Source organism: Lysobacter sp. H21R4, from assembly GCF_015277535.1.
In the GTDB taxonomy this organism is placed as follows: Bacteria; Pseudomonadota; Gammaproteobacteria; order Xanthomonadales; family Xanthomonadaceae; genus Novilysobacter; species Novilysobacter ciconiae.
This window is the reverse complement of sequence record NZ_CP063772.1, coordinates 711,050-767,942: the sequence shown is the minus strand read 5'-3', so window position 1 is coordinate 767,942 and position 56,893 is coordinate 711,050. Positions and strand designations below refer to the sequence as shown.

Annotated in this window: 49 protein-coding genes, 1 pseudogene and 1 riboswitch (2 of these 51 cut by a window edge); of the genes and pseudogenes, 30 read left to right on the top strand and 20 right to left on the bottom strand. The window is 68.1% G+C overall.

All coding sequences use genetic code 11. The annotated features are described in order from the left end of the window. From flhF to INQ40_RS03370, 14 genes are all read left to right on the top strand, one after another. A protein-coding gene (gene flhF, locus INQ40_RS03435; protein WP_194341834.1) for a flagellar biosynthesis protein FlhF crosses the window boundary here: on the top strand, positions 1–1,374 show its 3' portion. It extends 399 nt beyond the left edge of the window; only the last 1,374 of its 1,773 coding nucleotides appear in the window; its start codon lies beyond the left edge, outside the window; its stop codon occupies positions 1,372–1,374. Beyond that, on the top strand, positions 1,361–2,242 hold the full coding sequence (locus INQ40_RS03430; RefSeq protein WP_194341813.1) for a MinD/ParA family protein: 882 nt from the start codon (positions 1,361–1,363) through the stop codon (positions 2,240–2,242). Before flhF ends, INQ40_RS03430 begins: the two co-directional genes overlap by 14 nt. Then, positions 2,239–2,988: an RNA polymerase sigma factor FliA gene (locus tag INQ40_RS03425; protein ID WP_193986235.1), complete on the top strand. Its 750-nt coding sequence runs from the start codon at positions 2,239–2,241 to the stop codon at positions 2,986–2,988. Before INQ40_RS03430 ends, INQ40_RS03425 begins: the two co-directional genes overlap by 4 nt. Positions 2,989–3,051: 63 nt before the next feature. Beyond that, on the top strand, positions 3,052–3,444 hold the full coding sequence (locus tag INQ40_RS03420) for a chemotaxis response regulator CheY (protein WP_194341811.1): 393 nt from the start codon (positions 3,052–3,054) through the stop codon (positions 3,442–3,444). Then, the gene (locus INQ40_RS03415; protein ID WP_194341809.1) at positions 3,441–4,043 is read left to right on the top strand and encodes a protein phosphatase CheZ; all 603 of its coding nucleotides are present in this window, start codon (positions 3,441–3,443) and stop codon (positions 4,041–4,043) included. Before INQ40_RS03420 ends, INQ40_RS03415 begins: the two co-directional genes overlap by 4 nt. Positions 4,044–4,083: 40 nt before the next feature. Next, on the top strand, positions 4,084–5,874 hold the full coding sequence (locus INQ40_RS03410; RefSeq protein ID WP_194342395.1) for a chemotaxis protein CheA: 1,791 nt from the start codon (positions 4,084–4,086) through the stop codon (positions 5,872–5,874). 15 nt (positions 5,875–5,889) lie between these two features. Beyond that, positions 5,890–6,630: a flagellar motor protein gene (locus INQ40_RS03405; RefSeq protein WP_193986232.1), complete on the top strand. Its 741-nt coding sequence runs from the start codon at positions 5,890–5,892 to the stop codon at positions 6,628–6,630. A gap of 1 nt (position 6,631) precedes the next feature. After that, on the top strand, positions 6,632–7,636 hold the full coding sequence (motD, locus tag INQ40_RS03400; protein WP_193986231.1) for a flagellar motor protein MotD: 1,005 nt from the start codon (positions 6,632–6,634) through the stop codon (positions 7,634–7,636). A gap of 1 nt (position 7,637) precedes the next feature. After that, positions 7,638–8,408, top strand: a complete 771-nt coding sequence (locus INQ40_RS03395; RefSeq protein ID WP_194341807.1) for a ParA family protein — start codon at positions 7,638–7,640, stop codon at positions 8,406–8,408. Continuing rightward, entirely contained in the window at positions 8,405–9,070 is a 666-nt protein-coding gene (locus tag INQ40_RS03390; RefSeq protein WP_194341805.1) for a chemotaxis protein CheW, read from the top strand. Before INQ40_RS03395 ends, INQ40_RS03390 begins: the two co-directional genes overlap by 4 nt. 94 nt (positions 9,071–9,164) lie before the next feature. After that, positions 9,165–9,482 carry an STAS domain-containing protein gene (locus tag INQ40_RS03385; RefSeq protein ID WP_193986228.1) on the top strand — a complete coding sequence of 106 codons (318 nt, stop codon included), beginning with the start codon at positions 9,165–9,167 and terminating at the stop codon, positions 9,480–9,482. Beyond that, complete coding sequence (locus INQ40_RS03380) at positions 9,479–9,844, top strand: response regulator (protein ID WP_193986227.1); 366 nt, start codon at positions 9,479–9,481, stop codon at positions 9,842–9,844. The genes INQ40_RS03385 and INQ40_RS03380 overlap by 4 nt, the downstream gene beginning before the upstream one ends. A 4-nt stretch (positions 9,845–9,848) precedes the next feature. Beyond that, positions 9,849–11,861, top strand: a complete 2,013-nt coding sequence (locus INQ40_RS03375; RefSeq protein WP_194341803.1) for a chemotaxis protein CheW — start codon at positions 9,849–9,851, stop codon at positions 11,859–11,861. Positions 11,862–11,942: 81 nt separating this feature from the next. Continuing rightward, positions 11,943–12,434, top strand: a complete 492-nt coding sequence (locus INQ40_RS03370) for a chemotaxis protein CheW (RefSeq protein WP_193987188.1) — start codon at positions 11,943–11,945, stop codon at positions 12,432–12,434. 114 nt (positions 12,435–12,548) lie between these two features. Here the strand turns inward: INQ40_RS03370 and INQ40_RS03365 are convergent, their stop codons facing one another. Further along, a complete protein-coding gene (locus tag INQ40_RS03365) occupies positions 12,549–12,857 on the bottom strand; it encodes an energy transducer TonB (protein ID WP_193986204.1) in 309 nt (102 codons plus the stop codon). A gap of 218 nt (positions 12,858–13,075) precedes the next feature. Here INQ40_RS03365 and INQ40_RS13005 point away from each other — a divergent pair, with 218 nt between their 5' ends. The 7 genes from INQ40_RS13005 (at position 13,076) to INQ40_RS13170 (ending at position 24,710) form a co-directional block, all read left to right on the top strand. Further along, on the top strand, positions 13,076–15,766 hold the full coding sequence (locus tag INQ40_RS13005; protein ID WP_228482100.1) for a methyl-accepting chemotaxis protein: 2,691 nt from the start codon (positions 13,076–13,078) through the stop codon (positions 15,764–15,766). A 357-nt stretch (positions 15,767–16,123) separates the two neighbouring features. Then, positions 16,124–18,373 carry a methyl-accepting chemotaxis protein gene (locus INQ40_RS03355; RefSeq protein ID WP_228482099.1) on the top strand — a complete coding sequence of 750 codons (2,250 nt, stop codon included), beginning with the start codon at positions 16,124–16,126 and terminating at the stop codon, positions 18,371–18,373. A 244-nt stretch (positions 18,374–18,617) separates the two neighbouring features. Beyond that, positions 18,618–20,870: a methyl-accepting chemotaxis protein gene (locus tag INQ40_RS03350; protein WP_194341801.1), complete on the top strand. Its 2,253-nt coding sequence runs from the start codon at positions 18,618–18,620 to the stop codon at positions 20,868–20,870. Continuing rightward, positions 20,863–21,747: a CheR family methyltransferase gene (locus INQ40_RS03345; protein ID WP_194341791.1), complete on the top strand. Its 885-nt coding sequence runs from the start codon at positions 20,863–20,865 to the stop codon at positions 21,745–21,747. The genes INQ40_RS03350 and INQ40_RS03345 overlap by 8 nt, the downstream gene beginning before the upstream one ends. 95 nt (positions 21,748–21,842) lie before the next feature. Then, positions 21,843–22,382, top strand: coding sequence for a chemoreceptor glutamine deamidase CheD (gene cheD / locus INQ40_RS03340; protein ID WP_248285363.1), 540 nt, complete (start codon positions 21,843–21,845; stop codon positions 22,380–22,382). After that, the gene (locus tag INQ40_RS03335) at positions 22,382–23,455 is read left to right on the top strand and encodes a chemotaxis response regulator protein-glutamate methylesterase (protein ID WP_194341789.1); all 1,074 of its coding nucleotides are present in this window, start codon (positions 22,382–22,384) and stop codon (positions 23,453–23,455) included. Before cheD ends, INQ40_RS03335 begins: the two co-directional genes overlap by 1 nt. Positions 23,456–23,549: 94 nt before the next feature. Next, positions 23,550–24,710, top strand: coding sequence for a methyl-accepting chemotaxis protein (locus INQ40_RS13170; RefSeq protein WP_194341787.1), 1,161 nt, complete (start codon positions 23,550–23,552; stop codon positions 24,708–24,710). A 1-nt stretch (position 24,711) separates the two neighbouring features. On the opposite strand, the gene INQ40_RS03325 is transcribed toward INQ40_RS13170, so the two are convergent. From INQ40_RS03325 to INQ40_RS03310, 4 genes and pseudogenes are all read right to left on the bottom strand, one after another. Beyond that, positions 24,712–25,641: a TrmH family RNA methyltransferase gene (locus tag INQ40_RS03325; RefSeq protein ID WP_194341785.1), complete on the bottom strand. Its 930-nt coding sequence runs from the start codon at positions 25,639–25,641 to the stop codon at positions 24,712–24,714. After that, positions 25,638–27,143 (bottom strand): alanine/glycine:cation symporter family protein, encoded by a 1,506-nt coding sequence (locus tag INQ40_RS03320; RefSeq protein WP_194341783.1) that lies wholly within the window; start codon positions 27,141–27,143, stop codon positions 25,638–25,640. The genes INQ40_RS03325 and INQ40_RS03320 overlap by 4 nt, the downstream gene beginning before the upstream one ends. 115 nt (positions 27,144–27,258) lie before the next feature. Next, complete coding sequence (locus INQ40_RS03315) at positions 27,259–30,384, bottom strand: efflux RND transporter permease subunit (RefSeq protein WP_194341781.1); 3,126 nt, start codon at positions 30,382–30,384, stop codon at positions 27,259–27,261. 146 nt (positions 30,385–30,530) lie between these two features. Next, positions 30,531–31,550: pseudogene (locus INQ40_RS03310) on the bottom strand (efflux RND transporter periplasmic adaptor subunit); the annotation flags it as partial. A gap of 255 nt (positions 31,551–31,805) precedes the next feature. On the opposite strand from INQ40_RS03310, the gene cysK reads away from it, so the two are divergent. Then, positions 31,806–32,765, top strand: coding sequence for a cysteine synthase A (cysK, locus tag INQ40_RS03305; protein WP_194341777.1), 960 nt, complete (start codon positions 31,806–31,808; stop codon positions 32,763–32,765). A gap of 114 nt (positions 32,766–32,879) precedes the next feature. On the opposite strand, the gene INQ40_RS03300 is transcribed toward cysK, so the two are convergent. The 3 genes from INQ40_RS03300 to INQ40_RS03290 form a co-directional block, all read right to left on the bottom strand. After that, a complete protein-coding gene (locus INQ40_RS03300; RefSeq protein WP_193986182.1) occupies positions 32,880–33,884 on the bottom strand; it encodes a class I fructose-bisphosphate aldolase in 1,005 nt (334 codons plus the stop codon). 90 nt (positions 33,885–33,974) lie between these two features. Continuing rightward, positions 33,975–35,441: a pyruvate kinase gene (pyk, locus tag INQ40_RS03295; protein WP_194341775.1), complete on the bottom strand. Its 1,467-nt coding sequence runs from the start codon at positions 35,439–35,441 to the stop codon at positions 33,975–33,977. Between the two features lie 78 nt (positions 35,442–35,519). Beyond that, positions 35,520–36,695 (bottom strand): phosphoglycerate kinase, encoded by a 1,176-nt coding sequence (locus INQ40_RS03290; protein ID WP_194341773.1) that lies wholly within the window; start codon positions 36,693–36,695, stop codon positions 35,520–35,522. 134 nt (positions 36,696–36,829) lie between these two features. After that, a riboswitch (cobalamin riboswitch) is annotated at positions 36,830–37,041 on the top strand. Between the two features lie 372 nt (positions 37,042–37,413). Here INQ40_RS03290 and INQ40_RS03285 point away from each other — a divergent pair. Genes INQ40_RS03285 through INQ40_RS03275 form a run of 3 tightly spaced genes read left to right on the top strand, consistent with a single transcriptional unit; the run spans position 37,414 to position 41,255 of the window. Continuing rightward, a complete protein-coding gene (locus INQ40_RS03285) occupies positions 37,414–39,771 on the top strand; it encodes a ribonucleoside-diphosphate reductase subunit alpha (protein ID WP_228482170.1) in 2,358 nt (785 codons plus the stop codon). 36 nt (positions 39,772–39,807) lie between these two features. Continuing rightward, on the top strand, positions 39,808–40,818 hold the full coding sequence (locus INQ40_RS03280) for a ribonucleotide-diphosphate reductase subunit beta (RefSeq protein WP_194341747.1): 1,011 nt from the start codon (positions 39,808–39,810) through the stop codon (positions 40,816–40,818). 5 nt (positions 40,819–40,823) lie between these two features. After that, the gene (locus INQ40_RS03275; protein WP_194341746.1) at positions 40,824–41,255 is read left to right on the top strand and encodes an acyl-CoA thioesterase; all 432 of its coding nucleotides are present in this window, start codon (positions 40,824–40,826) and stop codon (positions 41,253–41,255) included. Positions 41,256–41,310: 55 nt separating this feature from the next. Here the strand turns inward: INQ40_RS03275 and INQ40_RS03270 are convergent, their stop codons facing one another. Both INQ40_RS03270 and azu read right to left on the bottom strand, forming a co-directional pair. Next, complete coding sequence (locus tag INQ40_RS03270) at positions 41,311–41,715, bottom strand: group III truncated hemoglobin (RefSeq protein ID WP_194341744.1); 405 nt, start codon at positions 41,713–41,715, stop codon at positions 41,311–41,313. Between the two features lie 67 nt (positions 41,716–41,782). Further along, on the bottom strand, positions 41,783–42,238 hold the full coding sequence (gene azu / locus INQ40_RS03265) for an azurin (RefSeq protein WP_305059651.1): 456 nt from the start codon (positions 42,236–42,238) through the stop codon (positions 41,783–41,785). A 142-nt stretch (positions 42,239–42,380) separates the two neighbouring features. Here azu and fdxA point away from each other — a divergent pair, with 142 nt between their 5' ends. Next, complete coding sequence (gene fdxA, locus INQ40_RS03260) at positions 42,381–42,710, top strand: ferredoxin FdxA (RefSeq protein ID WP_193986167.1); 330 nt, start codon at positions 42,381–42,383, stop codon at positions 42,708–42,710. Between the two features lie 132 nt (positions 42,711–42,842). Here fdxA and gap read toward each other — a convergent pair whose 3' ends face one another. Then, positions 42,843–43,844 carry a type I glyceraldehyde-3-phosphate dehydrogenase gene (gene gap, locus INQ40_RS03255; protein WP_194341740.1) on the bottom strand — a complete coding sequence of 334 codons (1,002 nt, stop codon included), beginning with the start codon at positions 43,842–43,844 and terminating at the stop codon, positions 42,843–42,845. A gap of 179 nt (positions 43,845–44,023) precedes the next feature. Here gap and INQ40_RS03250 point away from each other — a divergent pair, with 179 nt between their 5' ends. Next, a complete protein-coding gene (locus INQ40_RS03250; protein ID WP_194341731.1) occupies positions 44,024–44,893 on the top strand; it encodes a S1/P1 nuclease in 870 nt (289 codons plus the stop codon). A 10-nt stretch (positions 44,894–44,903) separates the two neighbouring features. Here INQ40_RS03250 and INQ40_RS03245 read toward each other — a convergent pair whose 3' ends face one another. Continuing rightward, a complete protein-coding gene (locus INQ40_RS03245; protein WP_194341730.1) occupies positions 44,904–45,575 on the bottom strand; it encodes a sulfur transferase domain-containing protein in 672 nt (223 codons plus the stop codon). Between the two features lie 73 nt (positions 45,576–45,648). Continuing rightward, a complete protein-coding gene (gene trxC / locus INQ40_RS03240) occupies positions 45,649–46,113 on the bottom strand; it encodes a thioredoxin TrxC (RefSeq protein ID WP_194341727.1) in 465 nt (154 codons plus the stop codon). 150 nt (positions 46,114–46,263) lie between these two features. On the opposite strand from trxC, the gene INQ40_RS03235 reads away from it, so the two are divergent. From INQ40_RS03235 to INQ40_RS03225, 3 genes are read left to right on the top strand one after another with little or no spacing between them, the layout of a single operon-like run. Next, positions 46,264–46,650, top strand: a complete 387-nt coding sequence (locus INQ40_RS03235; protein WP_194341725.1) for a rhodanese-like domain-containing protein — start codon at positions 46,264–46,266, stop codon at positions 46,648–46,650. Positions 46,651–46,697: 47 nt separating this feature from the next. Then, a complete protein-coding gene (locus INQ40_RS03230; protein WP_228482098.1) occupies positions 46,698–47,030 on the top strand; it encodes a metalloregulator ArsR/SmtB family transcription factor in 333 nt (110 codons plus the stop codon). Next, on the top strand, positions 47,027–47,905 hold the full coding sequence (locus INQ40_RS03225) for an MBL fold metallo-hydrolase (RefSeq protein WP_194341723.1): 879 nt from the start codon (positions 47,027–47,029) through the stop codon (positions 47,903–47,905). The genes INQ40_RS03230 and INQ40_RS03225 overlap by 4 nt, the downstream gene beginning before the upstream one ends. Positions 47,906–47,953: 48 nt before the next feature. Here INQ40_RS03225 and INQ40_RS03220 read toward each other — a convergent pair whose 3' ends face one another. The 7 genes from INQ40_RS03220 to INQ40_RS03190 all read right to left on the bottom strand — a co-directional run. Continuing rightward, positions 47,954–49,282 (bottom strand): TonB family protein, encoded by a 1,329-nt coding sequence (locus INQ40_RS03220; RefSeq protein ID WP_194341721.1) that lies wholly within the window; start codon positions 49,280–49,282, stop codon positions 47,954–47,956. Next, positions 49,269–49,640 carry a BlaI/MecI/CopY family transcriptional regulator gene (locus INQ40_RS03215; RefSeq protein ID WP_193986152.1) on the bottom strand — a complete coding sequence of 124 codons (372 nt, stop codon included), beginning with the start codon at positions 49,638–49,640 and terminating at the stop codon, positions 49,269–49,271. Before INQ40_RS03215 ends, INQ40_RS03220 begins: the two co-directional genes overlap by 14 nt. A gap of 154 nt (positions 49,641–49,794) precedes the next feature. Further along, positions 49,795–51,786 (bottom strand): transketolase, encoded by a 1,992-nt coding sequence (gene tkt, locus INQ40_RS03210; protein WP_194341719.1) that lies wholly within the window; start codon positions 51,784–51,786, stop codon positions 49,795–49,797. Between the two features lie 92 nt (positions 51,787–51,878). Then, a complete protein-coding gene (locus INQ40_RS03205) occupies positions 51,879–53,183 on the bottom strand; it encodes a dicarboxylate/amino acid:cation symporter (RefSeq protein ID WP_194341716.1) in 1,305 nt (434 codons plus the stop codon). 60 nt (positions 53,184–53,243) lie between these two features. Further along, positions 53,244–54,938: a BatD family protein gene (locus tag INQ40_RS03200; protein WP_194341714.1), complete on the bottom strand. Its 1,695-nt coding sequence runs from the start codon at positions 54,936–54,938 to the stop codon at positions 53,244–53,246. Continuing rightward, positions 54,938–56,740: a tetratricopeptide repeat protein gene (locus INQ40_RS03195; RefSeq protein ID WP_194341712.1), complete on the bottom strand. Its 1,803-nt coding sequence runs from the start codon at positions 56,738–56,740 to the stop codon at positions 54,938–54,940. The genes INQ40_RS03200 and INQ40_RS03195 overlap by 1 nt, the downstream gene beginning before the upstream one ends. Before the next feature lie 117 nt (positions 56,741–56,857). Continuing rightward, positions 56,858–56,893, bottom strand: partial view of a VWA domain-containing protein gene (locus tag INQ40_RS03190; protein ID WP_194341710.1) — the end only. Its footprint extends 993 nt past the window's final position; the window shows 36 of its 1,029 coding nt (coding positions 994–1,029); its start codon lies beyond the right edge, outside the window — the gene reads right to left on this strand; its stop codon occupies positions 56,858–56,860.

Here is a 56,893-nt window from a genome sequence, read left to right as displayed (position 1 = left end):
CTGACCGCAGGTTTCCCGACCGCCGCCGCCGCCGCCGTTACGCCGACCGCCCCCCGTGCGGCTGCCCGCCCGCTCGCCCCGGCACCGGCGCACTTCCAGGCCATGATGGCGGCGATGGTGGACACCGCGAACGCGGCATCGGTGGTTGCCGATAGCCCGCGGGACGCCGCACCCGAGCCCACTGTGGCGCCGACGCGGATTGCCGAGACTCAGAGTGCCGCCGCCCACGCGCCGCGCCCGTCCGAGCACGTTGACTCCGCGTCGGCCGGGTTCGCCCCCCCCGCCGCCGGGATCGCCGCAGAGCCCGCGCCGTCATCGCCGGATCACCCGACTCCGCCCGCAGACGAGGCGGTGCCTGCTGTAGCCGTCGCTGCTGCTAAGGAAGCCCTCGGCCCCGACGCCGCTCCGGCGTCGGAACCCGCGACTGCCACGCCCGCCGCGCCCGTGCTGCAGGCGGTGCCGGACCCCGATCCGGATATCTCCGCCATGCGCGAGGAACTGACCTCGATGCGGCGGATGATCGAGCGCGAGATGGGCCAGTTCACCACCGAGCGGCTGCGGGGCTCACCGGCGCGCGCAGCCGCCTACGACATCCTGCTGGGCTACGGCTGCGACGAGTCGCTCGCCCAGTCCGTGGTTGCCAAGCTCAACCCCGCGTTGCCGCCGGACCAGGTACGCGCACCGATGCTGGCCGAGCTGGCGCGGATGCTCACCGTGCTGCGCAGCGAACCGATCGACGAGGGTGGCGTGATCGCCCTGATCGGCCCGACCGGCGCGGGCAAGACCACCACGGTGGCCAAGCTGGCCGCCCGTTTCGCCGCCCGCCACCGCGCCCGCGACGTGGCCATGGTCACCACCGATACGGAACGCCTGGGCGCGATCGAGCAACTGCATGCGCACGGTCGTCGGATGGGCATCACGGTGTGCGAAGCGCGCGGCGCGGAAAGCCTCACCCAGACGCTGGAACAGCTGCAGGACTACCCGCTCGTGCTGGTGGATACCGCCGGCTACGGCAGCCGCGACCGCGCCCTGCTGGGGCAGATCACCTGGCTGCGGGCAACGCGCCAGCTGCGCAGCCTGCTGGTGATGCCGGCCAACGCCCATCCGCACGACCTCAATGAGCTGGTCCGCCGCTACCGCATCGCCAGCCCGGAAGCCGTGGTGCTGACCAAGACCGACGAGACCGGACGCCTCGGCGCGGCCCTGTCGGTGGCCGTGCGCAATGGCCTCAGCCTGGCGTACACGACCCACGGGCAACTGGTTCCGGGCGACCTGCAGGCGGCCAACGCATCCAATCTCGTCCTCCAGCTGGAGAAACTCCGACGTGCGGCCGATAACCCCTTTGTCACCGAGGACGAACATGCCAACGCCTGACCTCCATTGCGCCGTCGACCTGGCGAGCCCCCCGGCCGCCGCACCGGTTCCGCCGGTGCGCGTCATCGCCGTTGCCAGCGGCAAGGGCGGGGTCGGCAAGACCAGCGTGTCGGTCAACCTGGCCATGGCGATGGTCAATGCCGGCCAGCGCACGCTGTTGCTGGACACCGACCTGAGCCTGGCCAACGTGGACGTCATGCTGGGCCTGTCGCCACGCTTCACGCTCGCCGACGTGTTCGCCGGTCGCTGCGAGCTCCAGGACACCTTGCTGGAGGGCCCGGGTGGATTGCTGGTCGTCCCGGCCGCGTCGGGCAAGCGCCACATGACCGAGCTGTTGCCCCAGCAGCACGTCGGCCTGGTGCACGCCTTCAGCCAGCTCGACGTCCCGATCGACACGATGGTGATCGACAGCGCGGCGGGCATTGCCGACGGGGTGCTGACCTTCTGCCAGGCCGCCCAGGACGTGATCGTGGTGGTCTGTGACGAACCCGCCTCGGTGACGGACGCCTACGCGCTCATCAAGGTGCTCAACCGCGACCGCGGTGTCAGCCGCATCCAGGTGCTCGCCAACCAGGTGCAGAGCGCGGCGGAAGGCCGGCAGTTGTTCGGAAAGCTCGAGCGGGTCGCGTCCCGCTTCCTGGACGTCACCCTCAACTACCTGGGCGCCATTCCGCGTGACGAGTGGCTGCGCCGGGCGATCCAGCGCCAGGAATCGGTCATGGAGGCGTTCCCGTCCAGCCCGTCGGCCGTGGCATTTCGCGATATCGCCCGCCGGGCCAGCCAATGGCAGTCCCCACCGGGTCCACGCGGCCACGTGGAGTTCTACATGGAGCGCCTGATCACGCCTACCCGGAGTGCCGTCGCATGAGCCTTGCCGCAGCCGCCTATCGCGCTTCCATGCCGCGCCACGATGCTGCCGAAGTGGTCGAGCGCCACGGCGAACTGGTACGCCGGATCGCCCACCACCTGGCCGCGCGCCTGCCCTCCAGCGTCGAGGTCGATGACCTCATCCAGGCCGGCATGCTCGGCCTTCTGGATGCCGCCCGCAATTTCCAGGACGACCAGGGCGCGGCCTTCGAGACCTACGCCTCGATCCGCATCCGTGGCTCGATGATCGATGAGATCCGGCGTGGCGATTGGGTGCCGCGCTCGGTGCACCGCCGCTACCGCAATGTCGTTGCCGCCACGCGACGCGTCGAGCAGCTCACCGGTCGCTCGGCCACGACCCAGGAGGTCGCCGCCCAGCTGGAGGTCAGCCTGGAGGACTACCACCGGATGCTGGAGGAGGCCTCGCGCGGGCAGCTGATCAGCCTGGACGCACACACCGAGGAATACGACGGCGAGCCCCGCGTCGCGGCAAGCGGGGCCACGCCGGCCAGCGCGTTCGACTACAGCGAGTTCCGCGAATCGCTGGGCGGCGCCATCGGCGAACTGCCCGAGCGCGAACAGCTGGTGCTCTCGCTGTACTACGAGCAGGAGCTGAACATGCGCGAGATCGGCGCGGTGCTGTCGGTCAGCGAATCGCGCGTCTGCCAGATCCACGGCCAGGCGATGCTCCGCCTGCGCGCACGCCTGGGCGACTGGCGCGAGACCGCGCTGGATGCCGACGACTGATCCAGAACCCGCCTGCCACCCGGGACCACCGCCCGCCTTGCACACGTCAACCAACGAGTACCCATGAACAAGAACATCCGCATCCTGATCGTCGACGACTTTTCCACGATGCGTCGCATCGTCAAGAACCTGCTCAACGACCTCGGGTTCACCAACACCACCGAGGCCGACGACGGCACCACCGCGCTGGTCGAACTGAACAAGGCCAGCTTCGACCTGGTGATCACCGACTGGAACATGCCCGGGATGCCCGGCATCGACCTGCTGCGCGCCATCCGCGCCAATCCGACAATGGCGAAGACCCCCGTGCTGATGGTGACCGCCGAGGCCAAGCGCGAGCAGATCATCGAAGCCGCGCAGGCAGGGGTGAACGGCTACGTCATCAAGCCCTTCACCGCTGCGACCCTGGGCGACAAGCTGGGCAAGGTCTTTGAGCGCGTGGGAGCCAGTGCGTGACCGACCACGACCGCGAGGTGATCATCCAGCGCCTGCACGCAGCACTGTGGGCGCTGGAAAACGATGACCATGCCGGATGGCGCGCCAACGTCGATGCGCTGATCGAGTGGCGCACGCAGCCCTTCGTGCAGGGGCTGGCGCGGCTGGCGCGCGAGTTGGAACAGGCCCTGGGCGAACCCGGCGGGAACGCGCCGAACGCGGCATCGCTTCCCGATGCCTGTGCACGCCTGGAGCATGTGGTCACCCTGACCGAGCAGGCCAGCATGCGCTCGCTCGACCTGGTCGACGAGTGCGGGGAGTTGCTTCGCCAGTTGCCCGTATCGGGTGATGCGGCCGCCGGCGAGGCCGTTGCGGGCATCCGCTCGCGGCTGTCCGAGCTTACCGCCGCGCAGGGCTATCAGGACCTCACCGGGCAGATCATCCTGCGCGTGGTTGCGCTGGTGCGTGCGGTCCACATCGGACTGGGCGAGGTAACCGCCGAAGCGGACCGCCCGCTGCAGATCTGCAACCGCGGTTTCGGCCCCGCGGTGCGCGGCGTGGATCCCGAACCCGTCAGCCAGGACGATGCCAACTCGCTGTTGACGTCGCTGGGCCTGTAGGACCGTGGACGTGGCCTCGGACATTTGCGCCGACTTCCTGATGGAGGCGCGCGAGATCGTCGACCAGCTCGGCGAGCAGATGGTCGCGCTGGAGCACGCGCCCAACGACCGGGAATGCCTGAACGCCGTGTTCCGCGGTTTCCACACCATCAAGGGCGGCGCGGGATTCCTGGATTTCCCCGGCATGGTCGCGGTCTGCCACGCGGTGGAAGACCGCTTCGATCTGGCACGCAACGGCGCGATGCCGATGGACTCGACCGCCTTCGACGGTGCGCAGCAGGCACTGGACCTGCTGGTGGACATGCTGGACTGCATCGCCGCCGGTGATGCGCTGCCCGATCCGCCCGCCGCGCTCATCGACAGCATGCGCGTGCAGGCGGCTCCGATCGCGGGAGAGCCGGTGACTGCGGCCGCCGGCGCAGGCGATGACCTGGACGATCTGGATTTCGAGGCGTTGCTGGACAGCCTGCACGGCAGCGGTGGCATCCCCGGCATCACGGCGACCGCGGAAGGTCTCAGCGGACACGAACCGCCGGTGCCGCCGACGCCGTCGCCAACGCCGGCGGTCACTCCATCTCCCCCGGCGCCCGCGCCGGCCGCGCCTGCGAACCCGCGCAAGGCGCAGACGCCTGCCGCGCACGATGAGCCGACCGTCCGCGTGGACGTGCGGCGGCTGGACGCCATGGTCAACCTGGTCGGCGAACTGGTGCTCGCGCGCAACCGGCTCAAGACCCTGCGCCCGCGCCTGCACGACGAGGAACTCGATCGTGCGGTCGGGGCGCTGGATGGCGCCACCTCGCGCCTGCAGTCGGCGGTGATGATGGCGCGCATGCAGCCGGTGGGACGCGTGTTCGCGCGCTTCCCCAAGCTGGCCCGGGATGTGGCCCGGCAACTCCAGAAAAACGTCGAACTGGTCGTCGTCGGCGCGGAAACCGAGCTGGACCGGAACCTGGTGGAAGCCCTGGCCGATCCGCTGGTGCACCTGGTGCGCAATGCGATCGACCACGGCATCGAATCACCGCAGACCCGGCGCGAGACCGGCAAGCCCGAACAGGGACAGGTCCGCCTGTCCGCGCAGCAGGAAGGCGACCACGTCGTCATCGAGGTGCGCGATGACGGCGCCGGGATCGACCCGGACCGGATCCGCGACATAGCGGTACGCAAGGGACTGATCGACGCCGATGCCGCCGCGCGGCTGCCGTCCGATGAGTGCCTGCAACTGCTCTTCCTGCCGGGCTTTTCGACCCGCGCGGAAGTCAGTGACCTCTCCGGCCGCGGGGTGGGCATGGACGTGGTGCAGTCGCGCATTCGCGAACTGTCGGGCCAGGTCCAGATCCAGTCCGAGCCCGGCCACGGCTCGCGGTTCGTGATCCGGGTGCCGCTGACCCTGGCGATCCTGCCCACGCTGCTGGTGGAGATCGAGGCGGACGTCTACGCCTTGCCGCTGGTGCGCGTGGTGGAGGTGCTCGCGCACCTGCCCGGCACGCCCATGTCGATCGACGGCCAGGACGTGATCGACCTGCGCCGCGAACCCCTGCCGTTGCTGGACATGCGCCAGTGGCTGGGGCTGGCGAGCGCGCCGTTGGCCCTGGGCGAGCGCACGGTGGTCGTGCTGCAGACCGGCGAGCAGCGTTTCTGCCTCGCGGTGGACCGCGTGCGCGGCCGCGAGGAGGTGGTGATCAAGGCGCTTCCGCGCACCGTTCGCGGGCTGCCCGGCTACGCCGGCGCGAGCCTGATCGGCGACGGACGCATGTCCTTGATCCTGGACGTCGATGCGCTGTACCGGACCGGCGTGCGTGGCTCGCGCCGGCTCAAGCAATCCCTGTCGTGACCGTTAACTGAAGCCATGGACAAACTCAGCGTCATAGGCACCGTACTCGCCCTGGTCGCACTGATCGGCGGCAGCATCCTGAAGGGTGCCGGTCTTGCCGGTCTGTGGTCGCCGGCGGCGTTCGTGGTGGTGATCGTCGGCACCATGGCGGCCATCCTGGTGCAGACGCCGATGGAGACCTTCATGCGGGCGATGAAGATCGTGCGCTGGGTGTTCCGTCCGCCCTCGCACGACCGGCCCGCGCTGATCGCGAAGATCGTGGAGTGGAGCACCACTGCCCGACGCCAGGGACTGCTGGGACTGGAGCCGGAGGTCGCAGTCCAGGACGACGCCTTCGTGCGCAAGGGCCTGCAGATGGTGGTCGATGGCCTGGAGCCCGAGTCCATCCGGCAGATGCTGGAAATCGAGTTGCACGGTCAGTCGCAACGCGACCTGGCCGCGGCCAAGGTGTTTGAAGGCATGGGCATCTACGCGCCCACCCTCGGCATCGTCGGCGCGGTGCTGGGTTTGATCGCGGTCATGAAGAACCTGGCCGACCCGAGCAAGCTCGGCTCCGGCATCGCCGCGGCTTTCACCGCGACCATCTATGGCATCGGCACCGCCAACCTCGCGCTGTTGCCGGCAGCGAGCAAGTTGAAGGGCCTCATCAACCAGCAGGCGGAAGAGCGCGAGATGGTGATCGAGGGCTTGATCGCGATTGCCCAGGGCGAGAACCCGCGCAACATCGAAACCCGCCTGAACGGCTTCGTGCACTGACATGGCCAGGCGCGTCCAGCACGAGGAGCACCAGAACCACGAGGCGTGGGCGATTCCCTACGCCGACCTGATGACCCTGTTGCTGGCGTTCTTCGTGGTGATGTACGCGATCTCCTCGCTCAACGAGGGCAAGTACCGCGTGCTGGCCGACTCGCTGTCGTCCGCCTTTGGCGGGCCGCCACGCACCATCAGCCCCATCCAGCTGGGCAAGACCCAGCTGCGCGGGTCGGCCTTTGACCGTCCGTCCATCCAGACCGCCGCCTCCAAGGCCGGCCCGGCGGCGGCGACGCCGATCAACTCGCCGCGCATGTTGCAGGTGCTGGACATGCCCACCTTTGGCCATCCCCAACGCAGCACCGAGGCGTCCCCGGCGGCGGCTGCGGCCATCCTGGAGATCGAGAACCGCAACCAGGGCGAGCTGCACCAGCTGGGACAGCGTATCCAGGAGGCACTCGCGGAACTGGTGCAGAAGAAACTGGTGACGGTGCGCCGCGGACCCGCCTTCCTTGAGGTGGAGATCCAGAGCGACATCCTGTTTGCCAGCGGCGTGGCAAAGCCCAGCCCGGTCGCGGTGGAGACGGTCCGCAAGCTGGCCGTCATCCTGCGCGACGAGCCCAACGCGGTTCGGGTGGAAGGCTATACCGACGACATGCCGATCGCGACCGCCCGCTTCCCGTCCAACTGGGAGCTGTCCGCTGCCCGCGCCGGCAGCGTCGTCCACGAGATGATCGCGGCCGGCGTGCAGGCGGCGCGGCTGGCGATCGTCGGCTACGGCGAGCACCAGCCCGTGGGCGACAACGCGACCTTCGAAGGGCGCAACGCGAACCGGCGCGTGTTGCTGGTGATCCTCGCATCGCCGCAGGGTCCCGACGCGATCACCGCGCCATTGCCACCGGCCGTGGCTGCGACCGACGTGCGTGCTGGCAGCGCGAGCGCCGTGGCACAGGGTGCGCGCGCGACCGCAACGGCGCCAGAGCGTGCCCCATCCAACTCCGGAGCCGGCTGACATGCAGATCTGGGCGATTGCCAACCAGAAAGGTGGCGTGGGCAAAACCACCACCTCGCTGTGCCTGGCGCGCGGCCTGGCCGTCATGGGCCATCGCGTGCTGCTGATGGACCTGGATCCGCACGCCTCGCTGACACGGGCCTTCGGCATTCCCGCCGATCCTGCCCCCGCCGGGACCCACGACGTGTTCTCCAATGCGAGCGTGGAGCTGACGACACTGTCGCGCCAAACCGAGATCGACGGCCTGCTGATGGTCGCCGCGCAACCGGCGCTGGCAACACTGGAGCGCCGTGGCGCGACCCAGCCCGGGCTCGGACTATCGCTGAGCCGCGCGCTGCATACGGCGCAGGACCATTACGACTACGCGCTGCTGGACTGCCCGCCAACGCTGGGCCTGCTGATGGTGAATGCCCTGGCAGCGGCGGACCGGTTGATCGTGCCCACCCAGACCGATCCGCTCGCGATGCACGGGCTGACCGACATGCTGCGCACCGCCGACATGGTCGAGCGCTCGCGTCGGCGCCCGCTGCCCCGCCATATCCTTCCCACGCTCTACGACCGGCGCACGCGGGCCGGCGTGAACACGCTGGACCAGTTGCAGGAGCGCTTTAGGGGCGTGGTCTGGCCCAAGGCCGTTCCGATGGACACGCGCTTGCGCGATGCCATGGCCTTGACCACGGCCACTGCGCCCACCGGGCGTGGCGCGGATGCCTACCACAGCGCTTTGAACTGGCTGCTCAATGCCATTCCCGCACAGCAGAAAGCGGCATGAACGCCCAGACGGTCGACGACTACCTGGACGAACTGCTCGCCTCGCCAATGTGCGACGCGGTGGCCCCGGCCGACGCCGCGCAAAAGCAGGCGGCAACCATTTTCCACCGTGCGGACACGGTGGACCCGGTCACACGCGACCTGCCTGCCCCCGCACCACTTCCCACAAAGCAGGCGGCGGCACCCGCGCCGGCTGCCACGTCCGCCAGCACAAAGCAGGACCAACATCCCGCAGCCCGCCCGGCCTCGAACGCGTCCGGCAACCGCTGGCTCCGTGCCGCGCTGGGCAAGGACCGTTACGCGTTCGAACTGTTGCGCGTGCAGGAAGTCGTGCGCGTCAGCCCGATCATCGCGCTGCGCGGTACGGCCGCCGCGATGCTGGGATTGATGAACCTGCGCGGCCGGGTGGTACCGGTGTTCGATCTCGCGCGCTGGCTCGGGACCGGCAAGGTCGAGCCCGACGAACATGCCCGCATCATCGTCGTGGAGCGTAATGACGAGCTGATCGGAGTGCTGGTGTCCGCCGTCGACGACGTGGTGACCCTGTCGCGCGAGCACATCGAGCCGCCGCTGGCCGGAACCGACGCCGGGGGCATGGTGGGCATCGCACGGATGGGCGCGCTGCCGACCGTTCTGCTGGACGCCGACGTCCTGTTCAATTGACGGCACCGCCCGGCCGGCACCACGCGCTCGCACCGCCCTAAAGCTTCCCCATACGGTGCCGTTAAAGCTCTTGACCGTTTCGGCAGCCATCCTGATGAATGAACTATCGCTACAGCCTGACCTGGGCATCGAGCACGTCGCCGACCTGCGTTCCTCGCTGGCAACGCAGTTCGAAAATGCCGAACCCGTCGTCCTGACCGGCGACCGGGTCGCGCGCGTCCATACCGCCGGGTTGCAGCTCCTGCACGCGTTCGTCCGCGACCGCGCCCTGGCGGGACGCATCACCACCATCACCCTGCCCTCTGCGGCCCTGATCGACGCCGCGAATGTGCTGGCATTGGCCGAAGGCCTGGGCCTGGCATCGCAACCCGCCGGATTTGACGGACCAGAGAACAACGGAGATTCCGTATGAGCGCCAATTTGTTGATCGTCGACGACTCCACCTCCATGCGGCAGATGGTCGCCTTCGCGCTGTCGTCGGGTGGCTACACCGTGCGCGAGGCGGAGGACGGGCAGGCGGCGCTGGAAATCGCCCGCACCACGCGCTTTGACGCGGTGGTCACCGACGTCAACATGCCGCGGATGGACGGCATCGAGCTGATCCGTCAGCTGCGCCAGCTGCCCGACTACAAGTTCACGCCGCTGCTGATGTTGACCACCGAATCGGGTGGCGACAAGAAACAGGAAGGTCGATCCGCCGGCGCGACCGGCTGGCTGGTCAAGCCGTTCGACCCTGAGCAACTGCTCGCAACAATCCGCAAGGTCCTCGCCTGACACCATGGACATCACCCAGTTCCACGCTGCGTTTTTCGAGGAAAGCCGGGAAGGACTGCAGGCCATGGAAGCAGGCTTGCTGCGCCTGGAAAGCGACCTGGGCGCAGATGCCGGCAGCGCGACGGATGCGGGTGACACGATCAACACGATCTTCCGCGCAGCGCACTCGATCAAGGGCGGCGCGGCGACCTTCGGCTTTGGCAACGTCACCGACCTGACCCATCTGCTGGAGACGCTTCTTGACGAGGCGCGCGCAGGCCACCGCCGGCTTGACCCCGGCGCGATCGACGCGCTGCTCGAATCGGTGGACGTGCTGCGTGGCCTTCTGGCCGTCGCCGAGCACGGCGGCGAAGTCGACCGGCCGGCGATGGAGCGTGCCCACGCCGGGCTGAACCGCCTGCTCGCGGTCAATGCCCCCGATGCGGCCAGCGTCGTCGCTGAAGCGGATGCCGGCGATGACCCCGGCCACTGGCGCATCGGCTTTCGTCCGGACACCTCGTTGTTCATGACCGGCAACGATCCGCTGCGCATCCTGCGCGAGCTGGCCACTCATGGCGAACTGGCGACCACTTGCGTCGATGAGCGCTTGCCCGCCTTCGACGCGCTCGACCCCTTCGAGGCCCACCTGGCCTGGGACCTAATGCTTCCCGGCAGCGTTCCGCGCGCCGCGATCGATGAGGCGTTCGCCTGGGTGGAGGATCAATGCGAGCTGACCATCCAGGCCGTCCAGGCCGCGGGGCCAACGGCCGTGCGGGACACCGCGGCCTCAGCGATCGCCAATGATGGGCCGTCGACTTCCGCCAATGGCCTGCCTGCATCGACGCGCGGCGCGAACGCGGACGCCGACAGCTCGATCCGTGTCGCGGTCGCCAAGGTGGACGCACTGATCAACCTGGTCGGCGAGCTGGTCATCACCCAGGCGATGCTGCGACAGCGCTCCGAGCACCTGGACCCGGTCGCCAACGAGACGCTGCTGACCGGCCTGGGGCAGCTGGACCGCAACACCCGCGACCTGCAGGAGGCGGTGATGAGCGTGCGCATGCTGCCGGTTGAGTTCGCTTTCAGCCGCTTCCCGCGCATGGTCCGCGACCTGGCCTCGCGGCTGGACAAGAAGGTCCGCCTGCGCACGTTCGGTGAGGCGACCGAGCTGGACAAGGGCATGATCGAGAAGATCGTCGACCCGCTCGTCCACCTGATGCGCAATGCGATCGACCATGGTTTGGAGTCGGCCGCCGAACGTCGCGTCGCGGGCAAGGACGAGACCGGCACGATCACCATGAACGCCTCCCACCAGGGCGGCCACATCATGATCGAGGTCAGCGACGACGGCCGCGGGATGGATCGCGATCGCATCATGCAAAAGGCGGTCGAGCGCAACCTGCCGCTGCCGGAAAATCCGACCGACGCGCAGATCTGGGACCTGGTGTTCCATCCCGGATTTTCCACCGCCGACGCGTTGTCCGACCTGTCGGGCCGCGGGGTCGGCATGGACGTGGTCAAGAGCAACATCCTGGCGCTGGGCGGACAGGTCGAGATCCGCAGCGAGCGCAAGCTTGGCACCACCGTATCGATCCGCCTGCCGCTGACACTCGCGATCCTGGACGGCATGTCGGTCGCGGTCGGCGACGAGGTCTTCATCCTCCCGCTCAACATGGTCATCGAGTCGCTGCAGCCGCAGGCGCACGAAATCCGCACCATTGCCGGCGACACCCGGGTCCTGCATGTACGCGACGACTACCTGCCGCTGATCAACCTGCGCCAGCAGTACCGTCTGCCTGCCGACACCGTCACCGCCACCGCGCCGATTGCGGTCGTGGTGGAAAGCGGTGGCCGCCGCCTGGCGCTGGAAGTGGACGAATTGCTCGGCCAACAGCAGGTGGTCGTGAAGAACCTGGAAACCAACTACCGCCGCATCCCCGGCATCTCCGGCGCGACCATCCTGGGTGACGGGCGCGTCGCGCTGATCATCGACGCCGGCGGTATCGCCACGGCCACGCCGTTGTCCGCCGCCGCCTGAGCCCGCCCCAATCCACCGCCATCACCGATCGCCGCAAGGACACACGCCATGACCAGCCCCACGCTTCTCGCCCCCCGCGCCATGCCCTCGCAACAGGGCACGGATGTCGATACCGACAGCAAAGAGTTCCTCACCTTTGCGCTGGGCGAGGAAGAATACGGCGTCGACATCCTCAAGGTGCAGGAGATCCGCGGCTACGACGCGGTGACGCGGCTTCCGGATGCACCCGACTACATCAAGGGGGTGATCAACCTGCGCGGGACGATCGTTCCGGTGATCGACATGCGCCTCAAGTTCAACCTGGCCAATGCCGACTACACCGCGGTGACGGTGATGATCGTCCTGAATGTCTCCGACCGCATCGTTGGGATCGTCGTGGACAGCGTGTCCGACGTCATCCGGCTGGCCAGCGAGCAGATCCGCGTGGTGCCCGAGCTGGGCGCGACGATTGACCGCCAGTTCCTGACCGGCATCGGCACGCTGGACGAGCGGATGCTGATCCTGCTGGACATCGAGCGCCTGATGACGAGCACGGAGATGGGCCTGGTGGCCGCTGCCACCGCTCTCCAATAGGGCGCGATCGGGATAGCGTTGCTGCCGATTCCGAAACCAATAAAAAACGCGCCGGGTGGCGCGTTTTTTATTGGGGGCGTCGGTGCCCGGGCAAGGCCCGGAGCTCGCCAGACCTCAGAGATTGAAGTCCAGACGCACCTTGCCGCGGCCGCCGCCCGGCGCGAAGGTCCACTGCTTGACCGCGCTCACCGCGGCAGTCTCGAACGTGCGTGCAGGACGCGCGTTGACGACCGAGACGCTTTCCACGTTGCCGCCGGCGCCCACGGTGAATTCCACCTCGACGAAACCTTCCGTGCGGCTGCGGGCCGCGTCCGCCGGGTAGGTCGGCTCAACGCGCTTGATCGGGCTGAGCGCCTGCGACTGCGCCGGGAACGCGAAGGCCAATGCGAGCGCAGCAATGGCAAGGGTGTGATAACGGGACATGGGGAACTCCTGGAGGGTGGGAAAAGCCGCGTGGAATTGGCTCGGCGTCTTGCAGACAGCGGAGGCGGGAACGAATGCTCCTGCCTGCACTTCCCCACATCGGCCGCGACCGGCGTTTCTTTAGCGGCACGCCCGGTTCCATTCCATTCCTAAAGTTTCTGTTCAGGCAGCCGTTGTCCCGGGAGTCGACCCGCAAGATCCACTAACCGAGGCCTCCGATGTCCACTCGTCATACCCCTACCCTGATGGAACGTGCATTGGCCCCGTCCATGCGGCTTATGGCGCGCTTGCGCTTCCACCAGAAGGCGCTGGTCATCGGTGCCGCTTTCATGCTCACCTGCGGCCTGCTGGCCGGGATCCTGGTGGTTCGCACGACCGTCGAGATCGGTGCAGTGAAACAGCAGCGCGCAACGGGGGAAGGCCTCGCGCATCTGCAACGCTCGATGCTGGCGATGCAGAGCCATCGGCAGATGAGCACGCGGAAATCAGCCAAGGACGAGGTGCCGGCACAGGAACTCGCTGCGGCGGCAGGCACCGCCGCCAGCCAGCTCGATGCCGCCGCACGCTGGTCCGGACAGGAGATCAACGATGCCGACGTCGCCAACGCGTTCAAGCAGGCGCAGGAGGGCTGGCGCCGGGTCAGCGCAGGCGAGGCCGGAGGCGACGTCACCCAGTCGACGATCCAGCAGGTACGCGACCTGATGGGCCTGGTCGCAGAGCGCACGGGCCTGGCGCACTCCCAGGAGCCGACGGTGCTCTACATGGGCCGTGCCGCCAGCGAATGGCTGCCGACACTGGCCGAGTACACGTCGCAACAGGGCGAAGTGGGCCTCCGCGTGCTTGGCGAAGGCGCGATCTGGGTCGATGACCGCACCGGCCTGGCGGTTTCGCGGACGATGCAGGACTTCCTGCGCAGCCGGATCGAGCTGGAATTCAACAACGCCACCCAGCGCATGCCGGTATTGGCCGAGATTGCCGGCAAGCCGGTGCAGAGCGCGCTGGAGGCCATGGGCAAGCAGAACACCGCCATCGCGACCCACATCCTCGACGCCGACACCCCGGAGCTGCCGGTCGCCACGATGGCCGCGCGCGAACACGCGACCCACCTGGCCATGGCCGCCGCAATGCTCGGGTCGATCAACGCCCTGGATGCCGCCGCTGCCGCGCAGATCGCCAGCATGACGCGCTCGGCCGTGCTCACCGGCGCGCTGGTCCTGCTGATGCTACTGGTGGCCGCCTACCTGTTCCTCGGCTTCAGCCGCAGCACCCGCAACTCCCTGGTCCGGATCCAGCAGGCGACCGAATCAATCGCCGCGGGCGAGTTCCCCGAGCGTGTCAGCGTGGACAGCCAGGACGAGCTTCGCGACATCGGCCGCAGCCTGGAGCGCGCGGTCGGCAGCCTGCGCACGTTCGCCGGCGCACAGCGCGAGGTGTACGAAGCCCACCAGGCCGGCAACATCGAGGAGCGACTGGACGCCGCTGCATTCCCCGGCGCGTTCGGCCAGATGGCCGAGGAGATCAACACCCTGGTCGCCTCGCATATCGACATCACCCGCAAGACCATCGACATGGTCGCGGCGTATGCACGCGGCGACCTGTCCGGCGACATCGAGCGCTTCCCGGGCACCAAGGCCGAGGTGACCGCCGCGGTGGATGCGGTGAAGGCGAATACCCAGGCGGTCACCGCCGAGATCAAGATGCTGGTGGATGCCGCGGTTGCCGGTGACTTCAGCCAGCGCGGCGACGCTGAGCGGTTCCAGTTCGTCTACCGCGACATGATCGTGGGCCTCAACGAACTGATGGGCAGCGCGGACCGCGGTCTGAGCGAGGTCGGCGAGTTGCTTGCCTCGATGGCCCAGGGCGACCTGACCCAGCACGCAGACACCAACCTGCCCGGACAGTTCGGCCGGCTGGCGAATGACGCCAACGACACCGTGCAACACCTGGCCCGGATCGTTGGCCAGATCCGGGAAGGCAGCGATACGATCAGCGCGGCGGCCAGCGAAATTGCCGCCGGAAACAACGACCTGTCGCATCGCACCGAGCAGCAGGCCGCATCGCTGGAGGAGACCGCCTCGTCCATGGAGGAGCTCACCTCCACCGTGCGCCAGAACGCCGAGAACGCCCGCCAGGCCAACCAACTGGCGATTGGCGCGGCCGAGGTGGCCGGTGTCGGTGGCGAAGTGGTGGGCCGCGTGGTCACCACGATGACCGGCATCAACGAGTCTTCGCGCAAGATCGTCGAGATCATCAGCGTGATCGACGGCATCGCGTTCCAGACCAACATCCTGGCGCTGAACGCGGCGGTCGAGGCCGCGCGCGCCGGCGAGCAGGGCCGCGGCTTTGCGGTGGTCGCCTCCGAGGTGCGTTCGCTGGCACAGCGCTCGGCGGCGGCGGCGAAGGAGATCAAGACCCTCATCGACGACTCCGTCAGCAAGGTCGAGAACGGCAGCGCCCTCGTCGGCCAGGCCGGCAAGACCATGGACGAGATCGTCAACAGCGTGCAGCGGGTCACCGCGATCATCGCCGACATCTCCGCCGCCTCGCAGGAGCAGAGCACCGGGATCGAGCAGGTCAACCAGGTGATCAACCACATGGACGAGGGGACGCAGCGGAACGCTGCGCTGGTGGAAGAAGCAACGGCCGCGGCGCGGTCGCTGGAGCAACAGTCCGACCAGCTGGTGCAGACGGTGGCCGCGTTCCGGCTCGAAGCACAGGCCGACCCGACCAGCCATCGGGCACCACGTGGCGTTCTGCAGCCCGTCAGCGCGCCTAAAGCGGCGGCTGCCAACACCGCTCAGTCGCCATCCCTGAGGGGCTCAGCGCCCGCTGTGCAAAGCCGGCCGCGTCCAATGAGGGCCACCCCAGCGGCCGTTGCTGGAAATGACCAGCACTGGGAAGAGTTCTGAGACCAATGCGCACGCGCCCGGGCTGACCCGGGGCGGCGAGATGCAACAACACCAACGGCGCCTTGATGGGCGCCGTTTTGCTTTCGACGACCCCGACGTCCGTGAATGAATCCATACCCACGATTGCGCCAGATCGCTCAAGTTCGTTGACAGGCGTCCGTTACAGGACTTGACCGATCGAGGGCGTTCGAGCCCGCTTCGCTGGCGACGCTTCCGCTGACTCCCGTGGAGCGGTGGAGTCGCCGTAACAAGAGCCGATCGCATCGCACGATTCGCCACCTTCCGCTGCAAGCGTTGTTCACTACCGGCCCCCGTCTGCAAGCGCCCCTGCCCCAACCTTCAGCCTTCGGAGTTGCCATGTTCCAAAACCTCAAAATCGGCAGGCGCCTCACCATCGGTTTTGCCGCCCTGACCGTCCTGCTGATTGTCATGGGCGCATTTGCGGCCCAGCGAATGGGCAGCGTCCAAAAGACCGTGCAGGAAATCACCGGACAGTCGGTACCGGCGATCCGCGACATGGGCAAGCTGGCGACGATGCTGGCCGAATACCGGGTCAGCGAGCGCGGGATGGTTGCCAGCTATCAGGACGCAAGCAAGGCCGCCGAGTACAGCGCCGAGCTGGAGGACGGTGCCAAGGGCTTCTCCGAGCTGGCGCATCGGTTGGAGCCCACCATCATCGGCGCGCAGGAGCAGCAGCTCTTTGACGACGTGCTGGGCAAGGCAGAGCGCTATTTCGACAACAGCCGCCAGTTGGTCGAGGCGCTGGCCGTCGGTGATTTCTCACCTGCCGAGCGCGCCGGGGATCTGCGCCAGGCCACCGCGGATGCGGTAGGCGTCCTGCTCGACTACAACATCCAGGATCTGGACAAGGCGGTCGCCGCCCAGCAGGCCGCCTACAAGCTCAACCTCACCGCAATCAGTGTGCTGCTGCTGGTGGCAGTGCTGATCGCAGGCGTGTTCGCGTTCTTCACCACGCGCTCGATCGTGAGGCCTTTGAACGACGTGCTGGGTGTGGCCAATGCCGTCTCGCAAGGCGACCTGGAGCACACCATTGCCCACGCCGACCAGAGCGAAATCGGCCAGCTTGCGCGGGCGATGCGCGGCATGGTGGTGACGCTGCGAGGATTCGCGGACGCCCAGAGCGAAATGGCCAGGCAGCACGATTTGGGCGCGATCGACCATCGCATGGCGGCTGACCAGTTCCCCGGTGCCTACGCGCGCATGGCTGGCGACATCAACGAGCTGGTCAGCGCGCATATCGCGGTGAAGATGCGCGCGGTCGCCATCGTCGGCGATTACGCTCGCGGCGATCTGTCGGAGGATATGGAGCGACTGCCGGGCCAGAAAGCACAGGTCACCGCAGCCGTGGACGCGGTCAAGGCCAGTACGCAGGCGGTCACCGCCGAAATCAAGATGCTGGTCGACGCCGCGGTCGCGGGCGACTTCAGCCGGCGCGGCGACGCGGAGCGCTTCGAGTTCGTCTACCGCGATGCCATCGAAGGCCTCAACTCATTGATGGCAACGGCCGATCAGGGCCTGAACGGAATCGGCGCGCTGCTCCTGGCCGTGGCGGAAGGAGGCCTCCATCAGCGCGCCGATGAGTCGCTGCCCGGGCACTTTGGTCGGCTCGCGTCCGATGCCAATCTCACCGTCGAGAAACTCTCGGAAATCGTCGGCCAGATCCGCCAGGGCAGCGATGCCATCAGTTCCGCCGCCAGCCAGATAGCCGCGGGCAACGATGACCTCTCACGCCGTACGGAGCAGCAGGCCGCATCGCTGGAGGAGACGGCGTCCTCCATGGAGGAGCTCACCTCCACGGTGCGCCAGAACGCCGAGAATGCGCGCCAGGCCAACCAGCTCGCACTCGGTGCGGCCGAAGTGGCCGGCGTCGGCGGCGAAGTGGTCGGCCGCGTCGTCACCACCATGACCGGCATCAACGAGTCCTCTCGCAAGATCGTCGAGATCATCAGCGTGATCGACGGCATCGCGTTCCAGACCAACATCCTGGCGCTGAATGCCGCGGTCGAAGCCGCACGCGCCGGCGAGCAGGGCCGCGGCTTTGCCGTGGTCGCATCGGAGGTGCGTTCGCTGGCGCAGCGCTCCGCCGCCGCGGCAAAGGAAATCAAGACGCTCATCGACGACTCGGTCAGCAAGGTCGAGGACGGCAGCGTCCTGGTCGACCAGGCTGGCAAGACCATGAATGAGATCGTCAGCAGCGTGCAGCGCGTGACCGCCATCATTGCCGACATCTCGGCTGCCTCGCAGGAGCAAAGCACGGGGATCGAGCAGGTCAACCAGGTGATCACCCACATGGACGAGGGCACCCAGCAAAACGCGGCCCTGGTGGAAGAAGCCACGGCCGCCGCCCGCTCGCTGGAGCAGCAGTCGGGGCAACTGGTGCAGACGGTTGCGGCGTTCCGCCTCGACGTCGACCCGTACCATCAGCGCCTGCCCGCCGCGTCCATCGGGTCCATCCACGAGTTGACCGGCGCCATCAGGACTTCGCGCAGATCGGCATCGACACAGCCCGAACTGGGATCCGCGCATGGCATGCGGGTGCCGCCGAAGGCCGCCGCGGGCAACGACCAGCACTGGGAGGAGTTTTAGCCTCCTGCTTCTTTCAGCCCCGCCAACGGCGCACTTTCGGCGCCGTTTCTGACTGCCTGTATGCAGCAAAGCGATCCAGGCCGCGGGCGAGGGCTCCGACGGCGGTTTGCCGTCGACCACCGGCCAGATTGCTCAAGACCTCCGACGCGGAGCCGATAAGAAGGAGGACCCCGGCCACCCACGCGCCGACTTTCCCCTGCCGCCCTGCCGGCGGCCAACGCGGACCCCACGCCGCGGAGTGCCCATGCGAAACAACCTGCCCGTTACCGGTGTTGAGATCGTGCTTGACGACGACGCCACGCTGGTTTCCTACACCGACCCCGACGGCACGATCCTCAAGGTGAATCGCGAGCTGGTCCGCGTCAGTGGATTCAGCGAAGCCGAGCTCGTGGGCCAGCCCCACAACATCGTCCGGCATCCGGACATGCCGCGCGAGGCGTTTGCGGACCTGTGGAAGACCCTCAAGGCCGGTCGCCCATGGGTGGGCGTGATCAAGAACCGAAGCAAGTGCGGTGCGCACTACTGGGTGCAGGCCAACGTCACCCCGATCCACGAGCACGGCCGGCTGAGCGGCTACATGTCGGTCCGGCGCAAGGCGAGCCGGGCCGCGATCAGCGCAGCGGAGCCCGCCTACGCGGCGCTGCGCCAGGGACGTGGGCAAGGACTGCGCGTCCACGCCGGCGTCGTCGGCAAGCGCGACTGGATGCGCGCGCTCAATCCGCTCTGGCGCCTGTCCCTGCGCCAGCGCCTGATGCTGGCGGCTGTCGGGATACTCGGCTTGGGCGTGGGACTGGCGACGATGGCCGCAGCCGGAACCCCGCCCCGACTAATCTTCTCCGTCGCGGCACTGGCGGGCGGCTTCAGCATCTACAGCGCGTTGTGGCTGTCGCGCGACGTAGTCGACCGGCTGGAAGAAGCAAACGCGCAACTCCGGAGCATCGCCGAGGGCAATTACACCCGGCTCATCGCCATCGCTCGCAACGATGAAATCGGCCAGGTGCTGCAGGGGATCAAGTCCATGCAGATCCGGCTGGGCTTCGAGGTGCAGCAGCAGCAGCGCGAGCAGCGGGCCAGTGCGCGGATCCGCAATGCGCTGGATTTCGCGCATACCAATATCCTGGTCGCCAACCAGGACCTGATCGTCGTCTACGCCAACAGCGGCATGACCGACTTGATTGGCGCCTCGGCACAGGACATCCGCCACAGGCTGCCGGGGTTCGAACTTTCGCGGTTGCTGGGGAGCGACATCGGCGCCCTGCTTCAGGACCCGGCGAAACCCGAGCATGATCTGTCGCGGCTGGGGAACGGGTTCGTGCGGCGGATGCAACTGGGCACGCGCACCATCGATGTGACCGTTACTCCCGTGCGTGATGCCGGCGGCGCACAGATCGGTCTGGTCAGCGAATGGCAGGACCGCACGGTGGAGCTGGAGATGCAAAGCGAGGTCGCGCAGGTGCTGCAGGCGGCAGCGGCCGGTGACTTCAGCGGGCGCATCACTACCCAGGACAAGCAGGGCTTCCTGCTGCTGCTGGCGGAAAGCATCGGCCAGTTGCTGACCTCGACCAGTGCCAGTCTCGATGAGATGCAATCGGTGCTGCACGCCGTGGCCGAGGGTGACCTGAGCCGACGCATCGACACGGACATGCGCGGCGTTTTCGGGGAGATCAAGCGCAGCACCAACCGGACCGTGGACCAGATCGCCGCGACCGTCGGCGCGATCCAGAGCGGCGCCGACGCCATCGATGCGGCTGCCTCGGAAATCACGGCCGGCAACCAGGAGCTGGCCGAGCGCACGGAACACCAGGCCGCCTCATTACAGGAGACGGCATCCTCGATGGAGGAGCTCACCTCCACGGTGCACCAGAACGCCGAGAACGCCCGCCAGGCCAACCAGCTGACCATCAACGCCGCCCAGGTCGCCGGCCAGGGCGGCGAGGTCGTTGGCCAGGTGGTTGCCACCATGTGTGGCATCAGTGCGTCATCGAGGCGGATCGTCGACATCATCGGCGTCATCGACGGCATCGCGTTCCAGACCAATATCCTGGCGCTGAATGCCGCGGTCGAATCCGCGCGTGCAGGTGAGCAGGGCCGCGGGTTTGCGGTGGTGGCCTCCGAAGTGCGCTCGCTTGCGCAGCGCTCCGCCACGGCCGCGCGCGAGATCAAGTCGCTGATCGACGACTCCGTGGCGAAGGTGGAGAGCGGAAGCCAGCTGGTCGAGCAGGCCGGGCGGACCATGCAGGACATCGTCAGCAGCGTGGAGCAGGTGGCCGGGCTGGTCGCGGACATCAGCCTTGCGTCCCAGGAGCAGTCCAGCGGCATCGACCTGATCAACCAGATGCTCACCCAGGTCGATGCCGGCACCCAGCAGAACGCGTCGCTGGTGGATGCAGCTACCGCATCCGCCCGCAGCCTGGAGCATCAGTCCGGAGAACTGGTCAGGACCGCCGCGGCATTCCGCCTCGGCCAGGAATCCATACGGATGGCACGACATGCCTGACGCGACAGCCATCGACCGCCGGACCCCGCCGGCAAACCGCGAGTTCGTGTTCGACGAGCGCGACTTCCGCCGCGTCGCCCGCCTGATCCACGCACGCGCGGGCATCGCCCTCAGTCCGCACAAGCGCGACATGGTGTACAGCCGTCTGGCGCGGCGCGTCCGTGCGTGCGGGATGCAACGCTTCGACGAGTACCTCGACGCCCTGGAAGCCGACGACGGCGCGGAGTGGGAGCAGTTCACCAACGCGCTGACAACCAACCTGACGTCCTTCTTCCGCGAGTCCCACCACTTCGACATGCTATCGGAGCATCTGCTCGCCGCGCACGCGGCGCGCAGGGATCTGCGGGCGCCGCTGACCATCTGGTGCTGCGCCGCATCCACCGGCGAGGAGCCCTATTCGATCGCCATCGCCGCCTGCGAGGCGTTCGGAACCCTCGCCCCGCCGGTGCGGATCCTGGCGACCGACATCGACACCCGCGTGCTCGAGACCGCCGCGCTGGGCAGGTATTCGATCGACCGCATCGACGGGGTGTCGCCGCAGCGCCGCCAGGCCTATTTCCAGTCCGGCAGCGGCCCCAACGCCGGCTTGTGCCGCGTCCGGCCGGAACTGCAAGCGCTGGTCAGCTTCCGCCCGCTCAACCTGCTCGACGACGACTATGGCTTGCGAGGAGGTTTCTGCGCGGTGTTCTGCCGCAACGTGATGATCTACTTCGACAAGCCCACCCAGTACCACGTCCTTTCCCGCATCGCGCCGCTGCTGGGGCCGGGCGCCCTGATGTTCGCCGGCCATTCCGAGAGCTTCACCCATGCGCAGGACCTGGTGACGTCGTGCGGGCGCACCACCTATCGCGCGACGCATCCGACGGCGACACCATGAAACCGTTCGAACGGGAAAGCTCGCCCTTGCGCGGCGCAATCACCGAGCCGGGCAGCTATTACGACAAGGCCCTGCAGACCCACGCGGTACGCCTGATGCCTGCCGAGTTCCGGGTCAGCAGCGAACCGCTGGCCCTGGTGACGCTGCTGGGATCCTGCGTGGCAGCGTGCATCTACGACCCGGTGGTGGGCGTCGGGGGCATGAACCACTTCATGCTGCCGGGCGCATCGGGCAACACCCGCAACGACATTGCCGACGGCGACATGAGCGCCCGCTACGGCGCGCACGCGATGGAGCTGGTCATCAACGATCTGCTCAAGCGCGGCGCCAGCCGCGGCAGGCTCCTGGCCAAGGTCTTCGGCGGCGGCAACGTGCTCAGTGGCTTCCAGAACGATCCCATCGGTACCCGCAACGCGCGATTCGTCCTGCAATACCTGGTCGCCGAACGCATACCGGTCGTCGCGCAGGACCTGGGCGACACGCAGCCGCGAAAGGTGTGCTTCTTCGTGCAGACCGGCCGCACCCTGGTCCGGCGCTTGCCCTCGACCCGCGACGACGACATCGTCCGCGCCGAGCGCGCCTACTACGGCGACCTCAACCGCGCGCCCGTGGCTGGCAGCGTGGAGTTGTTCTGATGGTTCTCGCGTCCGCTCCGCCATTGCCTCCCTCCGACGGGCAGCGCGTGCGGGTGTTGGTGATCGACGATTCGGCCTTCATGCGCCGGCTGATGTCGGACCTGCTTTCGGCCGATCCGCTGATCGAGGTGGTCGGCACCGCCGCCGACCCGTTCATCGCCCGCACCAAGATCAAGCGGCTCTCCCCCGACGTCCTCACCCTGGACGTGGAGATGCCACGCATGGACGGGCTGAGCTTCCTGCAGAACCTCATGCGGCTTCGCCCGATGCCGGTGGTGATGGTCTCGACGCTGACCGCGAAGGGCGCCGAGGTCACCCTGGATGCACTCGCCGCCGGCGCCGTGGACTGCATCGGCAAGCCGCAAACCGATCTGGGCGGCGGGCTGGCAGCTTACGGGGATGGGTTGCGCGAGAAAGTACGTCACGCCGCCAGAACCCGCATCGGCAATCTCGTGAGCGCTCGACCCGTTCCGCTGCCTGCAGCCGCGCAACGCCATCCCAACCTGCAGCTGATCGCGATCGGCGCATCCACCGGCGGTACCAACGCGATCCTGGATGTCCTGTCCGTCCTGCCCGCCGACGCGCCCCCGATCGTGATCGCCCAGCACATCCCTGCCGCGTTCAGCGCCGCCTTTGCCGCACGCCTCCATCAGCACAGCGCGGTGACGGTTGTCCACGCCGAGACGAGCCAGCCCTTGCGACCGGGACACGCCTACGTCGCGCCCGGCGGCGTGCACCTGCGGGTTGCCCGGCGCGGCGCGTCCTGGCACTGCAACGTCAGTGACGACGCACAGGTCAACGGTCATCGCCCCAGCGTCGACGTGTTGTTCGAGTCGGTCGCCAACCATGTCGGTTCCGGCGCAGCTGCGGCGTTGCTGACGGGCATGGGCAGCGACGGTGCACGCGGCTTGCTCGCGCTCAGAAACGCGGGCGCCTACACCCTCGCGCAGGATCAGCACACCAGCATCGTGTGGGGCATGCCCGGAGCGGCCGTCGCCCTTGGCGCCGCCGTGCAGGTGGCGCCATTGAACGAAGTGGCCAGCCGTCTGCTGGGCCGCGGAAACCTGCGCTGAGCGCCGTTTCCCCGGGCGCTGGCACTGCCGGCGCTAAAGCTCTTCACCTCGCCGCCGTTATCTGTCATTGACCGCCCCCAAGAAGAGAGCAGCAATGGATTCCCGTGTAGTCATTCGACTGGCCCCGCCGCTGGTACTGACCGTGCTTCTGCTGTGTGCGCAGCTGTTCGACTGGCCGCTTGCCGCCAAGCTGGGCATCACCGTGGCGACCGCCGCCGCCTGGCTCGTGTTCGCCTGGGTGCAGAACCAGGGAACCCCGGCACGGGTGCTGCACGAGCAGACGCGCCTGTTGCAGGACCTGCGCAACTTCATCAGCGCCGAGGTCAACGGTTCACGGACCGAGATCGACCGCACCCGCGAGCTGATCCGTGAGTCGGTCGGCAAGCTCGGTGGCAGCTTCGAGGCCGTCAATCGCAAGTCCCGTCAGCAGAGCGAGATCGTCACCCGCATCATCGACCGCACCGGCGATGACGGCGGCATGGACGTGCACCAGTTCGCCCTGCAGGCCAGCCAGAAGATGGAGCAGCTGGTGGAGGCCCTGGAGGAGGTCAGCGGCCAGAGCGGCAATACCGTCACCCACATCGACGCCATGGCCGAGCACCTGGACGGCATCTTCGCCCTGCTGGAAGACGTCAAGTCGATTGCCGACCAGACCAACCTGCTGGCGCTCAATGCCGCCATCGAGGCCGCCCGGGCGGGCGAGGCCGGGCGAGGGTTTGCCGTTGTCGCCGATGAGGTCCGCAACCTGTCGGAGCGCTCCACCACCTTCAACGAGCAGATCCGCAAGCTCGCCCACAGCTCCAAGGACGCGATCGCCAAGGTGCGCGACACGGTCAGCCAGATGGCGTCGCGCGACCTGGACCGCTCCCGCGGCGCGCGCGCCGAAGCGGCCGGCATGCTGGAGCGCGTGGACGGCATGAATCGCGGCCTGGGCAACGGCATGCGCGAGATCGCCGAATGCGGCCAGGCCATCGATGGCTCGGTCGCCGAGGCGGTCCGTTCGCTCCAGTTCGAAGACATCGCGACCCAGGCGCTGGGTGCGGCCACCCTCCACCTGGAACGCCTCAACAACATCAACCAGGAAGCCACCCAGCTGCAGGAACTGCTGCATCGTCGCCACAACGACAGCGACGTCCAGGCGGCGCTGAAGCAGCTGATGCAGCGGGTCAGCCAGATGCGTGGGGAATGGGAACGGCCGCCGCACAAGCCGGTCATGCAGCAGTCAATGGACGCCGGAAGCGTCGAGCTCTTCTGAACTAGTGCTGCTGCCGCCACGCCGCCAGCAGCACTGCGGTAGCCGCGGCAACGTTGAGGCTCTCCACCGCGCCGCTGCCGGGGATCGACAGCCGCAGGTCGCACGCATCGGCCAAACGGCGGTCCATGCCCTCGCCTTCGGCGCCGAGCACGTACACCAGTCGCTCCGGCAGGGATGTCGCAAACAGGTCGCTGCCGCCGGAGACCAGGGTGGCAGCCAAGCCAAAGCCCGCCGAGCGCAGCGATGATGCGGCACTCGCAGGATCCGGCAGTCTCACCAGCGTCACCGCCTCGGCGCCGCCCTCGGCGACGCGGGCAGCAGCCCCGGACAACGCCAGCGGGGAATGCTCCGGCAGTAGCACCGCACCGATGCCGAAATGCGCCGCCGAGCGCAGGATCGCGCCAAAGTTGTGCGGATTGCCGACGCCGTCCAGCCACACCGCGCACCCCGGACCGCCGGGCAGCGCGTCCAGCCAGTCGGCAAGCGCCACCGGCTCGGCACGCAGCACATCGGCAACGACGCCTTCGTGGTGCGAGCTGGCGGCAAGCTTCTTGAGGTCCTCGTCTTCCACCACGCGATAGCCGATGCGGTTGGCCGCACACCACTTCAACAGCGGCTGCAGCGTCGGAATCCTCGCCTGGGTCAGGTAGACCTTGCGGATCGCCTCAGGACGACGCTCAAAAACCGCGCGGACCGCGTTCAAGCCGTGCAGGCGCAACTCCCGCACCGGGCGATTGGCGGCATGCCAGCCACCGGCAGGCGCATCTGCGCCGGGGCCTTCCGGCGCGGTGGGCGTTGGAGCCTCCTCGCGCGTCGACCGTCCGTAGGGATTGGGCGCTTTCGGCCCGCGATGGCCAGGCGCGGGCGCATCGCCGCGCTGCTTGCCCGATCCGCCGCCACGCCCCCGCCCGCCCCACGGATCAACCGTCATCGGATGATCCCGGTCTTGACCGCGCCGGCGAGCTGCGGGTCCTCCGCGTTGAGGTCTTCCAGGCCGTTGGCGCGGCGCTCCCAGAACTCGGCGTGGCGGATGCCCAGCGCCACCGGATCGAAGGTGTATGCGCCGACGCCGGCCTTGTGCTGCGCTTCGTAGTCACGCAGTGACGCCAGCGCCGGCTTCTGCAGCCACAGGATCGCCAGGATGTTCAGCCAGGCCATCAGGCCCACGCCGATGTCGCCCAGCGTCCAGCTCATGCCGGCGGTGCGCACGCAGCCGAAGGTGACCGCCACCAGGATCGCGATGCGCAGGGTGAAGATCAGCCACGGGCGATGGATCTTCCGGTTGATGTAGGCGATGTTGGTCTCGGCCATGTAGTAGTAGGCGATGATCGTGGTGAAGGCGAAAAACAGCAGTGCCAGCGCCACGAAGGCCGAACCGTAGCCGGGCAGGATCGACTCCACTGCGTTCTGCGCGAACGCCGGTCCAGGCTCGATGCCGGGCAGCGCCTCTTTGAGCATCGTGCCGCCCTTGCCGACCACGTTGTACATGCCGGTCGACAGGATCATGAACGCCGTCGCCGAGCACACCAGCAGCGTGTCGACGTACACCGAGAACGCCTGCACGTAGCCCTGCTGCGCCGGATGCTCGACCTCGGCCGCAGCGGCGGCATGTGGGCTGGTGCCCTGCCCGGCCTCGTTGGAGTAGATGCCGCGCTTCACGCCCCACTCGATCGCCAGCCCGAGCATGGCGCCGAAGCCGGCTTCCATGCCGAACGCGCCCTTGATGATCAACGAGAACATCGCCGGTACCTGCTCGATGTTCAGCAGCATGATGACCAGCGCGACCAGCATGTAGGCCAGCGCCATGAACGGCACGACGATCTCGGCAAAGCGCGCGATGCGCTTCACGCCGCCGAAGATGATGAAGCCCAGGCCGACCACCAGGAACGCGGCGGTCACTTCCGGGGTCACGTCCCACGCCGTGGTCATGCTCGAGGCGATCCCGTTGGCCTGCACGCCCGGCAGCAGGAAGCCGGTGGCGACGATGGTCACCGCGGCGAACATCCACGCGTACCACTTCTGCCCGGTGCCCTTCTCGATGAAATACGCCGGACCGCCGCGGTACTTGCCCTTGGGATCCTTTTCCTTGTAGATCTGCGCCAGGGTGGATTCCACGTATGCGGTGGACGCGCCCAGGAACGCCATCACCCACATCCAGAACACCGCGCCCGGCCCGCCGAAGGCGATGGCCGTGGCCACGCCGGCGATGTTGCCGATACCGACCCGGCCCGACAGCGACATCGCCAGCGCCTGGAACGAGGACACGCCCGCCTCGGAGCTCTTGTTGTTGAGCATCAGCCGGATCATTTCCGGCAACCCGCGCACCTGCATGAAGCGCGTGCGGATGGAGAAGTACAGGCCCGCGCCCAGGCACAGGGCGATCAGCGCCTTGCTCCACAGGATGTCGTTGAGCTGGTTGATCAGGTCTTCCACGTGCGGTATCCCCCGGGCCTTGGTCAGCCGCCTGTGGTCGGCGACAAGAGTGGAACCTTAACCGTATTCCGCCGTCGCGATAAACCCCGGTCACATCGACCGGGGTTGCTGCACCTCAGGCGTGGCCGCCGACTTCGGGCGTCTTCGCCGCCAGCGCATCCAGCTCGTTGGACACCGCATGCGGCGAGCGCGTGAACGGCGCCAGCACCACGTAGAACGCCGGCACCACGAACAGCGACAGCAGCGTGGACAGCGACACGCCAAACATGATCACCACGCCGATGGTCGCCCGGCTGGCCGATCCGGGCCCACCGGCCAGCACCAGCGGCAACGCGCCCACCGCGGTGGCGATGGAGGTCATCAGGATCGGCCGCAGGCGCACGCCGGCCGACTCGATGATCGCCTCGGTGATGGTCCGCCCCGAGTCGCGTAGCTGGTTGGCGAACTCGACGATCAGGATGCCGTTCTTCGCCGCCAGCCCGACCAGCATGACGATGCCGATCTGGCTGAACAGATTGAGCGTGCCGCCCGTTACTGCCAGGCCGACCAGCGCGCCCAGCACCGCCAGGGGCACCGTCAGCATGATCACGAAGGGATGGATGAAGCTCTCGAACTGCGCGGCCAGCACCAGGAACACCACCAGCAGCGCCAGCGCGAAGGTCAGCAGCACCGCGCCGCCGGCCTTCTGGTACTCGCGCGATTCGCCCTTCCACGCAACCTGCGCATAGTCCGGCAGCGTGGTCGCCACCGTCTGGTTGAGGAACTCCAGCGCCTCGCCCATCGTGTAGCCCGGCGCCAGACCGGCGGTGATGGTGATCGCCCGCATGCGGTCGAAGCGGTTCAGGCTGCCCGCCTCGGCCAGTTCGGACAGGGTCACCAGGTTGGACAGCGGCACCAGCGCGCCGTCCTTGCCGCGCACCTCGATCGCCGACAGGTCGGCAGGCGAAGCGCGACCGTCGCGTCCGGCCTGGACCAGCACGTCGTACTCCTCGCCGTCCTGGACGAAGGTGGTCACGCGGCGACTGCCCATCATCGTCTCCAGCGCATGGCCGATGGCCGACACGCTGACGCCCAGGTCGGACGCGCGCTTGCGGTCGATCTCCACGCGCATCTGCGGGCGGGTTTCCTTGTAGTCCGAATCCACCGAGAACAGGCCGGGGTTGGCCTCCATCTTCTCCATCATCATGTCGCGCCACTGCGCGATCTCGGCGTATTCCGGGCCGCCCAGGACGAGCTGGATCGGCTGGCCGCGGCTGCCGACCAGGCCGCCGCCCACGCGCGGCTGTGCCTGCACGCCGGTCAGCTTGCCCAGGTCGGCGCGCAGCGAATCGGCCACCTCGGCCGTGCTCATGTCGCGCTGGTCCCAGTCCTGCAGGAACACGATCACGTTGGCGGTGTGCATCTCCTCGGTCGCACCCCAGCCACCGGGCGCGCGGCTGTTGTAGCGGCGGATCGCCTTGTCCTCACCGGTGTGCGCGGCGACCACCGCCTCGACCTGCTCGAGCTGGCCGACGGTGTAGTCAAAGCCCGCGCCCTCCGGGCCCATGATCGAGACGAAGAACGAGCCGCGGTCCTCCGCCGGCGCCAGCTCCGACGGCACCAGTTTGATCAGGCCATAGCTCAGCGCCAGCGCACCGAGCATCAGGCCTCCGACCAGCCAGCGCTTGCCAACGTGGCGGCCCAGCCAGCCCTGGTAGGCCCCGCTGAGGCGAGTCAGCTGGCGGTTGCTCCAGCGGTGGATCGGGTTGGAACGCTCGTCGCTGCGCGCACGCACCAGCTTGGAGGACATCATTGGGGTCAGTGTCAGGGCGACGAATGCCGACAGCGCCACCGCGCCGGCCAGCGCCACCGACAACTCGCGGAACAGCCGGCCGGTATTGCCTTCCATGAAGCCCACCGGCAGGAACACCGCGACCAGCACCGTCGTGGTTGCAATCACCGCGAAGGCGACCTGCTTGGTCCCGCGCACCGCGGCGACCAGCGGCGGCTCACCGAGGTCGGCGCGGCGCTGGATGTTCTCCAGCACCACGATGGCATCGTCCACCACCAGCCCGATCGAGAGCACCAGCGCCAGCAGGGTCAGCAGGTTGATGGAATAGCCAAACAGGTACAGCGGAATGAAAGCCGCGATCAGGCACACGGGCACCGTGACCGCCGGGATCAGCGCGGCTCGGAAGCTGCCCAGGAACAGCCAGATCACCAGCAGGACCAGCGCCATCGCCTCCAGCAGCGTGTGGTAGACGCGCCGGATCGACTCGTCGATGAACACCGTGGAGTCGTAGGCGACGAAGATGTCGGTGCCTTCGGGCAGGGTTTTCTGGATCTCGATGGCTTCGGCGCGGGCGGCGCGGGTCACGTCCAGCGCATTGGCGGTCGAGGTCTTGACCACGCCCAGGCCGACGTTGGGCTGGCCGTTGCTCTTGTAATAGGCGCGGCGCTCGGCCGAAGCCAGCTCGACCTGGGCGACATCGCCGATGCGCACGACGTAACCGTCGCTGCCCTCGCGGATCGGAATCTCGGCAAAGTCGGAGGGTTTCTCGTACTGGCGCGCCACGCGCAGGGTGAAGTCGCGGGTTTCCGACTCGATCCGGCCCGCCGGCAGCTCGACGTTCTCGGCCCGCAGTGCCGCCTCGATGTCGGTGGCGGTGATGCCGCGCGCGGCCATCGCCGAGCTGTCCAGCCAGATCCGCATCGCATAGCGCTGGCGCCCGCCGATCTGGACCTGCGAGACGCCGTCCAAACTCGACAGCCGGTCGACGATGTAGCGCTCCGCGTAATCCGACAGCTGCAGCGCGTCCATGGTGGTGGAGCTCATGTTGAGCCATATCAGGGTGTCCGAATCGCTGTCGGCCTTGCGCACCTGCGGTGCGTCGGCCTCGTCGGGCAGCCGGCTGGCGACGCTGCTGATCGCATCGCGCACGTCGTTGGCGGCCGCCTCGATGTCGCGCTCCAGGGTGAACTCCAGTGTGACCGAGGAGCGCCCGTTGACGCTGCGCGACTGGATCGTCTCCACGCCCTCGATGCCCGACAGGGCGTCTTCCAGCGCCTGGGTGATCCGCGTCTCCACCACCGCCGCCGAGGCGCCGGGGTAGTTCACGTTGACCGAGACGATCGGCGGATCGATCGCCGGCAGCTCACGCAGGGTGAGGCGCGAGAACGTCATCACCCCGATCACCATCAGCAGCAGGCTCATCACGGTGGCGAACACCGGCCGGCGAATGGCCAGATCGGAAATGCTCATTTGCCTTCCACCGCCGGCGCGGAACCGGCGCGGTCACCACCGATGGGCCCGATGGTGGAGCCCTCGATTTCGGCCGCTCCGGGAGCTTCCTCGACGACGGGGGCATCCTGCGCCGGCACCGGGACATCGCCGGTTGCCGTCACCTCGACCTTGGCGCCAACGCGCAGTTTGCCGGTGCCGTCGACCACCACCTCGTCGCCCGGCTCCAGGCCGCTGACCACCTCGGCCATGCCCTGGCGGCGGTTGCCGACCAGCACGTCGGCACGTTCGACGGTGCTGTCGGCGCGGACGCGATACACAAAGGACGTGTTGCCCAGCTGGACGACCGCGATCTCCGGAACCAGCAGCGCCTGGCGTTGCGGGCGCACCAGCGTCACCTGCATCAGCATGCCCGGACGCAGCATGCGGCTGTCATTGGGGAACTCGCCGCGCACGGTTACCGCACGGGTGGACGGGTCCACCCGCGAGTCCACGAGCTGGACCACGCCGTCGAAGGTCTCGCCCGGCCACGACGCGCTGGTCGCGTGCAGGACCTGCCCGGCCTCCAGGTGTGCCAATGCCGGCTCGGGCACCGGGAAGTCGACGTAGACCCGCTGGGTGTCGTCCAGGGTGGCGATCGCGGTACCGGGGGTGACCAGCGCACCGGGACTGACCTGGCGCAGCCCAAGCACGCCGGCGAACGGCGCACGGATCTGGCGGTCCGACAGCTGGGCGCGGATCTGGTCGACCCGTGCCATCGCGGCGTCGCGGACGGCACGCTGGGTCTCCAGGGTCGCGCGGGCGACCAGTTGCTGCTCGCCCAGCTTGGCCATGCGCCGGTACAACTGGTCCGCCTCGGCGGCGCTGGCCTGCGCCTCGGCGAGCGCGGATTGCTGCTGGTTGCCGCTCAGGGTGACCAGCGGTGCGCCAGCCTGGACCAGGTCGCCACTGTCGAAATGGACATCGCGGACGGTTTCGGTGACCTTGGCGGTGATCGTCACCGACTCGCGCGCCTTCACCGTCCCCAGCGCCTGCACGGTGTCGTTCCACTGCTGCATGCGCACCTGCTGGGTGGTCACCGGCACCGCCGAGACGCCGCTCGGGCGCGCCGCCTCCTTCTCACAGGACGCCAGCGCCAAGGCAAGCAGGAGCGCGCAGATCACGTGGGGTCCGATGGGAATTCGCATGCTGTCTCGTTGTTGGATCAAAAGTGGGGTGAGGGGGAGGCCGCGGCGGCCACGCGCAGGCAGACCGACAAGTCTAGTGAGCCCGGTCAACGCGCGCGTGGGCCATTGGTTGACCACCGCCCGGCCAAGCAGCCGAACAGGCAAAGCCCTGCAATGCAGCGTTTCATCCGTTCACGGGGACTTTCGCGTGGCCTGGCGCACACTGGGGCGTCAGTCACAGGGAACCGGAGCAATGCTCCGCGGAAGGTAACGCCGATGATCCACGACAGCATCCTCGACACCATCGGCCGTACGCCGATCGTACGCCTGCACCGGCTCGCGCCTGCGGGCATCGAACTCTACGCCAAGATCGAGTCCTTCAATCCGGGCGGTTCTGTAAAGGACCGCCTGGCGCTGGCGATCATCCGCGATGCGGAGACGCGCGGTCTGATCAAGCCCGGCGATACGGTGGTCGAGGCCACCTCGGGCAATACCGGCGTCGCCCTGGCGATGGTCTGCGCGGCGCGCGGCTACAAGTTCGTGGCGGTGATGACGGAAACCTTCTCGGTGGAACGGCGCAAGCTGATGCGGGCCTACGGCGCCAAGGTCATCCTGACCCCGGCCGCCGAGCGCGGCACCGGCATGGTGCGCAAGGCCGCGGAACTGGCCGAGGAGCGCGGCTGGTTTCTCGCCAGCCAGTTCGCCAACCCCGCCAATCCTGCCTGGCACCGCCAGACGACCGCCGCCGAGATCCTGCAGGACTTCGCCGGTCGACGGCTGGACGCGTTTGTCAGCGGCTGGGGCACCGGCGGCACCCTGACCGGTGTCGGCGAGGTGCTCAAGTGCGCCCGCCCGGAGGTCCGCATCGTGGCCTGCGAGCCGGCCGGCGCCTCGATGATGGCCGGTGACCTGTGGCAGCCGCACAAGATCCAGGGCTGGACGCCCGACTTCCTGCCCGAGGTACTGAACCAGCACATCGCCGACGAGATCCTGCCGGTGGACGACGTCGTGGGCCGCGACACGGCGCGCCGGTTGGCGCAGGAAGAAGGCGTGTTCGTCGGCATTTCCGCCGGCGCCACCGTGGCCGCGGCGCTGGACGTCGCGCGCAGGGCCGAGGAAGGCGCGGTGATACTGGCGATGCTGCCCGACACCGGCGAGCGCTACCTGAGCACCTTCCTGATGGAGGACATCAATGAAGGCTCCGATGACGAGTGGCTGGCGGCCGGCCTGCCGTGAGCCCGCCCTCCTGCTGATCGCTCTCCGTGGCGATGGACACAACAACGCCGGCAGATGCCGGCGTTGTTGTGTCAGCGTTGGCGACCCTCGGCCACCGCGTGCTGGACCGTCAGATCAGGCTTTCCACTCGCCCAGAGCGGCCAGGCCGTTGGCGCGGGCGCGCTCGAACACCATCTCCTGCGCCTTGCCGATGTTGCCGCTGATGTCCTTGGCCCAGATCGCCAGCGCCGCGGACTGCATGGCGCGGCCGTAGGAGAACGACAGCGGCCACGGGTTCGGGCCGGCGAGATTCATCGCGTTGAGGTGCGCGGTGGCGTCCTCGTCGGACTGGCCGCCGGACAGGAACACGATGCCCGGCAGCGTCGCCGGCACGGTGGACTTCAGGCAGCGTAGGGTCTCGGCGGCCACTTCCTCGACGGACGCGGTATCGCTGCAGGTCGAGCCCGGCAGGACCATCGAAGCCTTCAGGATGGTGCCTTCCAGCATCACGTTGTGCTCGTACAGCGAGCCGAACAGCGAGCGCAGGGTGACCTCGGTGACGTCGTAGCAGGTGTCGATGTCGTGGTTGCCGTCCATGATCACTTCCGGCTCCACCATCGGCACCAGGCCCTGTTCCTGGCACAGCGCGGCGTAGCGCGCCAGCGCGTGGGAATTGGCTTCGATGCAGGTACCCGACGGGATGTCGTCGCTGATGTTGATCACCGCGCGCCACTTGGCGAAGCGGGCACCCAGCTTGTAGTACTCCTCCAGCCGGGCGCGCAGGCCGTCCAGCCCCTCGGTCACCACCTCGCCCGGGAAGCCGGCCAGGGCGTGGGTGCCCTTGTCGACCTTGATGCCGGGGATGATGCCGTTGTCCATCATCACCTTGGCGAACGGCACGCCGTCCCTGGTGGACTGGCGCAGGGTCTCGTCGAACAGGATCGCGCCGGAGATGTGCTGGCCCAGGTTCGGGGTGGTCAGCAGCATCTCGCGGTAGGCGCGGCGGTTTTCCTCGGTGCACTCGACACCGACGCCGTCAAAACGCTTCTGGATGGTGCCGGTGGACTCGTCAATCGCGATGATGCCCTTGCCCGGGGCGACCATTGCCTGGGCGATGTCGGCAAGCTGTTCGATGCTCATGGAATTCCTGCAGAAGTGGCGGGGTTAGCGAGTTAGTATAGGCCACGCCCGCCTGCAAAGGCCATTGCGAAACAGTGGCTTAGGTGCCTCCTACAGCTCGCCCAGTCCCTCGGAACTGCCGGCATCGCCCACCAGCACCAGACGCAAGGTGTTGGTCGCGCCCTCATGTTCCATGTGGTCGCCGCTGGTGAAGATGACCCGCTCGCCGACGGCCAGCTGGTCCGCGTCGAACAGCCGGTGCACGCCGTTGCGGACGGCGTCGCGGGTGTCCATGCCGCGGCTGTCGAATTCCATCGGGATCACTCCGCGCATCAGGGCCATCTTGCGGCGGGTGCCCGGGTGCCGCGACAGGCCGAAGATCGGCACCGGTGAGCGGAACCGGGACAGGAACCCCGCGGTGCCGCCGGACTCGGTGATCGCGACGATCGCGCGCACCCCGATGTGCTCGGAGACGAACATCGCCGCCATCGCGATGGCCTGGTCGGCGCGCTGCAGGTTGCGCGGCGCGGCCTCGAAGTCGGTGTCGTGGTCGAACTGGCGCTCGGCGCCCAGGCAGATCCGCGCCAGCGCCTCGACCGCACGCACGGGATAGCGGCCCGCCGCGGACTCTGCCGAGAGCATCACCGCATCGGTACCGTCGATCACGGCGTTGGCGACATCCAGCACCTCGGCGCGGGTCGGGATGGGACTTTCCACCATCGACTGCAGCATCTGGGTCGCGGTGATCACGACCCGGTGCCGGGCCAGCGACTCGCGAATGATCTTCTTCTGCAGCCCGGGCAGCTCGGCGTCGCCGATCTCCACGCCCAGGTCGCCGCGGGCCACCATCACCACGTCGCTGGCATCGATGATGTCGCCCAGGTTCTCGATGGCTTCGGCGCGCTCGATCTTGGCCACCAGGTAGGCATCGCTGCCGGCGGCGCGGGCGAGCCGACGGGCCTGGTGCATGTCCTCGGCGGTGCGGCAGAACGAGACCGCGATGAAGTCCGCGTCCATCTGCGCGGCGATCTTGATCAGCTCCGCGTCGTGCTCGGTGAGCGCGCCCAGTGACAGTCCCCCGCCCTGCTTGTTCAGCCCTTTACGGTCCGAGAGCTCGCCGTCGTTGAGCACCTGGGTGGCGATGCGCTGGCCGTCGACCAAAGTCACCCGCAACTGCATCATGCCGTCGTCCAGCAGCAGCACGTCGCCGGGGGCGACATCGCCCGGCAGGCCAAGGTAGCTCACGCCCACTTCCTGGTTGGATCCCGGCGCGGCGTCCTCGCGGGCGACCAGGTCGAACCGCTCGCCGGCAATCAGCTGGACCTTGCCCTGGGCAAAATGGCCGATGCGGATTTTCGGGCCGGGCAGGTCGACCAGGATGCCGACTTCCCGCCCCAGGCGCTGCCCGGCGCCCCGCACCGCGTCGGCGCGCGCGTGGTGGGAATCGGGATCGCCGTGGGAGAAGTTCAGCCGGACCACGTCCACGCCCGCGGCGATGAGCGAGTCCAGCACGCCGGGCACGTCGGTGGCGGGGCCGAGGGTGGCGAGGATCTTCGTACGTCGCAGCAGCGCGGCCATGGAGTCGATTTCCTGCGTGGTCAAGCCAGGAACGCTAGCACGATTGGAAAGCGCTCCAGCGGCGCGGCGGTGGTCGCGTCAGCGGCGCGCCTGCAGGGCGCTGACGGCCGGCAACGCCTTGCCTTCCAGGAATTCCAGGAACGCGCCTCCGCCGGTGGAGATGTAATCGACCCGGTCGGCGATGCCGTACTTGTCGACCGCGGCCAGGGTGTCGCCGCCCCCGGCGATGGAGAACGCGGCACTGCCGGCAATCGCCTCGGCCAGCGTCTGCGTGCCCCGGCTGAAGGCCTCGAACTCGAACACGCCCACCGGGCCGTTCCAGACCACGGTGCCGGCTTTGGCGATCATCGCCGCGTAGCGCGCGGCGGTGTCCGGCCCGATGTCGAGGATCATGTCGTCGGCGCCGACCGCGTCCACCGGCTTCACCGTGGCCGGGGCGTCGGCCGCAAAGGCCGGTGCAACCACGACGTCGCTGGGCAGCGGAATGTCCGCGCCGCGCGCCTTGGCGTCCTGGATGATCTGGCGGGCGGTGTCCAGCAGGTCCATCTCCACCAGCGACTTCCCCACTCCGTGGCCCATCGCGGCGATGAAGGTATTGGCGATGCCGCCGCCGACGATCAGCTGGTCGACCTTGCCCACCAGCGAGGACAGCAGCTCCAGCTTGGTGCTGACCTTGGATCCGGCGACGATGGCCAGCAGCGGCCGCGCGGGTTCGTGCAGGGCCTTGCCCAGCGCGTCCAGCTCGGCCATCAGCAGTGGGCCACCGGCGGCGACCTTGGCCTGGCGGATCACGCCATGGGTGGATGCCTGCGCGCGATGGGCGGTACCGAACGCGTCCATCACGAACACATCGCACAGCGCGGCATAGCGCTTGGCGAGCGCCTCGTCGTCTGCCTTCTCGCCGACATTCATGCGACAGTTTTCCAGCAGCACCAGCTGGCCGGGGGCGACCTCGACGCCGTCCAGCCAGTCCTTGACCAGCGGCACCTCGATGCCCAGCAACTGCGACAGCCGCGCCGCCACCGGCGCCAGCGAATCGGCCTCGCTCCACTGGCCCTCGGTCGGGCGCCCGCGATGGGACATCACCATCACGGCCGCGCCCTTCTCCAGTGCCAGGCGCAGAGTGGGCAAGGCGGCGGTGATGCGCTGGTCGGAGGTGATCGCACCGTTGTCATCGATCGGCACGTTGAGATCCTCGCGGATCAGCACGCGCTTGCCGGCAAGGTCGAGGTCGGACATACGGAGGATGGACACGGAAGACTCCTGGCGCGATGGCCGGCTGGCGAAGGACGGCATTGTCGCGGGCCGGGGCGGGGATTGGAAGCGTGCGCAGATCGAATGATCCGCGTGCAAACCCCACATGTCGTGTTGACGGATCCGGTCGCCCCCACTATGTTGTGCCCGTCGGTGCCGACCTCGCGGTTGGCTTAAAACGGGAAGCCGGTGGGAGTCCGGCGCTGCCCCGCAGCGGTAATTGGAAACGAACATCGTCATTGCACTGGGGCGCCCTGCCCTGGGAAGCGACGACCAGTAGGTGGAAAGCCGGTCCCGGCCATCCGCGTCCAGAGCCCGAAGACCTGCCGACAGCCGCGCGAAGCACACCGCGCGGTGACCGGCCTGCGAGTCTTCGGGGGAAGACGGCCGGTGTCGCCACACGTCCACGCGGCGGGTGGGCGCGCGTCGGACCGACGCCGCACGACACCGCGATCTCCTCACGAAAACCCGATGCCCGCGGGGGCATGGCCGCGCCGTCCGACGCCGCCTGTCCGCGGCGCCGGTGTCGTGGACTGCTTCCGCGCGTCGACCTTCGAGGGAAGGGCGACGACCGTGCGCCCTGCACCGGAGCTGTTCGATGACCCAGCCAGACCTCGCCACCGCACCCGCCGATTCCAACGCCGACGTGGAGCCCACCGCCGCCCAGCCGGACGCCTCACCGGGCTTCTCGCTCACCCCGCCCGCCACCGCGATGAGCATGCACGTGACCAAGCGCAACGGCGGCCGCGAGCCCGTCGATCTCAACAAGATCGTGCGCGCGGTTGCGCGCTGCAGCCAGGATCTCTACGCGGTCGACCCGATGCGCGTGGCCACCCGCACCATCTCCGGGCTGTACGACGGCGCGACCACGTCGGAGCTGGACGAACTGTCGATCCGCACCGCTGCCCTGCTCACCGCCGAGGAGCCCGAGTACGGCCGCCTCGCCGCGCGCCTGCTCGCCGGCGTGATCGAGAAGGAGGTCGCGGCGATCGACATCAACGCGTTCTCGCAGTCGGTCCAGCGCGGCTTCGACCTGGGCCTGATCAACCAGCGCCTGATGGACTTCGTGCAGGCCAACGCGCGCAAGCTCAACGACGCGATCGACAACGGCCTCAACGCGCGGTTCGACTATTTCGGCATGCGTACCGTCTACGACCGCTACCTGCTGCGCCACCCCACTGCGCGCACGGTGATCGAGACGCCGCAGCAGTTCTTCCTGCGCATCGCCTGCGCCCTGAGTGAGGACGTTGCCGACGCGCTGGCGCTGTACCGTCGCATGGCCCAGCTGGATTACATCCCCAGCTCGCCGACCCTGTTCAACGCCGGCACCACCCACGAGCAGCTCTCCAGCTGCTTCCTGCTGGACTCGCCGGAGGATTCGCTGGAGGCGATCTACCGGCGCTACATGGACGTGGCCAAGCTGAGCAAGTTCAGCGGCGGGATCGGCCTGTCGTACAGCCGGGTGCGCTCCCGCGGCTCGCTGATCCGCTCCACCAACGGCCTGAGCAACGGCATCGTGCCGTGGCTGAAAACGCTGGACGCCTCGGTGGCGGCGGTCAACCAGGGCGGCAAGCGCAAGGGCGCGGCGTGCGTTTACCTGGAGCCTTGGCACGCCGACGTGGAGGAGTTCCTGGAGCTGCGCGACAACACCGGCGAGGATGCCAGGCGCACGCACAACCTCAACCTGGCCAACTGGATCCCCGACGAGTTCATGCGCCGGGTCGAGGCCGACGCAATGTGGTCGCTGTTCGATCCGGCCGTGCTGGCGCGCCACGGCACCCAGCTGACCGACCTGTTCGGCGAGGCCTTCGATCAGGCCTACCGCGCCGCCGAAGCGGCCGGGCTGGCGACGCGACAGGTCAAGGCACGCGACCTGTACACCCGCATGATCCGCACGCTGGCCCAGACCGGCAACGGCTGGATGAACTTCAAGGACAAGTCCAACCGCGCCTGCAACCAGACGCTGCGCGAGGGCAACGTGGTGCATCTGTCCAACCTGTGCACCGAGATCCTGGAGGTCACTTCGCAGGACGAGACGGCGGTCTGCAACCTGGGCTCGATCAACCTTGCCCACCACGTGCAGGACGGCAGCGCCGGCGACCTGGCCCGGTTCGACTTCGACAAGCTCGCCGAAACCGTGCGACTGGCGGTGCGTCAGCTTGATCGCGTGATCGACCTGAACTTCTACCCCATCGACACCGCCCGCCACGCGAACCTGAAGTGGCGCCCGGTCGGTCTGGGGGCGATGGGCCTGCAGGACGTGTTCTTCAAGCTGCGCCTGCCGTTTGATTCCGAGTCGGCCCGCGCGCTGTCGCAGCGCATTGCCGAGGAGATCTATTTCCACGCCCTGTCCGCCTCCTGCGAACTGGCCGTGGAGCAGACGCCGCACCCGTCCTTCGCCGACACCCGCGCGTCGGTCGGCGAGCTGCAGTTCGACGCCTGGGGCGTCACCCCGACCGACCCGGCCCGCTGGGACGAGCTGCGCGCGCGCATTCGCGAGCACGGCCTGCGCAACTCATTGCTGATCGCCATCGCACCGACGGCGACGATCGCCTCGATCGCCGGCTGCTACGAATGCATCGAGCCGCAGGTGTCCAACCTGTTCAAGCGCGAAACGCTGTCGGGCGACTTCCTGGTGATCAACAAATACCTCGTCGAGGAGCTCAAGACGCTGGGCCTTTGGACGGCGGAGCTGCGCGACGCGGTGAAGATGGCCGACGGCTCGATCCAGGGCATCACGGCGATCCCGGACACGCTGCGCCAGGTCTACCGCACCGCCTGGGAGCTGCCGATGCGCTCGCTGATCGACATGGCAGCCGACCGCGGCGCATTCATCGACCAGAGCCAGTCGCTGAACCTGTTCATCGAGAGCCCGAACATCGGCCAGCTGGCGTCGATGTACATGTACGCGTGGAAGCAGGGCCTGAAGACGACCTACTACCTGCGCTCGCGGCCGGCGACCCGGATCGCCAAGTCCACCGTCAGCGCCCCGGCGCCCGCCGCCGCACCGACGCCCGACGCCGACGCGATCGCCTGCTCATTGGAAAACCCCGAGAGCTGCGAGTCCTGCCAGTAGGCTCCGCCGCAACCCCCGCATCTGCAAGGAATTCGCATGACCAGCCAACACCTGCTCGACCCCGGTTTCGACCTCACCCTGCGCCCGATGCGCTACCCGCAGTTCTACGCGATGTACCGCGACGCGATCCGCAACACCTGGACGGTGGAGGAAGTCGACTTCTCGCTGGACGTCAACGACCTACGCGGCAAGCTCGGACCGGCCGAGCGCCATCTGGTCGAGCGCCTGGTCGCGTTCTTCGCGACCGGCGATTCGATCGTCGCCAACAACCTGGTGCTCAACCTCTACCAGCACATCAACGCGCCCGAAGCGCGCATGTACCTCTCACGCCAGCTGTATGAGGAGGCGCTGCACGTGCAGTTCTACCTCACCCTGCTGGACACCTACCTGCCTGATGACAAGGCCCGCACGCAGGCGTTTGCGGCGGTGGAAAACATTCCGTCCATCCGCGCCAAGGCCGAGTTCTGCTTCAAGTGGATCGACTCCATCCAGGACCTCAAGCGCATCGAGACGCGTGCGCAGCGGCGCCAGTTCCTGCTCAACCTGATCTGCTTCGCCGCCTGCATCGAGGGCCTGTTCTTCTTCGGCGCCTTCGCCTACGTCTACTACCTGCGCTCGCGCGGACTGCTGCACGGCCTGGCCTCGGGCACCAACTGGGTGTTCCGCGACGAGAGCTGCCATATGGCGTTCGCCTTCGAGGTCATCCGCACCGTCCGCAAGGAGGAGCCCGACCTGTTCGATGAGGCCCTGCAGGACGAGGTGGTGCAGATGCTCACCGAGGCGGTGGACTGCGAGATGCAGTTCGCCTGCGACACCCTGTCGGGCGGCGTGGCCGGGCTTTCGCTGAAGGACATGCGCCAGTACCTGGAATACTGCGCCGACCAGCGCCTGGGCCAGCTGGGCATGCCGCGGCATTTCGGCGCGAGCAATCCGTTCGGTTTCATGGACCTGCAGGACGTGCAGGAAGTGACCAACTTCTTCGAGCGTCGCGTGTCGGCCTACCAGGTCGGCGTGGAAGGCGAAGTCGCCTTTGACGCCGCATTTTGAACGCGATGACTGACGGGACGATGCCCGCGACCGAAGCGCGGATGACCGAGATCGTCTTCCCCGATCACACCAATCACCTCGGCACCCTGTTTGGCGGGCAGGCGTTGGCGTGGATGGACAAGGCCGCGTTCATCGCCGCGTCCCGATACGCCCGCTGCACGGTGGTGACCGCACGCTCGGAGCAGGTCGACTTTCATACCGCGGTCAACCAGGGGGCGCTGGTGCAACTGGTCGCGCGGATCGTGGCAACCGGCCGCACGTCACTGCAGGTCGAGGTGGAAATGCACAGCGAGGACCTGCACTCGGGCGAGGCGCTGCTGGCAACCCGGGGACGCTTCACGATGGTCGCCCTGAACGACGACGGCCAACCGACGCCCGTGCCGGCACTGCTGCCGCCCACGAGCGGGGCTGATGCATCCAGCTGCCGGGACGCGTGATCACAGCGCGCAACGCTGCTTGCATCCCGGCGAAGCCAGCCATCGCCGGAACCGCTCAAGCGCCGACGATCGGCAGCTCCAGCGATCGCACGCCTTCCTGCAGGCCCAGACCGTACTTCAGGCTGCGGCCGATGCGTTTGGCGTACTCGTGGACCAGCGCGGCGTGTTCGGCGTCGAGGACTTCATCCGCGGTTTCGCGCCACAGCGCCAGCCACTCGTCGAAATGGCCGGCGTGGATGGCGTGGCCGCGGTGCTGCGCCATCGGATTGCCGCGGTAGCTGCGCGTGCCCAGCGCGACGGAGGACCAGAACGAGGTCAGCAGTTGCTTATGGGCCGGCCAATCGTCGACGGCGGCGTTGAACACCGGCCCCAGCGTGGGATGCACCTGGATCCTGTCGTAGAACCGATCGACCAGGTCGGCCAGTTGCTGCTCGGTAAGTTGGGTGGTTTCGCGTGACATGAGCGGTAGCTGGACCCTGAAACGAAAAAGGGCGACCGCCAGGGCCGCCCTTGTTACAGATGGTGGCTTACTTGGCCAGAGTCAAGGTGCCCTTCATCAGCGCGGCGTGGCCCGGGAAGGAGCAGAAGTAGGTGTAATCCTCTCCCGCCTTCAGCTTGGCCACCGGGATGGTGACGGTGGTCGATTCGCCGCCGCCGATCAGCTTGCTGGCCGCGATCACGCGGGTATCGCCGGCCTTGACGTAGTCGGCGTCGGCGCCGGCCTTCATGCCGTCGGCGTTGATGGCATTGACGTCGGCGGGCTTGCTGAGCACGAAGTTGTGGCCCATTGCGGCCTTGGGCAGCTTGCCCACGTGCTTCAGGGTGACCTTGAACTCCTTGCACGACGCGGGCACCGTCAGGCTCTTGGTGGTGAACTGCATCGCATCGGTGCTGTCGACCGTGGCAGCGCATTCGGCGGCCGTCGCCGGCAGGGCGAACGCGCCGGCCACGGCGAACAGGGCAACAGCGGAAAGCTTGCGGATCATCGGTACTGACTCCATGTGGTGGGGTGATGGCGGCCATTGTCCGCACCGCCGCGCTCCGGCGCCTTGATCCAGGTCAGGGGCAGCGAAGTTGGATCCGCGAGACAATGGCGCTGCCGCAGGCAATACGATTGGAATCCGCATGACCCACGTCGTCACTGAAAACTGCATCAACTGCAAGCACACCGACTGTGTCGAGGTGTGCCCGGTCGACTGCTTCCACGAGGGACCCAACTTCCTGGTCATCGATCCGGAGGAATGCATCGACTGCACCCTGTGCGTCGACGAATGCCCGGTCGGCGCGATCTATCCGGAGGACGACGTGCCGCTCGGGCAGGAGCACTTCCTGGCCATCAACGCCGAGCTGGCACCGCTGTGGCCGGTGATCGACCGCAAGAAAGAGCCGCTGGAGGATGCCGAGAAGTGGGATGGCGTCCCCGACAAGCTCCCGCTGCTGAAGCGCGAGTGGTAGTCGGCAAAAGCCGCTGCATCCCGCCCCATCGCGCCGGACTTTCAGTACAGGTGTCTGCGCCCAGCTTTTCGCAGGCATGAAAAAGCCGGGCGCGATGCCCGGCTTTTTCGACGCAGACGGCTATGGCGCGGATTACTTCGCCACCACCTTGACCATCTCCAGACACTTGTTCGAGTAGCCCCACTCGTTGTCGTACCAGGCGACCAGCTTGACGAAGGTGTCGTCCATCGCGATGCCGGCGCCGGCATCGAAGATCGAGGTGCGGGTATCGCCCCGGAAATCGGTCGCCACGACCATGTCGGTGGTGTAGCCCAGGATGCCCTTCAGCGCGCCTTCGGACTGCGACTTCATCTCCGCGCAGATCTCCTCGTAGCTCGCGCCCTTCTCCAGCTCGACGGTGAGGTCGACCACGGAGACGTCCGAGGTCGGCACGCGGAAGCTCATGCCGGTCAGCTTCTTGTTGAGCTCGGGAATCACCACGCCGACCGCCTTGGCCGCACCCGTGGAGGACGGGATGATGTTCTCCAGGATGCCGCGGCCGCCGCGCCAGTCCTTGTTGGACGGGCCGTCGACGACCTTCTGGCTCGCGGTCGCCGCATGCACGGTGGTCATCAGGCCGCGCTTGATGCCCCACTTGTCGTTGAGCACCTTGGCTACAGGCGCCAGGCAGTTGGTGGTGCACGAGGCGTTGGAAACGATCGCCTCGCCCTTGTAGGTCTTGTCGTTGACGCCGAAGACGAACATCGGGGTGTCGTCCTTGGACGGCGCCGACAGTATGACCTTCTTTGCGCCCGCGTCGATGTGCTTCTGCGCGCTTCCCTTGGTCAGGAACAGGCCGGTGGACTCGATCACCACGTCCACGTCGACCTCGCCCCACTTCAGGTTGGCCGGATCGCGCTCCTGTGTCAGGCGGATCTGCTTGCCGTTGACGATGATGTTGTCGCCGTCGACCTTGACGTCGCCCTTGAAGCGGCCGTGCACGGAGTCGTACTGCAGCATGTAGGCCAGGTAATCCGGCTCCAGCAGGTCGTTGATCGCGACCACTTCGATGTCGTCGCCGAAATTCTCAATCGCCGAACGCAGGACGTTGCGTCCGATACGGCCAAAACCGTTGATACCAACCTTGATCGCCATTGCAGGGCTCCTGACGGGCACATGAGGGAATAAAGCCCCCTATTTTAGCCCATCCGCGCCGGACCCGGCCGGCAGCGGCGCGCGCGGCAATTGCGCAGGCGAGTCGGAGAATTCCTGCGCATGCGGGCCGTTGTCGCGCGGCGAGGCCTTTTTGCTGCGCTGCAGCTATCCTGTCGCCCATGAATCCATGCATCGCTTTCCGCACGATCCGCTACGGCATCCTCGCCTTCGCCCTTCTTATTCCCGCGGTGGCCGCCGCCTGGGGCCCGCAGGGCCATCGCCTGGTCGCCGAGCTGGCCTGGGAACAACTCACCCCGCAGGCGCAGGCCGGGATCACGCCGCTGCTGCTCGGCGAGCCCGAACCCACCCTGCCCGGCATCGCCAACTGGGCAGACCGCCTGCGCGCGTCCGACCCGGACCTGGGACGGCGCAGCTCGGCCTGGCATTACGTCAACATCGGCGGCGACCAGTGTGTCTATGAGGCGCCGCGCGACTGCCCCGAGGGCAATTGCGTGGTCGCAGCGATCCCGGCGCAGGCCGCGCTGCTGGCGGACGTGAGCCTGCCGGCGGCCACCCGGACGCAGGCGCTGAAGTTCCTGGTGCACTTCGTCGGCGACATCCACCAGCCACTGCACGCCGGCCACGCCGAAGACAAGGGCGGCAACACCTACCAGGTCAATCTCGACGGCAAGGGCAGCAACCTGCACCAGCTGTGGGACAGCGGCCTGCTGGGCACGAACCGGCTCGATGACGTCCAGTATCTCGAGCGGCTGCGCGCGATGCCCGTGGCTTCGCCGACCGCGCTACCGGCGACCGGTCCGCTCGCCCTGCGCGCCGCGACCTGGGCCGAGCAGTCCTGCGCGATCGTCGTCAAACCGGGGTTCTATCCCAAGGACCGCAAGATCAGTGACGACTACGTGCGGTCCTGGCTGCCCGTGGCCGAGACGCAACTGCGCCTGGGTGGCGCGCGCGTGGCCGTCGTGCTCAACGCTATCTTTGATCCCGCGCCACCGGTGGGACCGCTGGGCGAGGCTCCGCAGGCGGACTAGGCCAGACGAGTCAGCAGTTGGCGTCGGGCTCGCAGGTTTCCGCGCGGGTAGTTTCGATCACTTCGCGCACGCGCGGCTCCAGGCTGGCCAGTCCGGCGCTGCGACCAAAGGCTACGGCCTGCTCCGCGTCGACACCGCTCTCCAGCTCACCCAGCGCCAGCAACGCCCCGACCCGGTTGCCTGACGCACAGTGGACCAGCACCGGACCGGGCGCCTCGTCGATCAGGCGCCGCAGTTCGATGGCGTTGGCCATGCTGATGTCGCTGGCGCCGGCGACCGGAAGCTGGTGATAGGCCATCCCGGCGGCGGCGACTTCGGTCGCCTCGTCGCGTTCACCCATCTCGGCCGCCGGCCGCAGGTTGATCACCGTGGTGACGCCGTCCTCGGCGGCTGCCTGCCACGCCGTGTTCTCGGGTTGGCCTGCGGTGTAGAGGCCGGGACGCGGCTGGCGCAGGCCGGAAATCGCCGCCTGCAGAGACGGCGCCTCGGGTGTCGCGTCCGTGGAAACCGCGTCGTTCGGATCCGCGGTGGTGTCGCCCGTATTCGCGGACGCCTGGACCGGTACCGCAGCGTCCGTCGCTTCGGCACGATCGCCGTAACCGCAGGCGCTCATCGCAAGAGCCGTCAGCACGGCGATGGTGACGGACCGGAACGCCACGGCATTGCAAAACGGCTGGTTCATTTCAATTCGTCCTCGTGAACATCGGTCGATGATGGCCCCATCGCCGCCATCTGTCCCGTCTGCGCGACGCGCTTCACGCCGGCAGGTGCTGCCGCGTCCAACGCACGATGTCCGCCGCCGACATCGCCCCGGCCTGCCGCGCAAGCTCCCGGCCGCCCTTGAACAGGGCCAGGGTGGGAATGCTGCGGATGGCGTACTGCTGGGCCAGGGTGGGCTCACTCTGGGTATCGACCTTGGCCAGGCGCACGTGCGGCTCCAGCTCGGCGGCGGCGAGCTCGAACTGCGGCGCCATCACCTTGCAGGGGCCGCACCACGGCGCCCAGAAATCGACCAGCACGGGAAGGCCGCCGCGACTGATGTGTGCGGTGAAATGATCCACTCCCAGACTCACCGGCTTGCCGTCAAACAGCGGCTTCTGGCAGCGACCACACGACGGCGCCTCGGCCAGTCGAGCGTCCGGCACCCGGTTGGGTGAATGGCAATGGGGGCAAACGACCAGCACCGGCCCGGGTGCATTGTCGGTGGTTGAAGAAATCATGCGTGGTCCTCCTTTCGCCGCTGCCAAGGCAGCAGGTGCTGTAGAGCAATGGAATCACCACCGGCGTGAGCACGGTGCCGCAATACATTAGTCTTTACTTATATTAGAGTCAAGTGATATGGTGGCGCTCCCGCCCCGTGGAAAACTGCCATGCACCTGACCGCCAACCAGCTCGTGGAAGAAGCCCGCAAGCAGATCCGTGAAGTCGCACCAGGCGATCTGGCCGCCCATCAGGGCAGTGCGGTGCTGATCGACGTCCGTGAAACGGCCGAATACCAGACCGGCCACATCGAGGACGCCATCAACATTCCGCGCGGAGTGCTCGAATTCCAGGTCGACGCCCACCCCGCCGTCGCCACTGTCAGCGACCCGGCGCTGTCCTCCAAGTCCTGCCCGATCGTGGTGTATTGCCGGAGCGGCGGCCGCGCCGCGTTGTCGGCAGTGAGCCTGCAGCGCATGGGTTTCACCGACGTGCGCTCGATCAGCGGGGGCATCACCGGATGGACCGACGCCGGCCTGCCGGTGACGACGCGTTGAGTCAGCAGTCGATGCGCGCGGCACGAATGCCCGAGGCTACCGAGTCCATGGCCGCGATCGATCCGGAAGCGATGCGCAGCCACGCAGGCGACGCGGTGCGGCTGTTGAAGGCCCTCGGCAACGAGAACCGCCTGATGCTGCTGTGCATGCTGGTTGCCGGCGAGCAATCGGTCAGCGAGCTCAACAACCAGCTCGACCTGAGCCAGTCGGCGTTGTCGCAACACCTCGCGCTTCTGCGCGCGGACGGGCTGGTGCACACCCGTCGTGACGCGCAAACCATCTATTACTCGCTCAGCGACGGCCCCGCCCGACAGATCATCAACACCCTGCACGGGATCTTCTGCGCCGTGGACGCCGCCCCAAACGGAGAGAGCCGATGACTTCCAAGCCACAGGTGGAACCGTTTTTCCACGAGTCGATCGGCACCTGGATCTACGTCGTCCATGAGGGCCGCGATGCGGTGGTGATTGACCCGGTGCTCGACTACGACCAACGTTCGGGCCGGATCCGGACCGATTCGGCGCGCGAAGTGCTCGAGTTCATTGCCGCCAACGATCTGCGCGTGCATTTCATCCTCGAGACCCATGCCCACGCGGACCACCTGAGTTCTGCCGCATTCCTGCGCGCGCGGCTGGACGTGCCCGTCGCCATCGGCAGCGGCATCGCCTCGGTGCAGGATCACTTCGCGTCCGTGTTCGCGATGGATCGCGCCGACCCGGCGCTGGCGGACGCGTTCGATCGGTTGCTCTCCGACGGCGAATTGTTCAGCGCCGGCGCGCTGTCGATCGAGGTGATGGCGACGCCCGGACACACCGCCGACAGCCTGAGCTATCGCATCGGCGACAACGTGTTCGTCGGCGATACGCTGTTTGCACCCGACCTGGGCACCGCGCGCTGCGATTTTCCCGGCGGCAGCATCGATCAGCTGTACGCGTCCATCACCCGCCTGCACGCGCTGCCGGGAGACACCGTCCTGTGGCTGTGCCACGACTACCCGCCGGAAGGACGCGAGCGACGTGCCAGCGTCACCGTGGAGGAGTCGCGCCGCGACAACCGGTTGCTTTCAGCAGACACCTCGATGGAGGCGTTCCGCAAGGTCCGCTCCGAGCGCGATGCCGGCCTCGCCGCGCCCAAGCTGCTGTATCCCTCGCTGCAGGTAAACATCCGCGGCGGCCGCCTGCCCCCGGCAGGTGCCGGCGGTCGCCGTCATCTGTGCACCCCATTGCAGCTGGAACCGCCTGCCGACGGGTTGTAGTCGGCACTCAACGCTCCCCCGAAGTCTGGTGAAGCTGCGTAGCGCCGGTCAGCCGATCGGGTCGGCAGGCGGGGCAGGAGGCGAAGGTGGCGCAGGCGGTGCGGGAGGCGCAGCGGGTGCAGGAGGCGCTGGCGCTGCGCCCGGCCCAGCAGAGGGCGCCGGCGGAGCTTTTGGCGCGGCCGGGGGTGCGGGCGGTGCCGGCGGATCCGGCTCGAACGAGACCGGCACCCGCACCTTGCCCGCGACCGGCTTGCCGTCCTTCATCGGCGGGTTGAGGGTCCAGTTGCGCGCGGCGTCGATCGCTGCCTGATCAAACACGCCGGCCGGCTGCGAGCTTTCCACCTCGACGCCGGAGACGTTCCCTTGCGCGTCCAGCTGGAGGAGCAGCACCACCTTGCCGCCGATCCCCTGCTCCGCCGCGCCCTCCGGATAGCGTGGTGGCGGCATCCTCCCGCCTGGACGGATATCGCTAATGGTCTGCGAACCGCCCGGCTGCGCGGCCCAGGCGCCGACGCCCATGGCCAGGGTGAGCGCGGTGACCGCGACGGTGCCCGCGATCCAGCGCGGCAGTCCAACAACGGGTTGCTTGAGCATCTCGATTCTCTCCTTGAGTGGATGGCTGTAGCCCCAGTGGCATCCCAGCGGCAGCGGCTGACCGGCCAGCTGGGTCTTCAACATCGCCTCGCCATAGGCGCGGCGCGATTGCGGGTATCGGGCGATCACGCGCTGATCGCAGGCCAGCTCCTGATCCTGGCGGAAATGCACCGCCGCAACGTGCACCAGCGGGTTGAACCAGAACAGGCAGCGCAGGCCGGCGGCAAACGCGTTGACCTGCAGATCGCCGCGACGGATGTGGGTGGACTCGTGGGCACGCATCAACTCGCGTTGCTCGTCGTTGTAGCGTTGGTCGAAATCCAGCGGCACCACGATCCTCGGCCGCCACAGGCCCATCGCCGCCGGCAGGCCCTCGGCCACGCTCGCCTGCCGCGTACCGTCGGCGCGCTCGTGCACCTGCCCCAGCGCACGGTGAAAGCGCCGTTGCTGGAGGGCGAAATGCACGGCCATCGCGGCCATGCCGACGATCCAGATCGCAAGCACGAGTTCTGCAGGGTTGAAGGGGGATGGCGATGCGGGGGCTGCCGCTACGGCAGTCGGAAGCGCGGCCAGAGCGCCGATCCAGTGCGGTTGCAGCGAGAACCCCACCAAGGGCGCGAGCACCGCGACCAGAGACGCGGGCACCGCGAGCCAGGCGGCGTAGGCACTGGCGGCACCGAATCCCCGCCGCAGCGGGCGGCGCAGCAGCCACACCAGAGCGATCGCGACGCTGGAGGCGAGCGCGGCGCGGGCCAGCAGCATCGCGAACTCAGCGGCGCTCATCGTCGATCTCCGCCAGCAGTTCACGGAGTTGCGAGACGTCCTCGGCAGTGAGCTTGCGGTGGGCGCTGAAGTGGGCCACCAGCGGCGCGATGCGGCCATCGAACAGGCGGTCGAGCAATCCCGAGCTTTCCGTGTTCACCCAATCGGCGCGCTGCAGCACCGGCGAGTAGAGGTACCGCCGGCCCTCCTTGCTCGCGCTGATCGCGCCCTTGTTGAGCAGGCGGTTGAGCAGGGTCTTGATGGTCGCCTCCTGCCAGTCCTGGCTGGGACTCAGGGCCGCGACCACGTCCTCGGCCGCCAGCGGCTGCTGCTGCCACAGGACTTCCATGACGACCGATTCGGCTTCGCTGATCTGCATTGTTTACGCCCGTAATCTTTTCTCCAGATTACGAATGTAAACGATGATGTCAAGCAGAATTTTGAACCCGCGGCGCAGCCGATCCGAGCAATGCCCGACCGGGCATTGGACCGGGCGCCTCCGGGTCCCGGACGCGCCCGGCCGCGGTAAGCGCTCAGCCCAGCGCGCGCGCCGCCCGTACCACGTGGTCGACGGTGAATCCGAAGTGCGGGAACAGCTTGTCCGCCGGTGCACTCGCGCCGAAGGTGTCGATGCCGATCACCGCGCCATCGAGGCCGACGTACTTGGCCCAGAAGTCCGATACCCCGGCCTCGATCGCCACGCGCTTGCGGCAGCCACGCGGCAGCACCGATTCGCGGTACTCCTCGTCCTGGCGGTCGAAGACGTCGGTGGAGGGCATGGACACCACGCGGACCGCATCGCCCAGTTCCTCGGCCGCCTTCATCGCCAGACCCACTTCCGAACCGGTCGCGATCAGGATCAGCTCCGGGTCGGCGCCGCCGTCGCGCAGCACGTAACCGCCGCGGGCGATGTCGCCCAGCTGGGCGTTGTCGCGCGGCTGGTGGTCCAGGTTCTGACGCGAGAACACCAAGCAGCTGGGACCGTCGGCGCGCTCGATCGCCGCCTTCCACGCGACCGCGGATTCCACCGCATCGCAGGGGCGCCAGACATCGTTGTTGGGGATGTAGCGCAGGCTGGCCAGGTGCTCGATCGGCTGGTGGGTCGGTCCGTCCTCGCCCAAGCCAATGGAGTCATGGGTGTAGACGTGGATGGCGCGCGCGCCCATCAGCGCGCTCATGCGTACCGCGTTGCGCGCGTAGTCGCTGAACACCAGGAAGGTCGCGTCGTACGGAATAAAGCCGCCGTGCACGCTCAGGCCGTTGCTGATCGCGGTCATCGCGAACTCGCGCACGCCGTAATAGATGTAGTTGGCATCGCGATCATCGCCGGTGACCGACTTGCTGCCGCTCCACAGGGTCAGGTTGGAACCGGCCAGATCCGCCGAACCACCGACCAGCTCGGGCAGGTGCGGCGCGAACGCCTCGATCGCGTTCTGCGAGGCCTTGCGCGAAGCGATCACCGGGCCGTCGGCCTGCAGCTTGGCGATGAACGCATCGGCGGCCTCGGCGAAATCGTCGGGCAGTTCGCCGTGCGAGCGGCGGACCAGCTCCGCGGCCTCGAGGGGGAAACGGGTCGCGTAGTGGTCGAAGGCCTCGTTCCACTGATCCTCGCGGAACCTGCCGACGCCGCCGACCCGCCAGCCCTCGTAGATCTCGTCCGGGATCTCGAACGCGCCCTGCTCCCAGCCCAGCGCCTTGCGGGTGGCGACGATTTCATCGGCGCCCAGCGGCGAGCCGTGGCTGGACTCGCTGCCGGCCTTCTTGGGCGAGCCATAACCAATCGTGGTGCGGCAGCACAGCAGGGTCGGCTTGTCGCTGCTCGACAGCGCCTCATCGATCGCGCGCTTGATCGCGTCCGCGTCGTGGCCGTCGACGTCGCGCACGACGTTCCAGCCGTACGCCTCGAAGCGCGCCGGCGTGTCGTCGGTGAACCAGCCGGCGGTGTCGCCGTCGATGCTGATGTGGTTGTCGTCCCAGAACGCGACCAGCTTGTTCAGCCCCCAGGTGCCGGCGAGCGATGCGGCCTCGTGGGAGATGCCTTCCATCAGGCAGCCGTCGCCCATGAACACCCAGGTGCGGTGGTCGACGATGGCGTGTTCGGGACGGTTGAAGCGCTGCGCGAGCAGTTTCTCCGCCAGTGCCATGCCGACCGCGTTGGCCAGGCCCTGGCCCAGCGGACCGGTGGTGGTTTCCACGCCCGGGGTCATGAAGTTTTCCGGATGGCCCGGCGTGCGCGATTCGAGCTGGCGGAACTGCTTCAGGTCCTCGATCGAGAGGTCATAGCCCGACAGGTGCAGCAGCGCGTACTGCAGCATCGAGCCGTGGCCGTTGGACAACACGAAGCGGTCGCGGTTGAACCAGCCGGGGTTGGCCGGGTTGTGGCTCAGGTAGTCGTTCCAAAGCACCTCGGCGATGTCGGCCATGCCCATCGGCATGCCCGGATGGCCGGAGTTGGCCGCCTGGACGGCGTCGATGGCGAGGAAACGGATGGCGTTGGCAAGGTCGCGGCGGCTGGGCGTGGGCATGGCGGATCCAGGAATGGGGGGCGGCCCTTGCAGACTCGCTGCAGGGCCGTCGCCCATTGTCGCCGGTTCCGCGCGTGCGGCCAAACGCGCCCTCACTCGGGCAGTTCAACGTGGGCCCTGCCCGCCTCGCTGTGTGAAATCACCACCGTGCCGACCAGATCGCCGGTGACGTTGACGCAGGTCCGGCACATGTCGAGGAAACGGTCGACGCCCAGGATCAGGCCCAGCCCTTCCGGGGGAATCCCGAACATCACCAGGATCATCGCAATCACCGGCAGCGATCCACCCGGCACACCGGCCGCGCCGACCCCACCGAGCACGCACATCAGCACGATCAGGACCTGCTGGCCCAGGCTGAGGTCGATCAGGAAAAACTGCGCCAGAAACAGCACCGTCACCCCTTCGAACAGGGCGGTGCCGTTCATGTTGGCGGTCGCGCCCAGCGTGCAGACGAACCGCCCGATGCGCCGCGGCGTTCCCAGCTCCTCCTCGGCCACGCGCAGGGTGGTCGGCAGGGTCGCGCTGGAGGACGAGGTCGAGAACGCGGTCAGCATCGCCAGCTGGGCGCGGCGGAAGAAGAACAGCGGCGACATGCCGCCCAGAAAGCGCAGCAACAGCGGAAACACGACCACCATGTGCAGCGCCATCGCGCCGGCCGCCACCAGCACGTACATCGCCAGCGGCTTGAGGGCGGTAAGCCCGACCTTTGCCGCCAGGCTGAACATCAGCGCGAACACCGCGTAGGGCGCGGTCCGGATCACCCAGTCGATCAGTTTCAGGCTGATCTCGTAGATGCCCTGCACGGTGCCGACAAACGCGTTGACGCCCGGCGTGCGCATCACCGTCGCAGCGATGCCGAACATGAGCGCAAAGAACATCACCGAGATCAGCTCGCCGTCGGCGGCCGCCTGCACCGGGTTGCGGGGCACGATGTTGAGCAGGATGTCGATGCCCGACAGCGACTCGCGGTGGGTCATGATCGCCGCGCTGGCCTCCGATTCGCGCGCCATCAGTGCCTCGCCGACCTCGCGTGACATGCCCGCGCCCGGCTGGAACACGTTGACCATCAGCATGCCGATGGCGACCGCGATCGCGGTGACCACCAGGATGTAGAGCAGCGTCTTCAGGCCGATCCGGCCCAGCGACTCGGGATCGCCGATCTCCACCACGCCCAGTACCAGTGCGGAGAAGATCAGCGGAATCACCAGCATGAACAGCAATCGCAGGAACAACTGGCCGACGGGGTCGGTGACGTAGCGCATGAATACGTCAGCGCCCGGCACCTGTGCCGAGTACACCAGCAGCCCCAGCAGCAGGCCGGACGCGAAGCCGATCGCCATCTTCCAGTGCAGCGGCATGCGGGTCCGCGGCGCGGTGTCAGGCGTGGAATCGGTCATCAGTGCACTCCCCGGTGGCAGCGCCCGAGCGTAACAAACCCGCCCTCGCCGAGGCCTGACTCAGCGCGGCGGATACAGCGGCGGCAGCAACTCCGTGGAGGTCGTCGCGCCGCCCTGGCTGTCGCGCCATTGCGGGCCGCGCGCGAAGGCCGATCGCAGCTGCCGTCGCGCATCGACCCCGTCGCCGTCTCCCCAGCGTGCGCGCTGCATGGCCGCCACCGCCTCGCGCTGGGCCGGATCGGCAAGCCGGGCGCGCGCCTCGTCGATGTCGGCGGCAGGCGGTCGCGCCAAGGCGCACAGCCGCGTGGCGACCTCGTCGAAGTCGCCGTGATCCAGCGACCTGGCGAAGCCGGACAGGTCCGCCGGGGGCCGCTTCGTACCCGGGGCAATCGGAGCGGCAACCGCCCCGGCGACAGCGCCGGACGCGGTCGCCGGCACGCGATGCAGCCCCCACAACAGCGTCAGCAGCCAGGCCAGGCCGAAGCCCACGGTGGCGATGACCCACGGCTGGTGGTTCACGCCGCCGCCCTGCGCCGCACCGGCGCCATTGTCAGTGCCCGTGCCGTCGGCGGCGGCAACACTTGGTGCGTTTGAGATCGCCGTAGCGGACCCGCTGCTGGACGCTGCGGCCACTTCAAGGGCGAGCGCCGGCAGCTCGGCGGTACGCGCCTGTCCGGCCACGGCATCCCACCAGGCCATCTGTGGACCGGGAATACGCAGCGTCCCTGGCTGCGCGGGCACCAGCGCGAACTGCCGACGCAGGGTGACCTGGGGCCGACCATCGACCCAGCGCTCTTCGGTCTGCACCGGCTCGGGAAACACCTGCGCGCCGGCAACCTCGGGCAATCGCAGTTCCGGCAACTGCGACGCGCTCGCGCCGTCCACCACCGCCTCCACGGTGAGCGTGGCCGCCGCGCCGGCCTCGGCACTCTGCGGCGTCGCCAGATAGCGCAATTCCAGCCCCTGCAAGGGCAACCACGGTTGCGGCGCCTGGGCGGGAATCGGTTTCACGCTCAGGGTCATGGCGGGCGCCTTCGCCTGCAGGCTGTCGCCGCGCCCCAACAGGTCATCGAAAAACCCGCTCACGCCGCGGCCGCGGAAGATCGCGCCCGGCACCTCCACCGGGCCGCTGCGGTCAGGAACCAGCAGGTAGTGGCGCTCGACCACGCTGTAATCGCGGCCGCCGATCTGGCGGTCAAAGCGCAGGTCCTCACCGACCTGGGTCAGCGAGACGCCCTGCGGTGCGGGCTGGTCGAGCTGGCCCGACACCAGCGGCACCGCCGAATACAGCCGCACCGTCCAGCCAACCGCCTGCTGCACGTAGGGCGAGGCGTCGTCGGGCTCGCTTTCCAGGAAGACGTCGGCGCCCGCCTGCGACGGGGTGGCCGCACTTGCGGGCGCCACCGTCAGCGGCAGCGGATTGGTCTTCTCGCCACCCACCGCGATCCCGGGAATCGTCAACAGGCCCTCGCGCCGCGGCTGCAGCGCAACGGCATACAGGGTGCGGCTGGTGACCTTGCCACCACCCAGTTCCACCTGGCGGCGACTGGTGTGGCCACTGATCGCGAAATCCGCCTGCAGCGGCGCGTAGTCCGGCGCGGTGCCGGTGTCGGTCTCGATATTGAGCGTCGTTGTCTCGCCCATCGCGATGTGGTCGCGGTCCAGCCACGCCCGGGTCCTGGCGCTCGCGTCCAGGCTGACCAGCAACAACAGGCAGGCGAGCGTCTGCAGGATTCCTCGAACCATGGGCTTCATCAATCGGTGCTCCCTTCGCGCTGGCGGCGCTCGTATTCGATCCGGAACTTGCGCCGCAGCAGGCCGCCAGGATCATCGGGGATCCGCCGCAGCCAGGCCTCGTTGGCAACGCGCCGTTCGCGCTCATCGGCACTCTCGGGCGTCGCATCGGCAGCGGCACTACCCTCGCTTTTGCCATGCTCTCCCGCGCTTTCGAGCGCTTCACGCATGCGCTCGCGCTGCGCCGCATCGGCAGCCGCCTGGGCCTCGGCATCGGCGGCTTCGGGCTCGTTGTCCGTCCCGTTCTGGGCGTCGCTGCCTGAGCGGGAAGACTTGTCCTGCTCGTCCTGCGCCGCCGGCGTATCCCCGCCGCGACCGTCGCCGGCATCCTTGTCATGGTCCTGGTCCGTCGCCGGGTCTTTCTTCTGACTGTCGGCATCGGACGAAGGGTCGCTGTTGCCGGAGCCCGCATCGTCGTCGCCCTTGGGCTCCCCGGACCCGCCCGAAGACGACGTCGGGCCCGGCGGAGGCCTGCGCTTCATCGCCGCTTCCACCGCCCGCCGGTTGGCGATCGCGTCCTCCATGGTCGGCGCCGCCTTCAGCGCCTCGTCATACGCGGCGATGGCGTCGGCGTACCTGCCTTGGCGGGCAAGCGCGTTGCCGCGGTTGTAGTCCGCGTCGGCGCCGTCGACATCGGCGTAGATCTTCGCCGCCTCTTCGAAGTCGCCGCGCCGGTAGGCCGCTTCCGCGTCCTGCATGGTGCGATGCGCGCGCTGGTCCGGCCGTTGCCACAGGTCCGCCGCCAATGCGTTGCGACCCGGCAGCCAGAGGCACACCACCAGCAGCAGGACGGGCGCGCCGCGACGGAACGCGAGCAGCGCCAGCAGCATCAGGGGCAGCAGCAACCAGTAGCCGTCGTCCTGGCGGGTGGTGACCGAAGTGCCCGACTCCGCACCGTCCGCAGCGCCGGTGCCGCGGCGGGAATCCAGTACGCCCAGCGTCGCAAGATCGTCGTTGCTTTCGCCAAGCGCGGCGTAGCGCCCGCCGCCGGCCGCCGCGAGGTCCTGCAAGGACGCATCATCGCGGCGCGCGACATCGACCCCGCCGCCGGCCGTGCGATACGGCGCTCCCTCCGCCGTCCCCAGCCCCAGGACCGATACCGTGTAGCCACGCGCCTTTGCCTTGGCGGCTTCCGCCCGCGCCGCCGGGGTCGCGTGATCGCTCAACAGCAGGATCGTCCCGTCTTGGAAGCCGGCCTGGGCCAGCAACTGCGCCGACCGGGCGATCGCCCGGTCGGCTCGGTGGCCATCGACCGGCATGACGTCAGGGTCCAGCGCATCCAGGAACAAGGCGACGTTGGCAGTATCGGCGGTCAAGGGCGCCACCGTGAACGCCTCGCCCGCCCAGGCGACCAGGCCGACCTGACCGCCTTGGCGACCGGCCAGCAAACTGGCCAGCTTCACCCGCACCCGTGCAATCCGCGAGGGCGGCGTGTCCGCAGCCAGGCTTGCGCTGGACAGGTCGACCGCGACCACCAGCGGCGAATCCTGCGTCCACAGTGATTGCTGGACCTCGCGCAGGCTCGGACCGGCCAGGGCCACAACGGCGAGGCTGAACGCCAACGCAGCAATCAGCGGCGCCAGCCAGCGACGCGAGGCCGGGCCGGGCTTGAGCAGATGCGGCAACAGATGGGCGTCCACCGCCTGCGTCCAGATGCTGGCGCGGGTGCGGCGGCGCTGCCACCACCACGCCAGCACCGGCAGCAGCGCCAGCGCCCACAGCCAGTCGGGCCTCAGCCATTGCAGTTGTGCGAGCGCGGACATCACCATGGCCTCCGGCGCGGCGCGACGAAGCCGAGCAGGCCCAAGCCGAGCGCCGCGATCACCACGGCCTCCGGCGCGGCGCGGCGAAGCCGGGCAGCCCCAAGCCGAGCGCCGCGATCACCACGGCCTCCGGCGCGGCGCGACGAAGCCGAG

Bases quoted from the DNA above. Each gene is read 5' to 3' on its own strand.
- INQ40_RS03280 (WP_194341747.1), top strand. From the start codon at position 39,808: ATGACCAGCCAACACCTGCTCGACCCCGGTTTCGACCTCACCCTGCGC.
- INQ40_RS03410 (WP_194342395.1), top strand. From the start codon at position 4,084: ATGGAGGCGCGCGAGATCGTCGACCAGCTCGGCGAGCAGATGGTCGCG.
- INQ40_RS13170 (WP_194341787.1), top strand. From the start codon at position 23,550: ATGGATTCCCGTGTAGTCATTCGACTGGCCCCGCCGCTGGTACTGACC.
- INQ40_RS03370 (WP_193987188.1), top strand. From the start codon at position 11,943: ATGCCCTCGCAACAGGGCACGGATGTCGATACCGACAGCAAAGAGTTC.
- INQ40_RS03195 (WP_194341712.1), bottom strand. From the start codon at position 56,740: ATGTCCGCGCTCGCACAACTGCAATGGCTGAGGCCCGACTGGCTGTGG.
- trxC (WP_194341727.1), bottom strand. From the start codon at position 46,113: ATGATTTCTTCAACCACCGACAATGCACCCGGGCCGGTGCTGGTCGTT.
- INQ40_RS03390 (WP_194341805.1), top strand. From the start codon at position 8,405: ATGAACGCCCAGACGGTCGACGACTACCTGGACGAACTGCTCGCCTCG.
- INQ40_RS03285 (WP_228482170.1), top strand. From the start codon at position 37,414: ATGCACGTGACCAAGCGCAACGGCGGCCGCGAGCCCGTCGATCTCAAC.
- INQ40_RS03245 (WP_194341730.1), bottom strand. From the start codon at position 45,575: ATGAACCAGCCGTTTTGCAATGCCGTGGCGTTCCGGTCCGTCACCATC.
- fdxA (WP_193986167.1), top strand. From the start codon at position 42,381: ATGACCCACGTCGTCACTGAAAACTGCATCAACTGCAAGCACACCGAC.
- INQ40_RS03230 (WP_228482098.1), top strand. From the start codon at position 46,698: ATGGCCGCGATCGATCCGGAAGCGATGCGCAGCCACGCAGGCGACGCG.
- INQ40_RS03220 (WP_194341721.1), bottom strand. From the start codon at position 49,282: ATGAGCGCCGCTGAGTTCGCGATGCTGCTGGCCCGCGCCGCGCTCGCC.
- INQ40_RS03385 (WP_193986228.1), top strand. From the start codon at position 9,165: ATGAATGAACTATCGCTACAGCCTGACCTGGGCATCGAGCACGTCGCC.
- INQ40_RS03275 (WP_194341746.1), top strand. From the start codon at position 40,824: ATGACTGACGGGACGATGCCCGCGACCGAAGCGCGGATGACCGAGATC.
- INQ40_RS03215 (WP_193986152.1), bottom strand. From the start codon at position 49,640: ATGCAGATCAGCGAAGCCGAATCGGTCGTCATGGAAGTCCTGTGGCAG.
- cysK (WP_194341777.1), top strand. From the start codon at position 31,806: ATGATCCACGACAGCATCCTCGACACCATCGGCCGTACGCCGATCGTA.
- pyk (WP_194341775.1), bottom strand. From the start codon at position 35,441: ATGGCCGCGCTGCTGCGACGTACGAAGATCCTCGCCACCCTCGGCCCC.
- INQ40_RS03430 (WP_194341813.1), top strand. From the start codon at position 1,361: ATGCCAACGCCTGACCTCCATTGCGCCGTCGACCTGGCGAGCCCCCCG.
- INQ40_RS03395 (WP_194341807.1), top strand. From the start codon at position 7,638: ATGCAGATCTGGGCGATTGCCAACCAGAAAGGTGGCGTGGGCAAAACC.
- INQ40_RS03345 (WP_194341791.1), top strand. From the start codon at position 20,863: ATGCCTGACGCGACAGCCATCGACCGCCGGACCCCGCCGGCAAACCGC.
- INQ40_RS03355 (WP_228482099.1), top strand. From the start codon at position 16,124: ATGTTCCAAAACCTCAAAATCGGCAGGCGCCTCACCATCGGTTTTGCC.
- INQ40_RS03405 (WP_193986232.1), top strand. From the start codon at position 5,890: ATGGACAAACTCAGCGTCATAGGCACCGTACTCGCCCTGGTCGCACTG.
- INQ40_RS03225 (WP_194341723.1), top strand. From the start codon at position 47,027: ATGACTTCCAAGCCACAGGTGGAACCGTTTTTCCACGAGTCGATCGGC.
- INQ40_RS03235 (WP_194341725.1), top strand. From the start codon at position 46,264: ATGCACCTGACCGCCAACCAGCTCGTGGAAGAAGCCCGCAAGCAGATC.
- INQ40_RS03315 (WP_194341781.1), bottom strand. From the start codon at position 30,384: ATGAGCATTTCCGATCTGGCCATTCGCCGGCCGGTGTTCGCCACCGTG.
- tkt (WP_194341719.1), bottom strand. From the start codon at position 51,786: ATGCCCACGCCCAGCCGCCGCGACCTTGCCAACGCCATCCGTTTCCTC.
- INQ40_RS03350 (WP_194341801.1), top strand. From the start codon at position 18,618: ATGCGAAACAACCTGCCCGTTACCGGTGTTGAGATCGTGCTTGACGAC.
- gap (WP_194341740.1), bottom strand. From the start codon at position 43,844: ATGGCGATCAAGGTTGGTATCAACGGTTTTGGCCGTATCGGACGCAAC.
- INQ40_RS03380 (WP_193986227.1), top strand. From the start codon at position 9,479: ATGAGCGCCAATTTGTTGATCGTCGACGACTCCACCTCCATGCGGCAG.
- INQ40_RS03200 (WP_194341714.1), bottom strand. From the start codon at position 54,938: ATGAAGCCCATGGTTCGAGGAATCCTGCAGACGCTCGCCTGCCTGTTG.
- INQ40_RS03205 (WP_194341716.1), bottom strand. From the start codon at position 53,183: ATGACCGATTCCACGCCTGACACCGCGCCGCGGACCCGCATGCCGCTG.
- INQ40_RS03300 (WP_193986182.1), bottom strand. From the start codon at position 33,884: ATGAGCATCGAACAGCTTGCCGACATCGCCCAGGCAATGGTCGCCCCG.
- cheD (WP_248285363.1), top strand. From the start codon at position 21,843: ATGCCTGCCGAGTTCCGGGTCAGCAGCGAACCGCTGGCCCTGGTGACG.
- INQ40_RS03425 (WP_193986235.1), top strand. From the start codon at position 2,239: ATGAGCCTTGCCGCAGCCGCCTATCGCGCTTCCATGCCGCGCCACGAT.
- motD (WP_193986231.1), top strand. From the start codon at position 6,632: ATGGCCAGGCGCGTCCAGCACGAGGAGCACCAGAACCACGAGGCGTGG.
- INQ40_RS13005 (WP_228482100.1), top strand. From the start codon at position 13,076: ATGTCCACTCGTCATACCCCTACCCTGATGGAACGTGCATTGGCCCCG.
- INQ40_RS03365 (WP_193986204.1), bottom strand. From the start codon at position 12,857: ATGTCCCGTTATCACACCCTTGCCATTGCTGCGCTCGCATTGGCCTTC.
- INQ40_RS03420 (WP_194341811.1), top strand. From the start codon at position 3,052: ATGAACAAGAACATCCGCATCCTGATCGTCGACGACTTTTCCACGATG.
- INQ40_RS03375 (WP_194341803.1), top strand. From the start codon at position 9,849: ATGGACATCACCCAGTTCCACGCTGCGTTTTTCGAGGAAAGCCGGGAA.
- INQ40_RS03325 (WP_194341785.1), bottom strand. From the start codon at position 25,641: ATGACGGTTGATCCGTGGGGCGGGCGGGGGCGTGGCGGCGGATCGGGC.
- INQ40_RS03270 (WP_194341744.1), bottom strand. From the start codon at position 41,715: ATGTCACGCGAAACCACCCAACTTACCGAGCAGCAACTGGCCGACCTG.
- INQ40_RS03335 (WP_194341789.1), top strand. From the start codon at position 22,382: ATGGTTCTCGCGTCCGCTCCGCCATTGCCTCCCTCCGACGGGCAGCGC.
- INQ40_RS03250 (WP_194341731.1), top strand. From the start codon at position 44,024: ATGAATCCATGCATCGCTTTCCGCACGATCCGCTACGGCATCCTCGCC.